Consider the following 57,671-nt stretch of genomic DNA (forward strand, 5'->3'; position numbering starts at 1 on the left):
TCTACGGGCTATGGCCGATTGCCTGGATAATCATCGCCGCGGTCTTCGTCTATAAAATCTCGGTAAAGACCGGGCAGTTTGACATTATCCGCTCGTCAATTCTGTCGATAACCCCCGATCAACGCCTGCAAATGCTGATTGTCGGCTTCTGCTTCGGCGCGTTCCTTGAAGGTGCGGCGGGTTTCGGCGCGCCGGTGGCGATAACCGCCGCGCTGCTGGTGGGTCTGGGCTTTAATCCGCTGTATGCGGCAGGGCTGTGTCTGATTGTAAATACCGCGCCGGTCGCCTTTGGCGCGATGGGTATTCCGATTCTGGTTGCCGGACAGGTCACGGGCCTGGACAGCTTTGAAATCGGTCAGATGGTAGGCCGCCAGTTGCCATTCCTGACCATTATCGTGCTGTTCTGGATTATGGCGATTATGGACGGCTGGCGCGGCGTGAAAGAAACCTGGCCTGCGGTAATGGTCTCTGGCGGTTCATTTGCTATCGCCCAGTATCTCAGCTCCAACTTTATCGGGCCGGAACTGCCGGACATTATCTCTTCTCTGGTGTCTCTGGTGTGTCTGACGCTGTTCCTCAAACGTTGGCAGCCGGTACGCATCTTCCGCTTCGGCGATATGGGCGCGTCGCAGGTCGATCAGACGCTGGCCCGTACCCGTTATACGACAGGACAAATTGTTCGCGCCTGGTCGCCGTTCCTGTTCCTGACCGCCACGGTCACTCTCTGGAGCATACCGCCGTTCAAAGCGCTGTTTGCCCCCGGCGGCGCGCTGTATGACTGGGTAATTAACGTTCCGGTACCGTATCTCGATAAACTGGTCGCCCGTATGCCGCCAGTCGTACACGAAGCGACCGCTTACGCGGCGGTGTATAAATTTGACTGGTTCTCCGCCACCGGCACAGCGATCCTGTTTGCCGCGCTGTTGTCTATCGTCTGGCTGAAAATGAAACCCTCAGCCGCAATCCAGACCTTCGGCAGCACGCTGAAAGAGCTGGCGTTGCCGATTTACTCCATCGGCATGGTGCTGGCGTTCGCGTTTATCTCGAACTATTCCGGGCTTTCCTCCACGCTGGCGTTAGCGCTGGCGCACACCGGCAGCGCCTTCACGTTCTTCTCGCCGTTCCTCGGCTGGCTGGGGGTATTCCTGACCGGCTCGGATACCTCATCTAACGCGCTGTTTGCCTCTCTACAGGCTACCGCGGCGCAGCAAATCGGCGTTTCGGATGTGCTGATGGTGGCGGCGAATACCACCGGCGGCGTGACCGGCAAGATGATCTCGCCGCAGTCTATCGCCATCGCCTGCGCGGCGGTGGGACTGGTAGGGAAAGAGTCCGATCTGTTCCGTTTTACCGTCAAACACAGCCTGATCTTCACCTGTATGGTGGGCGTGATCACTACGCTTCAGGCCTATGTTTTAACCTGGATGATTCCGTGATTGTGATGCCAAAACGCCTGTCCGACGAGATTGCCTCTCGCGTGCGGGCGCTGATTGAAGAACAAAACCTGGAAGCGGGCATGAAATTGCCCGCCGAGCGCCAGTTGGCTCTACAGCTTGGCGTATCACGCAACTCTTTACGCGAAGCGCTGGCGAAGCTGGTCAGTGAAGGCGTGCTGGTGAGTCGTCGCGGCGGCGGGACATTTGTCCGCTGGCAGCACGAAACCTGGTCTGAACAGAATATCGTTCAGCCGCTGAAAACCCTGCTGGCGGACGATCCGGACTACAGCTTCGACATTCTGGAAGCCCGCCACGCCATTGAAGCCAGTACGGCCTGGCACGCCGCCATGCGGGCCACCAGCGCCGACAAAGAGAAGATCAGACTCTGCTTTGATGCGACGCTCAGCGAAGACCCGGATCTCGCCTCCCAAGCCGACGTGCGCTTTCATCTGGCGATCGCGGAAGCCTCGCACAATGTGGTGCTGTTGCAAACCATGCGCGGTTTCTTCGATGTCCTGCAATCCTCCGTCAAACAGAGTCGCCAGCGTATGTATCTCGTTCCGCCCGTATTCTCAAAGCTGACGGAACAACACCAGGCGGTGATGGACGCCATTCTGGATGGTAACGCCGACGGCGCGCGTAAAGCGATGATGGCGCACCTCAGTTTTGTCCACACCACGATTAAACGATTTGATGAAGACCAGGCCCGCCAGGCGCGTATTACCCGCCTGCCCGGCGACCATAATGAGATGACCAGGGAGAATAAATCATGATTATTTCAGCAGCCAGCGATTATCGCGCCGCAGCTCAGCGCACGTTGCCTCCTTTCCTCTTCCACTACATCGACGGCGGCGCGTATGCGGAATATACCCTGCGCCGAAATGTGGAAGACCTGTCGCAAGTCGCTCTGCGCCAGCGCGTGCTGAAAAATATGTCCGATTTAAGCCTGGAAACGACCCTGTTTAACGAAACGTTGTCGATGCCGGTGGCATTAGCGCCGGTAGGCCTGTGCGGCATGTACGCCCGTCGCGGCGAAGTACAGGCCGCCGCCGCCGCAGACGCAAAGGGCATTCCGTTCACCCTTTCCACCGTCTCCGTCTGTCCGATTGAAGAAGTCGCCCCCACGCTTAAACGCCCCATGTGGTTTCAGCTCTACGTATTACGCGATCGTGGTTTTATGCGCAACGCGCTTGAACGAGCAAAAGCGGCGGGCTGCTCCACGCTGGTCTTTACCGTGGATATGCCGACGCCGGGCGCGCGCTACCGTGACGCCCACTCCGGGATGAGCGGCCCAAACGCGGCCATGCGCCGTTACTGGCAGGCGGTGATGCACCCTAAATGGGCGTGGGATGTCGGCCTGAACGGTCGCCCGCATGATTTAGGCAATATTTCCGCCTATCTGGGTAAACCGACCGGCCTTGAGGACTATATCGGCTGGCTGGCAAATAACTTCGATCCGTCCATCTCCTGGAAAGATCTGGAGTGGATACGCGAATTCTGGGACGGCCCAATGGTGATCAAAGGGATCCTCGATCCAGAAGATGCCCGCGATGCGGTACGTTTCGGCGCTGACGGTATTGTGGTGTCGAATCACGGCGGCCGCCAGCTCGATGGCGTGCTCTCTTCCGCCCGCGCCCTGCCCGCCATTGCCGATGCGGTGAAAGGTGATATCGCCATTCTGGCGGATAGCGGGATTCGTAACGGGCTGGATGTCGTGCGTATGATTGCGTTGGGGGCCGATACCGTACTGCTGGGTCGGGCCTATCTCTACGCGCTGGCGACGGCAGGAAAAGCGGGTGTCGCCAACCTGCTGGACCTGCTCGAGAAAGAGATGAAAGTCGCCATGACCCTGACCGGCGCGAAATCCATTAGCGAAATCAGTGGCGATTCACTGGTGCAGGAACTGGGGAGAAGTTTGCCCGCCGCGCTGGCGCCAATGAGCAAAGGCGATGCCGCCTGAACGCCTGGCGCGTGAGAGCCCGGTAAATTTCTGCTATTCTGCCCCCCGCATTTAAGGGGGCATCATGCTTAACATCGTACTCTTCGAACCAGAAATCCCGCCGAATACCGGCAACATCATTCGTCTTTGCGCCAATACCGGCTTTCGTCTGCACATCATCGAACCGATGGGGTTTACCTGGGATGATAAGCGCTTACGCCGCGCAGGGCTGGACTATCACGAATTCGCTGCGGTTCAGCGCCATCACGATTATGCCGCCTTTGTCGCCGCTGAAAATCCGCAGCGCCTGTTTGCGTTGACGACAAAGGGCACGCCCGCCCATAGCGCCGTAAGCTATCAGGATGGCGATTATTTGATGTTTGGCCCGGAAACGCGCGGCCTGCCCGCCAGCATTCTCGATGCGTTGCCTAAAGAGCAGAAGATTCGCATTCCGATGATGCCGGATAGCCGTAGCATGAACCTGTCGAATGCGGTGTCGGTGGTGGTGTATGAAGCGTGGCGCCAGTTAGGATACCCCGGCGCGGTATTGCGCAGTTGATTTGTGCCGGATGGCGGCTGACGCCTTATCCGGCCTACATTAATATTGATAATATTCGTTTCGAGCGTTATCGGCGCAGCCAGATTGGACACGGACTGCGCTTGTCTACCTGAGCGTACACGCAATACGAGAGGATGACGAGCATAGCCCAGGTTCAATATGGCAAGTAAGATAGCTCGAAATCAGATGCCGTCGCCATACTCAAACGTATGGTGTAGCCCGTTGAAATGCTGGTCCATATCCATCGACGGCTTATCGCTGCCCGGCTTGCCGACAATACGCGCCGGAACGCCTGCGGCGGTAGTGTGCGGCGGGACAGGCTGTAAAACAACGGAACCTGCGCCAATTTTCGCGCCGCGCCCCACCTCGATATTGCCAAGAATTTTCGCGCCCGCGCCAATCATCACGCCTTCGCGGATTTTAGGATGGCGATCGCCGCTCGTTTTCCCGGTACCGCCCAGGGTGACGGATTGCAGAATCGACACATCATCTTCAATAACCGCCGTCTCCCCCACCACAATACCGGTGGCATGGTCGAGCATAATCCCGCGGCCAATTTTCGCTGCCGGGTGAATATCCACCTGAAACGAGACCGAAACCTGATTTTGCAGGAAGATAGCCAGCGCGCGGCGACCTTTATTCCACAACCAGTGGCCAATGCGGTAGGCCTGTAGCGCATGAAAGCCTTTCAGATATAACAGCGGCGTGGAGTATTTATCCACCGCCGGATCGCGAGTGCGCACGGCCTGAATATCGCAGGCTGCCGACGCGATCATTTCCGGGTCGGCGGCATAGGCCTCTTCAACTACTTCACGGATAGCGATAGCGGGCATGATGGGCGAAGCCAGTTTATTTGCCAGCATATAGCTCAGCGCACTGCCCAGATTTTCATGCTTGAGTAGCGTGGCGTGATAAAAACTGGCCAACATAGGCTCACAGTCAGCTAAAGCGCGGGCTTCAGCTTTAATATTCTTCCAGACGATTTCCAGTTCTTCACACGGCATGGCTTACTCCAGACGGGCAGAAAACGACCAACCCGTTCTGTGCGGGTTGGGTCGTTTATGCAAACAGTTCCTTACGGCTAGTGGCGACTCAGCTCTTCCTTGCGGGCGCGACCTAATAACGTTAATGCTGCCTCGCGCGCGTTTTTTCCGCAATACAATACTTGATAAATTTCCTCGGTTATTGGCATTTCAACACCAAAACGGTGCGCCAATTCACGAACTTCTTTCGTATTGCGATAGCCTTCGACCACCTGGCCAATCTTATCCTGCGCGCCTTTAACGTCCATGCCCTGGCCAAGCATCATGCCAAAACGACGGTTGCGCGACTGGTTGTCGGTACAGGTCAGCACCAGATCGCCTAAGCCCGCCATCCCCATAAAGGTGGCGGGATCGGCACCAAGCGCTGCGCCAAGCCGCGACATTTCGGTCAGTCCACGCGTGATTAGCGCCGTGCGGGCGTTCGCGCCGAAGCCGATGCCGTCAGACATCCCCGCGCCAATCGCAATCACGTTTTTCACCGCGCCGCCAAGCTGCACGCCGATAAAATCCGCATTGATATAGACGCGAAAACTTTTTCCGCAGTGCAACAGTTGCTGGAGATCGTCGGCAAAGGTCTCATCGGTTGAGGCCAGCGAGATTGCCGTCGGCAAACCCGCCGCCAGCTCTTTAGCGAACGTCGGACCGGAAATCACCGCCAGCGGAATTTGATCGCCTAACGCTTCGCGAGCGACATCCTGCAACAGGCGCCCCGTTTCCGCTTCCAGGCCTTTGGTCGCCCATACCAGACGCGCATCCGGACGCATCAGCGGTTTAATCTGCCGCAGCACGTCGCTGAAAACATGGCTTGGCACCACCACCAGAATGTTACGACTGGCCGCCAGCGCGGTTGCTAAGTCGCTTTCCAGGTGTAACGTATCGGGAAAAGGCACATCGGGAAGGAACGCGACGTTGCAGCGATCGTGCTCCAGGGTCGCGATATGTTTTGGGTCGTGGCCCCACAGGACAACCTGGTGGCCGTTTCTCGCCAGAGTGATGGCAAGAGCGGTGCCGTACGAGCCGGCACCGATGACTGTCATTGACGCATTACTTTGGTTCATCAGGCATCCTGATGTTCTTCAGTACCTTCGCCAGCCTGCTGCTGCAAATAGTTCATGAACAGCGCATCAAAATTGACCGGCGCAAGGTTCAGTTGCGGGAACGTACCGCGTGAAACCAGGCTGGTGATGCACTCGCGAGCATACGGGAACAAAATGTTCGGGCAGTATGCGCCCAGGCAATGCGCCATCTGAGTACCTTCAATACCGCTGATGGAGAAAATACCGGCCTGCTGAACTTCGCACAGGAACGCGGTTTCTTCCCCCAGGGAAGCCGTTACGGTAACACGCAGCACAACTTCATAAACGTCATCCGCCAGTTGGGAAGATGCCGTATCAAGATCCAGTTTAACCTCTGGCTGCCAATCTTTCTGGAAAACATGCGGTGCGTTTGGCGCTTCGAAAGAAACATCCTTGGTATAGATACGTTGGATCTGGAAAGCCATTTCAGTGTTATTTTGTTCTGACATGTGTAAAACCCTTTAGTGTTGTCCTTAAATACTTGAGTACGCCTTAACGCAACAGCGGATCCAGTCCACCACGCGCATCCAGCGCATACAAGTCGTCACAACCGCCAATGTGCTGTGCATCAATAAAAATTTGCGGAACCGTCGTTCGGCCACTACGTTTGATCATCTCTTCACGCTTCACGGCGTCGCCGTCAATCGCAATTTCCTGGAAACTCACGCCCTTGCTGTTTAACAGCGTCTTTGCACGATGGCAAAACGGACAGGTTGCTTTGGTGTAGATTTCAATATTGGCCATGACTTCGCTCCTGTTTTTTACCCGATGGATTTCATGTCGACGCAAGGGCAAGTCATTCCCCTTGCGTCATGAAAACGACGGGTAATCACTTACCGCGCACCAGAGGCAGATTCTCGCCGCTCCAGCCTGCTACGCCTTCTTTCAACACAAAGACCTTTTCAAAGCCGGCTTTTGTCAGCGCGTTAGCGGATTCCTGGCACTGCATACCAGAACCGTCGACCACGATAATCGGCTTGTCTTTGTGCTTTTCCAGTTCGCCAACATTGTTGGCTTTGATTTCGCTCGGCAGCAAATTGGTCGCGCCAGCGATATGGCCTTTACGGAAATCGTCACGTTGACGTAAATCCACAACAACGGCGTCCTCTTTGTTGATAAGGCGCGTGGCTTCGCCGCGTGTAATCACCTTAACTTTTGAAGTCAGACCTTTGAACGTGGTAAATAAAACCGCCACCAGTAACGCAATCCAGGCGATACTCAGTATGGGATGACGGCCAACAAATTGCATAATTTCTTGCATGGGGGGTAACAACTCCCGACGTAGTGATTAAAAAACCAGGAAAGGAGTATACCTGCGCAGTGGCGCAAATACAGCCAGAGCGTGCACTGGAATGCATTTTTGCGGGGCGCTACGAAAAAAAATCACGCTATTACTTGCCTTCTCACGCCAGCGCGATCCCTTTCTTTGATCTTCTGAGGCTATTTTATCGATTCAGCTGTAGTAAAATTACGCAATTATTTTGTCTATTGAGTATGAGGTTGTCGCAATGTCGGTTTCTAAAAAACCTATGGTACTGGTGATTCTGGATGGCTACGGCTACCGTGAAGAACAGCAGGATAACGCTATCTTAAACGCCAAAACCCCGGTGATGGATGCTCTGTGGGCAAAACGTCCGCATACCCTGATCGACGCATCCGGTCTGGAAGTGGGTCTGCCTGACCGCCAGATGGGCAACTCCGAAGTGGGCCACGTTAACCTGGGCGCAGGCCGCATCGTTTATCAGGACCTGACGCGTCTGGACGTTGAAATTAAAGAACGTACTTTCTTTGCTAACTCAGTCCTGACCAATGCGGTAGACCAGGCGAAAAACGCCGGTAAAGCGGTTCATATTATGGGTCTGCTGTCCGCGGGCGGCGTCCACAGCCACGAAGATCACATTATGGCGATGGTGGAACTGGCCGCAGAGCGCGGCGCAGAAAAAATCTATCTGCACGCCTTCCTCGACGGTCGCGACACGCCGCCGCGCAGCGCTGAAGCCTCGCTGAAAAAATTCGAAGACAAATTCGCCGCGCTGGGCAAAGGCCGCGTGGCGTCTATCGTCGGTCGTTACTACGCTATGGACCGCGACAACCGTTGGGATCGCGTGGAAAAAGCGTATGATCTGATGACCCTGGCGCAGGGCGAGTTCCAGGCGGATACCGCTGTGGCTGGCCTGCAGGCCGCTTACGCTCGTGATGAAAACGATGAGTTTGTCAAAGCGACCGTTATCCGCGCCGAGGGCCAGGCTGATGCGGCGATGGAAGACGGCGATACGCTGATTTTCATGAACTTCCGCGCTGACCGCGCGCGCGAAATTACCCGCGCTTTCGTTAACGCTGATTTCGACGGCTTTGCGCGTAAGAAAGTGGTTAATCTGAACTTTGTGATGCTGACCGAATACGCCGCCGACATCAAAACTGCCGTTGCCTACCCACCAGCGTCGCTGGCGAATACCTTTGGCGAATGGATGGCGAAAAACGACAAAACTCAGCTGCGTATTTCCGAAACGGAAAAATATGCGCACGTAACCTTTTTCTTTAACGGCGGCGTAGAAGAACCGTTTGCTGGCGAAGAGCGCATTCTGATCAACTCCCCGAAAGTGGCCACTTATGACCTGCAACCGGAAATGAGCTCTGCAGAATTGACTGAAAAATTGGTCGCGGCGATCGAAAGCGGTAAGTACGACACCATCATTTGTAACTATCCAAACGGCGATATGGTCGGTCATACCGGCGTGATGGAAGCCGCCATCAAAGCGGTGGAAGCGTTGGATAACTGCATTGACCAGGTAACAAAAGCGGTTGAGTCCGTTGGTGGACAACTGTTGATTACCGCGGACCACGGCAACGCGGAGCAGATGCGCGATCCGGCGACCGGTCAGGCGCATACCGCCCACACCAACCTGCCGGTGCCGCTGATTTATGTCGGCAAGAAAAACGTGAAGGCGGTCGAAGGCGGCAAACTTTCAGACATTGCGCCTACCATGCTGTCGCTGATGGGGATGGAAATCCCGCAAGAGATGACTGGTAAGCCGCTGTTCATCGTGGAATAATCCCTCCCCATGAGGGGAAAGGCGATTAACACCATTCAACAGGCCGTGAAACCAAGAACGTTTTCAGTCAGGCCTTTGTTCTACGCCAGCGTACTTAGCGCTGGCGTATTGTTGTGCGCCTTTTCCGCCCACGCGGATGACCGTGATCAACTCAAATCTATTCAGGCCGATATCGCCGCGAAAGAACGCGACGTACGCCAGCAGCAGCAACAGCGCGCCAGCCTCCTGGCACAACTTAAAGCCCAGGAAGAGGCCATCTCGGCCGCAGCGCGTAAGCTGCGCGAAACGCAAAGCACTCTGGATCAGTTAAACGCGCAAATTGATGAGATGAACGCCTCAATTGCCAAACTGGAGCAGCAAAAAGCCAGCCAGGAGCGTAATCTCGCCGCGCAGTTGGACGCCGCTTTCCGCCAGGGCGAACACACCGGCATTCAGCTTATTCTTAGCGGAGAAGAAAGCCAGCGTGGGCAACGCCTGCAGGCCTACTTCGGCTATCTGAACCAGGCGCGCCAGGAGACTATCGCCGAACTGAAACAGACTCGCGAACAGGTCGCCACGCAAAAAGCCGAGCTGGAAGAGAAGCAAAGCCAACAACAAACGTTGCTGTATGAACAACGCGCCCAGCAGGCGAAGCTGGAGCAGGCGCGTAATGAACGTAAGAAAACGCTTGCCGGACTGGAGTCGTCTATTCAGCAAGGCCAGCAACAGTTAAGCGAACTACGCGCCAACGAATCACGCCTACGCAACAGTATCGCGCGGGCAGAAGCGGCGGCCAAAGCGCGAGCGGAGCGTGAAGCCCGCGAAGCGCAGGCGGTACGCGATAAGCAGCAGGAAGCCTCGCGTAAAGGCAGCACCTATAAGCCGACGGAAAGCGAGCGTTCGCTAATGTCCCGCACCGGCGGTCTGGGCGCGCCTCGCGGTCAGGCATACTGGCCGGTACGCGGCCCGATATTGCATCGCTATGGCGAACGGCTGCAAGGTGAGCTACGTTGGAAGGGGATGGTGATCGGCGCGTCGGAAGGCACCGAGGTCAAAGCCATCGCCGACGGCAGGGTGATTCTGGCGGACTGGCTGCAAGGCTATGGCCTGGTGGTGGTCGTGGAGCATGGTAAAGGCGATATGAGCCTTTACGGCTATAACCAGAGCGCGCTGGTCAGCGTAGGCGCGCAGGTGCGCGCCGGACAACCTATCGCCCTTGTGGGCAGTAGCGGCGGTCAGGGCAGACCCTCGCTTTATTTCGAAATTCGTCGCCAGGGTCAGGCCGTCAATCCACAGCCGTGGTTGGGAAGATAAGTTTTGCCTCAGTTTCGTCGCTCCATTCTCACGCTGGCCACTTTGCTGGCGTTTGCACATCCCGTTTTCGCTGGCAAGCTCGCCATCGTGATTGATGATTTTGGCTATCGCCCGCACACGGAAAACCAGGTTCTGGCGCTGCCGCCAAACATCTCCGTCGCCGTGCTGCCCAACGCGCCGCACGCGCGCGAAATGGCAACTAAAGCGCACAATAGCGGGCATGAGGTGTTAATCCATCTGCCGATGGCGCCGCTAAGCAAACAGCCGCTGGAGAAGGATACGCTGCGACCAGATATGAGCAGCGATGAGATCGAGCGCATTATCCGCGAGGCGGTAAACAACGTGCCGTATGCCGTCGGGCTTAATAACCACATGGGCAGCGCAATGACTTCCAGCCTGTTCGGTATGCAAAAAGTGATGCAGGCGCTGGAACATTACAATCTCTATTTTCTCGACAGCATGACGATTGGCAATAGCCAGGCGATGCGCGCGGCATCCGGTACGGGTGTGAAAGTGATCAAGCGCAAAGTGTTCCTCGACGATACGCAAAACGAGGCGGATATCCGCCGTCAGTTTAATCGCGCTATCGAACTGGCCCGTCGCAACGGTTCCGCTATCGCGATTGGTCATCCGCATCCCGCAACGGTTCGCGTGCTGCAACAGATGGTTTATCGCCTGCCGGCGGATATCACTCTGGTACGTCCAGGCAGCCTGCTCAACGAACCGCAGGTAGATACGTCCCGACCGGGTGTGACGCCGCAGAAAATTGACGCGCCGCGCAATCCCTTTCGCGGCGTGAAGATGTGCAAGCCGAAAAAACCGCTGCAACCGGTCTACGCTACGCGCTTTTTCAGCGTCATCGGCGAGAGCATTACGCAAAGTTCCGTGGTTGTCTGGTTTCAGCACCAGTGGCAAGGCTGGGGGAAAATCGCCGCGCCTAAAAACGTGAGCGCTAAGACAGATTGAGCGCCTTACGGGCCATACGACGGTGCGACAAGGTTTTGTCGCGCCATTGCCACAGCCGGAAAGACCAGAGCAGCGTCTGATAAGCCGCTTTCGCGCTGCGGACGTTAGCCATCATCCGTCTATACATGCCAGAAGTAAAAATTTCGGCAATCATACGCTGGCGGGTCAAAATATCAGGTTCTTTACGCACCGCATGACAAACGCGTAACGCTTCCCAGGTAATTTGCTGGCGAAATTCCGGGTAAATCGGAATACGATGGGCATAATTACGATTGAGCTTTTCTAATAATCGCGTAATTTTAATATAATGCCGCTGATAATTAAGATTTTTATTGCCTTGTCTTTGCAAACGGCTTACCGAATTATCATGCAGGAAATATTTATATAATGATTGTTCGGTATAACGTACGCGCGTGGCATTAAACATAACTTCCGTCGACCATAATATGTCCTGATGATGTAGTCCGGGAACGAAAGTAATATTGTTATCGGTAATTAACGCACGTCGATACACGCCCATCCAGACAACATGCGTCCAGCGCCGCGAGGCCAGCGCCATACGCAACCAATCCGGTCCGCTTAATACCCCGGTGGAACGCAGACGATCGGTCGGAATAGATTGCCAGGCGTGCCCGGTTTTTCGGACGCACCAGTCCGCATTACACTGCGCAACGTCCAGATCATCGTTAAGCGCCATGGTCATCAGCGTTTCATACATCTTCGGGTAGACCAGGTCATCCGCATCGACAAAGGCGACGTAATCGCCGGTCGCCGCTTGCAGGCCAAGATTACGGGCGACAGATGCGCCAGCATTGGCCTGATGAAGCAGTCGAACATGCGGGTAATGTTCCGCGTAATGTTTTGCTATCTCAACGGAATGATCCGTCGATCCATCATTCACAATAATAATTTCCAGCGCCGACCACGTTTGCGCGATTAATGACGCCATGCAAGCATTAAAATCCGCTCCCGCATTATATAACGGGACAATGATACTCACTTTGGTTTTGCTATTTTTCATAACGATTACCAGAAAAACCTTAATTTACCCTGCCTTTATACTGTGGCTCTATTAAGAAACTATTAAGTCGCCATAATTAATTTTTACAGTAAAAAGCAAGCACAAAACTCAGAGTAGAGCGTGACGTTAGCGAGTAAAATAAGAGTAAAGCGCAATTACGAATGCTTGATGTCTATGACAATTCTTTACGGCTTTCCAGATTTTCCCTAACAAAAAAGGTTGGCGAATGACACCAACCTTTTACGATGAAACGTATATCAGACCCGATAAAATTATCGGGTCTCTATACATATTAATCCCAGCTCAGAATAACTTTTCCTGACTGGCCTGAACGCATGGCGTCAAAACCTTTCTGGAAATCATCAATAGAGAAACGATGGGTGATAATCGGTGACAGATCCAGACCGGACTGGATCAGCGCCGCCATTTTGTACCACGTTTCGAACATCTCACGACCATAAATACCTTTAATGAACAAGCCCTTAAAGATAACTTTAGTCCAGTCGATAGACATATCTGATGGCGGAATCCCCAGCATCGCAATACGACCGCCGTGATTCATGGTGTCCAGCATGGTACGAAACGCCGGCGGCGCGCCGGACATCTCCAGACCCACATCGAACCCTTCGGTCATTCCCAGCTCCGCCATGACGTCGTTCAGGCTCTCTTTCGCGACGTTGACCGCGCGGGTGACGCCCATTTTACGCGCCAGCTCCAGACGGTATTCATTGACGTCAGTAATCACCACATGACGCGCGCCGACATGTTTCGCCACCGCGGCGGCCATTACGCCGATTGGCCCCGCCCCCGATACCAGTACATCTTCGCCGACCAGATCGAAAGACAGCGCCGTATGCACCGCATTACCAAACGGGTCGAAAATAGAGGCTAAATCATCAGAAATGTTATCCGGGATTTTAAACGCATTGAACGCCGGGATGACCAGGTATTCCGCAAAGCAGCCGGGACGGTTGACGCCCACGCCGGTGGTGTTGCGACACAGGTGAGTACGACCGCCGCGGCAGTTGCGGCAATGACCGCAGGTGATATGACCTTCGCCGGAGACGCGATCGCCGATTTTAAAGCCTTTCACTTCCTGACCGATGCCGACCACTTCGCCGACATATTCATGCCCCACGACCATCGGAACCGGGATGGTTTTTTGCGACCAGTCATCCCAGTTATAGATGTGAACGTCAGTGCCGCAGATGGCTGTTTTACGGATTTTAATCAGCAAATCGTTATGGCCGACTTCCGGTTCCGGAACGTCGGTCATCCAGATGCCCTCTTCCGCTTTCAGTTTGGATAACGCTTTCATCTTACATCCTCAGGCAATCACGCCCAGTTGTTTACCAATACGCGTGAACGCGTCTACCGCACGCGTAATTTGCTCAGGCGTATGCGCCGCAGACATCTGGGTACGAATACGCGCCTGACCTTTTGGTACGACCGGATAGAAGAAACCGGTAACGTAAATGCCCTCTTTTTGCAGTTCGCGGGCAAATTTCTGCGCGACAACCGCATCTCCCAGCATTACCGGGATGATGGCGTGATCCGCGCCTGCCAGCGTAAATCCCGCGGCAGACATCTGCTCACGGAACTGCCGGGCGTTCGCCCACAAGCGATCGCGCAGTTCTGCGCCCGCTTCCACCATCTCTAACACTTTAATAGAAGCCGCCACGATCGCCGGCGCCAGTGAATTGGAAAACAGATATGGGCGGGAACGCTGACGCAACCACTCAACGACCTCTTTGCGCGCCGCGGTATAGCCGCCGGATGCGCCGCCTAACGCTTTGCCCAGCGTACCGGTAATAATATCTACGCGGCCCATTACGTCGCAGTATTCATGGGAACCGCGACCGTTTTCGCCGACAAAGCCTACCGCGTGAGAATCATCAACCATCACCAGCGCATCGTATTTATCGGCCAGATCACAGACGCCTTTCAGATTGGCGATGACGCCATCCATTGAGAACACCCCGTCGGTGGCGATCAGGACATGACGCGCGCCGGCCTCACGCGCCTCTTTCAGCCGCGCTTCCAGCTCTGCCATATCGTTGTTGGCATAGCGATAGCGCTTCGCTTTACACAAACGCACGCCGTCAATGATAGACGCGTGGTTCAGCGCGTCGGAGATAATGGCGTCTTCCGCGCCCAGCAACGTCTCAAACAAGCCGCCGTTAGCGTCGAAACAGGAGGAATACAGAATCGCATCTTCCATGCCGAGGAAGCTTGCCAGCTTTTGCTCCAGCGCTTTGTGGCTGTCCTGGGTGCCGCAGATAAAACGCACGGACGCCATACCGAAACCGTGGCTGTCCATGCCCGCTTTTGCGGCATTAATCAGCTCAGGGTGATTCGCCAGCCCGAGATAGTTATTGGCGCAAAAGTTAATAACGTGGCTTCCATCCGCCACGGTGATATCCGCCTGCTGCGCAGACGTAATAATGCGCTCTTCTTTAAACAATCCTTCCGCCCGGGCGGTTTCCAGATCGTTGGTTAACTGTTTGTAAAAATCCCCACGCATTGCGATTCTCCAGACTGGGCAAATTTCAGCACATATTACCCAAAGCGATACGTTGATACGAGATGACGCGTCATCACTTCTTTAAAATGCAGCATAAATCACGCGTATCCTCACGGGTTATCAGTGAATGGATGAATAGTGTTATGATAAGAGCATTCATGTCTGAGACAGTCTCTGACACCATAATTCAAAGGTTACAGTTATGATCATCGTTACCGGCGGCGCGGGCTTTATCGGCAGCAATATCGTTAAAGCCCTGAATGATAAAGGTATCACCGATATTCTGGTGGTGGATAACCTGAAAGACGGCACCAAGTTTGTAAACCTGGTGGATCTGAACATTGCTGACTATATGGATAAGGAAGATTTCCTGATCCAGATTATGTCCGGAGAAGAGCTCGGCGATATCGAAGCTATTTTCCATGAAGGCGCCTGCTCTTCCACCACCGAGTGGGACGGCAAGTATATGATGGATAACAACTATCAATACTCCAAAGAGCTGCTGCACTATTGTCTTGAGCGCGAAATCCCGTTCCTTTACGCCTCTTCTGCCGCCACCTACGGCGGTCGCACGTCTGACTTCATCGAATCGCGCGAATACGAAAAACCGCTTAACGTTTACGGCTATTCTAAATTTCTGTTTGATGAATATGTGCGCCAGATCCTGCCAGAAGCGAACTCGCAGATTGTCGGTTTCCGCTATTTCAACGTCTATGGACCACGTGAAGGCCATAAAGGCAGCATGGCAAGCGTGGCATTTCATCTGAATACACAGTTAAACAACGGCGAAAGCCCGAAACTGTTTGAAGGCAGCGAAAACTTCAAGCGCGACTTCGTTTACGTGGGCGATGTGGCCGCTGTTAACCTGTGGTTCCTGGAAAGCGGCAAGTCCGGCATCTTTAACCTGGGCACAGGCCGTGCGGAATCTTTCCAGGCCGTCGCCGACGCGACGCTGGCATACCATAAAAAAGGTAGCATTGAATACATTCCGTTCCCGGATAAGCTGAAAGGTCGCTATCAGGCGTTTACGCAGGCGGATTTAACCAATCTGCGCAACGCGGGCTACGACAAACCCTTTAAGACCGTCGCCGAAGGCGTCACGGAGTATATGGCCTGGCTGAACCGCGACGCGTAAGTATGAAAATTTTGGTCATTGGCCCGTCCTGGGTGGGCGACATGATGATGTCGCAAAGTCTCTATCGCACGCTTAAAGCGCGCTATCCCCAGGCGATAATCGACGTGATGGCGCCAGCCTGGTGCCGTCCGTTGTTATCGCGTATGCCGGAAGTTAACGAGGCGATACCCATGCCGCTGGGCCACGGCGCGCTGGAAATCGGCGAGCGCCGTAGATTGGGCCATAGCCTGCGTGAGAAGCGCTACGATCGCGCCTGGGTGCTGCCAAATTCGTTTAAATCGGCGCTGATTCCTTTCTTTGCCAATATCCCGCACCGTACCGGCTGGCGCGGCGAAATGCGCTATGGCCTGCTGAACGATGCGCGCGTCCTTGATAAAGACGCCTGGCCGCTGATGGTGGAGCGCTACGTGGCGCTGGCCTATGACAAGGGCGTGATGCGCACGGCGAAAGATCTGCCGCAGCCGCTACTCTGGCCACAGCTCCAGGTTAGCGAGGGTGAAAAGTCGCTGATGTGCAGCGATTTTTCGCTATCTTCTGAACGTCCTCTGATTGGCTTTTGCCCCGGCGCGGAATTTGGCCCGGCAAAACGTTGGCCGCACTATCACTACGCCGAACTGGCAAAACAGCTCATTAACGAAGGGTATCAGGTCGTACTGTTTGGCTCGGCAAAAGACCATGAAGCCGGAAATGAGATCCTGGCGGCGCTGAATAGCGAGCAGCAGGCATGGTGTCGCAATCTGGCGGGGGAAACCCAGCTGGAACAGGCCGTCATTCTGATAGCCGCCTGTAAAGCCATCGTCACCAACGATTCCGGGCTAATGCACGTCGCGGCGGCGCTCGACCGCCCGCTGGTCGCCTTGTATGGCCCAAGTAGCCCGGATTTCACGCCGCCGCTGTCTCATAAGGCCCGGGTGATTCGTCTTATTACGGGTTATCACAAAGTGCGTAAAGGCGATACGGCGCAAGGCTATCACCAGAGCCTGATCGATATCACGCCGCAGCGGGTTCAGGAAGAGCTTCATTCGCTGTTGTCGGAAGAGGGCGTTTAATGCGGGTTTTGATCGTTAAAACATCATCGATGGGCGACGTATTGCATACCCTGCCTGCGCTTACCGACGCGCAACAGGCGATTCCAGGGATTCAATTTGATTGGGTTGTCGAAGAAGGGTTTGCGCAAATTCCGTCCTGGCACAGTGCTGTCGATCGCGTGATTCCCGTCGCTATTCGCCGTTGGCGCAAGGCCTGGTTTTCCGCGCCCATCAAAGCGGAACGCACAGCCTTTCGTCGGGCGGTATGCGCAAACCAATACGACGCTGTGATTGATGCGCAGGGGCTGGTAAAAAGCGCGGCGCTGGTGACGCGTCTGGCGCATGGGATAAAGCACGGTATGGACTGGAGTACCGCCCGCGAACCGCTGGCCAGCCTGTTCTATAACCGTAAACACCATATCGCAAAGCAACAACATGCGGTTGAACGGACGCGCGAGCTGTTCGCCAAAAGCCTGGGATACGATAAACCGCAATCGCAGGGCGATTATGCCATCGCAAAACATTTCCTGCATTGCCAGCAGGCGGTTAGCGATCCGTATGCGGTGTTTTTACATGCCACGACCCGCGATGATAAACACTGGCCGGAAGCAAACTGGCGCGAGCTTATTGGCCTGGTGGGCAACACCGGATTACGGATAAAACTTCCCTGGGGCGCGCCTCATGAGGAGGCCCGGGCTAAACGACTGGCCGAAGGCTTTGACTATGTGGATGTGTTACCGCGGATGAGCCTAGAGGAGGTCGCCAGAGTGCTGGCTGGCGCAAAATTTGTCGTATCGGTTGATACCGGCCTGAGCCATCTCACCGCCGCGCTCGACAGACCGAATATTACGCTCTATGGCCCAACGGACCCTGGGTTAATTGGAGGTTATGGGAAGAACCAAATGGCATGCTGCTCACCAGAACAGAACCTGGCGAATTTAGATGCCACAAGCGTATTTGGAAAGATTCATTAAAGAGACTCTGTCTCATCCCAAACCTATTGTGGAGAAAAGATGCTAACCACATCATTAACGTTAAATAAAGAGAAATGGAAGCCGATCTGGAATAAAGCGCTAGTTTTTCTTTTTGTTGCCACGTATTTTCTGGATGGTATTACGCGTTATAAACATTTGATAATCATACTTATGGTTATCACCGCGATTTATCAGGTCTCACGCTCAGCGAAAAGTTTTTCTCCTCTTTTCAAAAATAGCGTATTTTATAGCGTAGCAGTATTATCATTAATCCTTGTTTATTCCATACTCATATCGCCAGATATGAAAGAAAGTTTCAAGGAATTTGAAAACACGGTACTGGAGGGTTTCTTATTATATACTTTATTAATCCCCGTACTATTAAAAGATGAAACAAAAGAAACGGTTGCGAAAATAGTACTTTTCTCCTTTTTAACAAGTTTAGGATTACGTTCGCTGGTAGAAATTGTCTTTTATATTCAGGACTATTCCAGGGGGGTAATGCCATTTACAAACTATGACCATCGACATATATCTGATTCAATGGTATTTCTGTTCCCGGCATTGTTGAATATCTGGCTATTCAGAAAAACATCGCTCAAACTCGCTTTCTTTGCGCTGAGCGCCGTCTACTTATTCTTAATGTTAGGCACCTTGTCGCGGGGAGCATGGCTGGCAGTTTTAGTGGTGGGCGTTTTATGGGCGATTTTGAACCGTCAGTGGAAACTAATGGGAATTGGCGCTGCTATCCTGGTTATTGCTGGCGTTTTAGTTATCACTCAGCAAAGCCATAAACCGGATCAGGAACGACTACTGTATAAATTACAGCAGACAGATAGCTCATATCGTTATACTAATGGAACCCAGGGTACCGCGTGGATACTGATTCAGGAAAACCCGATCAAGGGCTACGGCTATGGTAATGATGTGTATGATAGTGTTTATAATAAACGCGTTGTCGATTATCCAACGTGGACCTTTAAAGAATCCATCGGTCCGCATAATACCATCCTGTACATCTGGTTTAGTGCTGGCATATTGGGTCTGGCGAGCCTGGTCTATTTATACGGCGCTATCATCAGGGAAACAGCCAGCTCTACCTTCAGGAAAGTAGAGATAAGCCCCTACAATGCTCATCTTTTGCTATTTTTATCTTTCATTGGTTTTTATATCGTTCGTGGTAATTTTGAACAGGTCGATATTGCTCAAATTGGTATCATTACTGGTTTTCTGCTGGCGCTAAGAAATAGATAAAAAAACGCGCTGATACTTATTACGGTATCAGCGCGTTTTCCATCATCAGGACTCAATCACTTATCAAACCAGCTTTTCATTTGTTCCTCGAAACGCTGCGCTACATTTTCCCAACTGTATTTTGAAAAGACCAGAGATTTTGCTTTTTCGGCAATCTGATGGCGTTCCTTATCAGCAAGCGCACGGTTAATATCATTAATTATACTGTCGCTCGACATAGGCTCTGCGAGGTGATAGCCCGTTATGCCATCTAACACAAATTCGCTAATCCCCCCTTTTTTGCTGGCAAGAACCGCTTTTCCTGCTGCCATCGCTTCTACAGCCACCATGCAAAATGCTTCTTCAACCTGAGACGGCACAATAACCAGATCGGCTATATGATAGAAGTTATGCATCTGGTCGGGAGATTGCCCCCCAGCCATAATACAATCCGTTCCAATCTCTTTTACGGCGTCCAGTACTTTCTTTTGATACTCTGCTTTTTCACCCTTGCGGCTTGCATAAGGGTCGCCAACAACGACAAGTTTAATATTACTTCTTAAGGTACGTAATTTTTTGAACGCCTGCAAAAGCAACAGGATGCCTTTATCAGGCGAAATTCTCCCGGCATATAAGAGAACGGTGGCATCTTCCGCAATATTTAATTGCTGACGAAGATTATCTTGTGGGTTTCTTTTATAAGTCTCAGCACAAAAACCATTAGGCACAATACTAACAGCAGCGGCAGGCAATCTTTCTTCATAAAACGCTTTAAGAAACTGACTGGGCACGATAATTTTTGCATCGTTATCAGGAAGTTCTGGTTCAAATGCGTTATGCATGTGCATAACCAGTTTTGCATTCGGATTGCGCTCTCTGATCTGCCGATACAGTTTCATACTATTATGAATAACAATGACGCTATCTTCCTGGGTAGTCACTTTATCTCTAATATTAAGGACGCGCTGGGAATAGGGTAGTGGGTCGAGACGAGTCCATTTCTGAAAAAGGCGCTTATAAACTTTACTAAACCCAATGTAATGAATATCACAGTTATCGTTTATTTTATTATATTCAGGATAGCCAGCATTCTTTATACAAGCAATAGCACTCGGTATTGATAGTCGTTTTGCAACCTGGTAAATCCAGGTTTCTACCGCAGCCGCACCACGAGGAGGAATTGAAAATATAGGAGTAACAGTAAATATGATTTTTTTAATCATAATAGCTATAATCCAGAATAGTTAACTTTATAGAAAAAGAAATGTTATAGAAAAAGAAATGCGTGCCAAAGCAACGCAAAATAATGATTTATCTAGTGTCTAGACAATTTTATCGTAATATATTTCATCCTCAAGTTCCGAGGCTGTAATATATGGAATAATATCGTAATGAATTGCAGTATCATCTGATAAATTAAAGATATTTAAATCACTCACATTTTTTCTCATAAAAGTAAAAAATGGCAGTATTTTAAACAGGTCTTTACTAAGCTCAGATGGCATAGGGCTGGTAGATTCGTCATAGAAACGTGGGCAACTCCCTGTTAAGTCAAGCCCAGAACATATAATACGACCATACTTAAGGGAATAGGCAACCTGAATAGCGGTATAAGCAATAGTATGGCAAGAGCAATAGCCGATGCTGATATCCTTGCAAAATCCAGCCAGTCGTCCTCTTTTCGAAAGAGGAACTGAAATAAGTAATGCTTTATGAACCCGCTTGAGGATATTAAATTTAATTTTCTTTAAAAAGCCCCCTTTTTCTCGGCGATAAAAGGAGCGAATAATTAAACAGTTTTCTTCAATATATTTTTGATCATCTACTGAAGCCTGTTCGTACACATCAAGATTGACGATAGTAAACTGACTGTTACGGCTAAAGTTATAAAAATCTTCGCGCCGGCGATGAAGGAAGCGAACATCCGTCAGAAGGTACAAAAATGGCTTGACGTTATTGTTTAGCAAATATTGAACAGAACCATTGACTGCAATGACATCTTTCATTCGTAACAAGGACAGCGGCGTCTTTCTGGACGTAGGACCAGAAAGAAAAATAATACAATCTTCAGCCGTTCTTTTCGCAATAAGTTGCAGAACATCGGCGTGAGTTATGAAATTAACGCTGCCCATAAAAAACTCGTATGTTTATCATGCAACCTATAAATAAATGTTATATTCAATAACTAATATTACATCTCAAATTCTCTCAAGTATGTCATAACGCTGCAGCAAATAAAAGTCAGTCAGCCCCTTAAATTAAACCAAACGTGCTACATTGGTCAGCGCTTTTCCTTACCCTTAATACGACGAAGGAAATTTCGAAGTTTTTTCTTATAAATCAATAAGTAAAATCCGATATCTCTCACATTATTTTTGATACCATAATGTCTTTCTAAATCAATACGATCCTTTGCTTTTCGTTGCCTGGAAGGTCTTTTTCCGGACAAATCGATAATTCTGATCTCATTTCCTTGCAGGATAAAGTTACCTTTATGGGGATCGCCCGAAACCATACCATGCTGATGCAGGGAATATATCGACTGTTTGATTTTCCCTCTCACCTCGTCAGAAATTTCTGGCATATCAACAAGTTCAATACCTTCAATATACTCAATTATCATCACGTATGTTTTTACATAGCGTAATGTTTTAATTTCCGCCAGCAGGTAAAAATCATTAAGCGTCGCAAACCCTTCACGCCGCACACGATCTGTCTGATGAAAAAGCTTTTCGTAGTAATCTCCTTTTACTAACGATTTGAAAAATCGTTCAGTATTTTTTACTTTTGGACTAAATACTTTGAGAATATATTTTCCGTAGTCTGTATTAATCAATACAACTTTTGTATCTTCTATATTACGGAAGACTTTAATAATCTGATGATTATAAGATAGAAAATCTTTGAATATCTCAATGTATTTTTCACCGTCTTTTTTGACAAAGACGGTATAGTTTTTAACCTTTTTTTCAATAATCATAATGGAGATTTAGGGAAGGAAATTATTTGTGGAAAATTTTACGATAAAGATATGCGCTTCCAGCCAGAAGGCCTTTAAAGTAATGACCTTGCACGAGAAGATGTTTATATCGCTTCTTAAATTCAACTATGGTACGCGCATCTTTTGCGGGAAAATCTTTCCAGGGCGAATTCAGTCGTGCATTTTTATAATAGATAACTGAAGGATAATTTGCCCAGGCATGCCATGGTTTTGTAGCGCCCGTATAATGAATTAAAATAGTATTATCATTAATTATATTGCTATATTTTTTATGTGACTTATCTTTCAACTCACTTTTGATAGTATAAATGGTATTATACGGTCGCGGAAGAAAAATGACTTTATCCTGTAGGAGAATATTCAAAACATCCTGATCGGGATATTTAAAAGAGTCAGCCTCTTTACCTGCCAGAAGTAAAAATGCCTTTTCAGTTAAGGCATTCTCTTTCCATAATTTCAGGTTAACAAAAACCACGCCGGAGTTAAAATAACCACCTTGTAAATTAAATGCTCTTAATCTCTCATTTACCTTATTCTGGATGGAATCAACATCTTTTACGACCGCAGCGATCTTCTCTGTCAGATCAAGCTGTAAAAGATCTTGCAAAGATCCTTTGCATACAACATCGGCATCCAAATAAAGTAATGTGTTTACCTTCTTGCTGAGATAATCGAAAGCAAATAAACGAAAATACATTGCTCTCGACCATACTTTAGTTTGAGGCAATACCTCAAGGCTTTCTACTTTAATAAGATAAAGAGAAATTTTTATGTGATGCTGTACGGCTAAACGCTCTATATATTTTACAAAACACGAGGAGTATGAATCACAAATAATATGGAAAGCGAGCGGGATATTATTATTTAATACAACTGAAGCAATTGATACCCCCACACCATCAAGATAGTTTTCATCAACACCATAAGAAATGTTTAATACGTTATCATCATTATTATTATTACTTTCATCAAAAACTTTATATTCAGCTATTTCTATCTCAGGAAATGAATCCATTACATCACCTATGGGTTTTATTCAAGAAGTTTACGTTTAAAGTAGGCTATATAATAATTTATACCCGAAGTATAATGCTTCTGATTAAACATATGCTTTGCCGCATAACGTAACTGATGACTAGTGACTGGATTTAAAAGTGCACAATGAGACCATGGTGAGTTGCTCTTAGCCTGTAAAAAATATTGTGACACAGGATAAGCCCCCCAACTATGCCAGGGCTTCGTTGGTCCGATATAATGAACAAATACAGTCTCAGCATCAACTGGATTAATAACTGAATCTTTTAATTCATAGTTAAGACTAAATTGTGTATTAAATTTTTTATCAACAAAACGTGCTTTATTCACTAACAATATATTTAATACATCCTGATCAAGGTGCGTTATGCGCTGTACTACCTCCGGATCTTTTAGCATTTCAATCGCTTTCTTAGAGATATTTTCTGCGGTCCAAAGAGGTATGTTAATTAAAATAAAACCGGCATTAAAATAGCCAGAAACCAGCCCAGGCGTTGCCAGGCTAACCGAGCGCTTAGTCCACCATTCCAACTCGCCTTCAGCAACGACAGCCGCAATCTCATTTTCAGCGAAGTTAAGCTCAATAAGCTCCTGAATACTCCCCTTACATGCAATATCAGCATCCAGATAAAGTACTCTATCTGTTTTATCTGAAAAATAATCGGCGATAATGAATCTAAAGTATGTTGCATAGGTCCAGTTTTTGGTACTGGGTAGCGATTTTAAGCGCTCACAGTCGATTAGGTAAACAACAATCTGCGTAGCGTACTGTTTTGCTAATGCCTCAAATCGCTGCTGGTCTTCAGAGTCAAAGAAATCGGTAAAAACATGGAAAGCTAACGCCTTCTCTGGGTTAGCAAGGAGAACCGATGCAATAGAAACACCACAGCCAAAAAGAAAGTTTTTATCAATCCCATAAGCTATATTAAATTTATCAGCATCACTATGTTGTGCATAGTTATAATCTAAAGTCTGTTGAATGACTTCTTCTTCAAAATATTTTCTGCTCATAGTGATCACTTTTGTAATTTCGAGAATATTGCATTATTAAAATTTTTAAAATATAGCACATCGTAAAATCTCTCAATCGTGCCGGGAATAATATCATGCTGATATTTTACTTCACCAGAAATAACACGATTAAGGTGTCCTACAAAATCATCTATAGCCCCCGGGGTGTAAAGCTCACCATTCAAACCGGGTTTAATCATATCGCGCGGACCAGACATACAATCAGAACTAATACACGGAATTCCATATGACATTGCTTCCAGCAGGGTCATAGGAAATCCCTCAAACGCAGAGGTAAGTAGTAACGCGGTGACATTTTTTATTTTTTGCTGTACGACTTGCCACGGCGCGCTTTGCCAACCATACCAGATCACACGCTGCTCAATACCAAGCTCCCGACTATAGGCCTGGCACTTTTCAAAATCTGAGCCATCACCAATAATATGTAGCTGCCATTCCCCTGTCGTACGAGCTAAGCCATCAAATAAATCTTTAACTCTTTTCTGTCCTTCAAATTTAAGACGCCCTACATAGAGAAATACAGCGGGTTTATCGCGCTCAGGCGACGGCACAATGATTGTTTTAATAGAGACAGGATTATAAACGACGCTAATATTTTGCGCTGAGATACCCCGTGCCATCATCTGTTCTTTAATACCACTACTGATGGCCAGATGATAATCTGCGTACGTTATACATTCTGCATGTTTTTTATGGTCGAGCGAAAAATGCGGCCACGAGAAAATAGTAAACTGTTTACCACTTTTCTTTCGTGCTTTATTGGCATAAATACATGAGATGACATCAATACATATCACAATATCCGGTGACGTTTCTTTCAGCCACTGACTAAAATTATAAACATGCTTAGCTCGACGAAGAAAACTTAATTTTATATTTGAGAATGATTGCGCATATTTAATCTCTTTTAGCCATGCTTTATCCATTTTGTCATTACGACAAAAGAAAAACATTTCACAGTTGATTTTCGGAGAGCTATTTTCAAACGTATGGATAACGTTGCTAATAACGGTTTCCATCCCTCCAAAACCAGATACCGCTTCGCCTATAAATGCTATTTTCAATGAAGTCACCATTTGCTGACACTCATGTTATTCGGCTTCCTTCACTTTTAAAATTCTGTAAGAACAAACCCAATCAACACTATATTTATACTGAGACCTGATTAAAATCGAACCCCAGTCCATGATTAAAGCTATCTTTTAGAAAAGGGCTGGTTATTTTATAGTTTTTGATAGTTGAGATATTATTTAGGTTATACTGAACTGTGCTATTAAATCCATATATCTCTAATGACATCCCTTGCTCCAGATATTCTAAAATAATGTCCTCGGCTATCATTTCAGAGCTAACATTCAATACACCATTAAACTGATGAGAGTCATATCGAGGGTGAGGAATATATATATCAACCGCTTCTTTTTTAATAAACCGCTGAAGATGCTGAAGAAAAACACACTCATCTTCTTTATTTTTTAACGCATCAGTATATACAGTTCCCAATAATACTTTTTTAAAGCCATTATTCGTATCAGGAAGACCGTTATGGTGTACCAATATAATTCCTTCGGTCTTTTCAATTATGTTGGTTCTATTAGGAAATAGAGTATAATGTTTTGCGTCTAACTTTAATATTTCATCTTTATGATATTTACGCCCCATCAGCTTTCGTATTAACTTCGATGTGGCGCTTATATTCTTATTTTCATACATTATACTTTTCTGATTGATATTATTTGTACCATCATCAAAGGTTTTTATTTCAGAAAAAGTGATACAGGATAAAATATGGTGTATAAGCGGGACATGAAAATTCGCGAAGAAAACAGTATGATATTCTCTGGCATACTTTTCCATGATTTTTTTAGCATACCGTGTTCTTTGAATCGTTTTAAATGTCGAAAATTTTGCTACCTGCGGGACGATGTCTGAGTGCCGACATAACGGCTGAATTTTTTTTAAATAGTACTGATTTTTTACGTTATCTACATCGCCAATAAATAAAACATCAACTTTTTTCAACTGCTCTTTTTCTATAATTGACCGTGCAATCAATAATTGCAAATTAGTCATGCATATGAATAGAAACATATAGCCTCTAAGCTATTTAAATATATAAATTTTATATTAAAGATTTTTTCTTATTGTTCTTTCTTTAATTCGAGCGGCTTTAACATCCGCCTGATGAATCAACCCCGATTCTTTGTGCAAAATCTCTCGCAGGGGGAGAGAGAAATACTCACGCATAAACCGGAATATATCTCGCTGAGTCAGGCCAATATTCATTGAAGAAAAATAAAGCCCAATTAAATCCTTGTCACGCCAGCGAAGGGGAACGTGCTGACGTATCTGCGCGCGATGCAGGTCGATTACGGAGATTTTTAAATCCTCTTCACGACCTGTGAAAGGTAAATGCAGAAGAAAGTGGCAAATATAACAGTCACGATGGTTAATTCCCCCGGCGTGCATTTTACGTACCATAGTCGCAACACGCTTAATGATCATCCACTTCACCTGCGCGTCCGGTGGATTAACAGCCCAGTCAGCACAGTAGTCTTCAAGGCTAATCGTGGGCGTTAAATCTTCGGTGATAATAAATGATGTTCTGGTTAGCGGATTTACGCCTTTTTCACCAAAACCAACGCCGTGCATCGTATCAACGCCCAGCTCATGTAGATGATGAATGGCGTGCCATTCTCTGTCAGCGCCCAGAACAGGCATACGTAACGAAATCAGGTTCTTCACAATTTCTTTCAGCGAAGTGCCTTTATGCCACTTCAGGAAGTAGCTTTTGCCGTCCAGCTCAAACCGCAATGTTCGACGCGTCTCCAGCTCTCTGAACACTTCGCCCTGTAACGTTTTCACTTCCTCAAAAGCATCTTTACCGCGCCATAGTGTGGTTAACGGCGCTTTCAGCTCAACCATCTAAATCACCTGTAATAATATCTGCGGCCTTCTCCGGTAAGCTGTATAAATCCTGGGTATCAGCATAATACCGCGCATTTTCAGCCCAGGCGCTGCGTAAGGAAGGCTGTGTCAGCGCTTTGAGTAAAACCTCATTTAGCGCATCCTGGCGGAATGGTTCAGTCATCGCTTCGCCACAGTTTGCATCCACAATATAATGTGCATAACCGCACACCGCGGTTGTCAGCACCGGCAAACCAGCAGTAATGGCTTCCAGCAAAACAATACCAGCAGCTTCCTGATAGGCTGGATGCAGTAAAAGGTCGGCTGCCGCCATTAACTCCGCGATATCATTACGTCCGGAGAAAAAATGCACATTCGTGCCGACGCCGCTTCTTTCAGCCAGCGCTGCAAACTTCTTCGGCTTATCCTGCCCAACAACATAGAGCACCGTATTTTGCCGTAAAGATTCGGGTAGCGATGCCAGCGCTTCAATAGAGCGATCCACACCTTTACGGGTAAAGTCAGACCCTACTTGCAACAGTAATTTTTGCTGTTCTGAGATACCATTTTTCTGACGATAAATTTGACGACTGTTTGGGATCTGTTGGCTATATTTTCTGTCCGGGTAAATCCCCGGAGGAAGAATATGGAAACGCTCCGCTTCAGTCTGATAATGTTTTTGGAAGTCAGCAATCTGCTTATTCGTCAGCATTAATAGTTGCGTCGGCTTGCCGTGTTCAAACGTGGCGCGTTCAAAAGCAGCATAATGCCGATAGCGTGATGTCAGGCGATAGAAAAATCCTTTTTCCTGTGCGACTTTTTCGGCGTAACACACGTCTGCGGCGTAATACACATCAAGGCCCGGCATCTTATTGAATCCAACCACCCGATCGACAGGGTGGTCGCGCAAATGGTGTTGCACCCAGGCATAATATTCTGCGTTACGACCGTGGTTCGTCCGGGATTTAACCGGCACGCGGATTAATTCAAAGTTATCCGGGCATTCCCCTTCCCATGACTGAGTATAAACACGAACCTGATGCCCTCGCGCCGCCACGGTTTGGGCAATGCGCATAAAATCACGCTGCAGACCGCCAAAAGGAAAATATTTATATAAGCAAAAGGCAACTCTCATAGCAGGCTGTCCAAATCTATGGGGCGTGCCTCATGCGGCAGCATTTTTTCCGTCGCGGCGATAACATCTTCAGCCGGAATCACGGAAAGGTATTTTTTATTACGATCAAGCTCATGCCGTTCAGGCATCGGCTGATAATTTCCTGCCCAAAACTGAATGATGTCGTCGGTCCAGGGACGCCAGAATACATGATCCGTCGCGCCGAAAAGGCAAATGACCGGCGTTTTGACTGCTGCGGCAATATGACCAGGGGCCGAATCAACGCCGATAAAGAGATCCGCATGGTCAATCAACGCGCCCAATTCAGGAAAGCGAGTTTTACCCGCCAGACCAGTAACCGGTTTTGTCTCACAGCCGCGTGCAATAGCATCCACGCAGGCCATCTCGTCTGCGGCCGGGCCTGACGTCAGCACAACCTGATAACCGCGGCGCTGCACGGCATCAATAACCTGAGAGAATTTATCATTATCCCAGCACTTAAATAGCTGCCGTGCCGTAGGCTGAATAACAACATATTGTCGGGTCACACCAAGTTGTTTGAGCTGTTGTCGCATGTTTTCCCAATGTTCCGGGCGATAGCTCATGGTGGTTTCCGTGACATACTGTTTTAACGCTAACGGCTTTAGCGCGGATAATGTGCGCTCAACAGCATGTTCTCCCGCATAAGGTACTAAATGCGTAAAGCTCTTTTTCCATAAAGCAGACTGACGATTACCGAAATCCTGCGAGATTTTTGTTTTTGCGTTTAAAAAACGCACAATGAGCGCCACGCTCCACTGATCGGTGAGATTGACGACCAGATCATACGAGTTAGCACGCAATTTTTTGATTAGCGATAGCGCGTTTTTAATCTTCTCTTTTGTCCCTGCGCCTTTGTTACTGATGCCGTAGAGTGCATTAATCTCCGGATTTTCCGACAATATCGGTATGGTGTTCTGGTAAAGAAGCACATCGATTTTTGCATCGGGATAATTCTGCTTCAGCGTGCTGATGACAGGAGTGGTAAGTAACATGTCTCCATGAAAACGCATTTTTATAATCAGAATTCTTCGAAATGGCTTTTCCACAAGCGACTCTTTGGTTGAAATTGTCCGGATAAATAAGCAGAAAAAAGCACGCTACCGCCCCAGGCTTCACAGCAACCCGATGGCTAATACCGCACTCATTTTAGATGCGCTAGTGTAACACTTCTTTCGCAGCAATCCGATACGAATAATTTTTATACACAATCATTTTTTTAATTATAAATTCAAAGAGATAATAATTTATCCCTCTCTTGTGAATGGTCATTCCCATTGTCTGGGGCGACAAGGGCGGCAAATTTCAATGGATTGCGTAAAAATGCAAAAATAATGGGGTTCAGCGCCTGGAATCCTCGCTTCTGAGCCAATTTGGCGCAAAAATGGGAAAAGTAATGGTAAAGCCCAGGCTAAATACATAGAATCCCCAGCACATCCATAAGTCAGCTATTTACTATGCTCGAATTGCTTTACACCGCTCTTCTCTACCTTATTCAGCCTCTGATCTGGATACGGCTTTGGGTGCGTGGACGTAAAGCGCCGGCCTATCGTAAACGTTGGGGTGAACGCTACGGATTCTACCGCCGTCCGTTGAAACCGGGCGGAATCATGCTGCATTCCGTCTCGGTGGGCGAAACTCTGGCGGCCATCCCATTGGTCCGCGCTCTACGTCATCGCTATCCCGATCTGCCTATTACCGTAACGACCATGACGCCGACCGGCTCGGAGCGCGTCCAGTCCGCCTTTGGCAACGATGTTCAGCACGTTTACTTGCCTTATGATTTGCCCGATGCGCTCAATCGTTTCCTCAATGAGATTGATCCTAAGCTGGTATTGATCATGGAGACTGAGCTCTGGCCAAATCTGATTGCTGCGCTGCACAAACGTCATATTCCACTGGTTATCGCTAATGCGCGGCTTTCCGCCCGCTCCGCCGCGGGTTATGCGAAGCTTGGCAAGTTTGTCCGTACGCTCCTGCGCCGTATCACCCTGATTGCCGCGCAAAACGAAGAAGATGGCGAACGCTTTGTGGCATTGGGCGCGAAGAACAATCAGGTCACGGTCACCGGCAGTCTGAAATTTGATATTTCAGTTACGCCGCAGCTGGCGGCTAAAGCCGTTACGCTACGCCGCCAGTGGGCGCCGCACCGTCCGGTCTGGATTGCCACCAGCACCCACGATGGCGAAGAGAGTATCGTTATCGCCGCTCACCAGGCGTTATTACATCAATTCCCGAATTTATTACTGATTCTGGTGCCCCGCCATCCGGAGCGTTTTCCGGATGCTATCAATCTTGTGCGTCAGGCAGGGTTAAGCTACATCACTCGCTCTTCGGGCGAAGTGCCGTCCGCCAGCACCCAGGTCGTGGTAGGCGATACCATGGGCGAATTGATGTTGCTCTATGGCATTGCCGATCTCGCCTTTGTTGGTGGTTCGCTGGTTGAACGCGGCGGTCATAACCCGCTGGAGGCCGCCGCTCATGCGATTCCGGTACTGATGGGTCCGCATACCTTTAACTTTAAAGATATTTGCGCCCGTCTGGATCAGGCGAGCGGACTTATCACGATTACCGATGCGGCTACGCTGGCAAAAGAAGTTTCCTCTTTACTGACCGACGCTGATTATCGTAATTTCTACGGACGTCACGCAGTTGAAGTGCTGTATCAAAATCAGGGCGCGCTCCAGCGTCTGCTGCAACTGCTGGAACCTTATCTGCCACCGAAAACGCATTGAGGACTGTCATGCAAAAACGGGCGATTTATCCAGGCACGTTTGATCCGATTACTAACGGTCATCTCGATATTGTGACGCGCGCAACGCAGATGTTCGACCATGTCATTCTGGCTATCGCCGCCAGCCCCGGCAAGAAACCCATGTTCACCCTGGACGAACGTGTGGCGCTGGCGCAAAAAGCGACCGCACACCTGGGTAACGTAGAGGTGGTAGGCTTTAGCGACCTGATGGCCAATTTCGCCCGCGACAGACAGGCGAATATCCTGATTCGTGGTCTGCGCGCGGTGGCGGATTTTGAATATGAAATGCAGTTGGCGCATATGAATCGCCATCTGATGCCGCAACTGGAAAGCGTTTTCCTGATGCCGTCCAAAGAGTGGTCGTTTATTTCATCGTCGCTGGTCAAAGAAGTGGCACGCCATCAGGGCGATGTGACCCACTTTCTGCCGGACAATGTGCATCAGGCGCTAATGGATAAGTTGAAATAAGTTTCCTTCCTTGCCGGGCCTGGCGTTTTACTTCTGACAGTGACGGCAATAGAACGTCGCACGCTGTGCGTGTTTCGTTGCGACTATCGGCGTACCGCATACCCGACACGGCTCGCCTTTGCGCCCGTACACCTGCAACTCCTGCGCAAAATAGCCCGGTTTCCCATCGCTTTGCAGAAAATCCTTCAGCGTTGTCCCGCCTTGTTCAATAGAGCGCAGCAAAACGGCTTTAATCACCCGTGCCAGCAGGTCGCACTCCTCTGTCGAGAGTGACGACGCCAGGCGGTCAGGGTGAATACCAGCGGCAAACAGCGACTCGCTGGCGTAGATATTCCCCACGCCGACCACCAGCTTGTTATCCATCAGCCAGGGTTTAATCGCCATCTTCTTCTTCGCGCATTTCTGCTGCAAATATTCGCCATTAAACTCATCGCTTAGCGGCTCCGGTCCCAGATGCGCCAGTACGTTATGCCCTTCCAGCTCTTTGGTCCATAACCAGGCGCCAAAGCGGCGAGGATCGGTATAACGTAGAATTTTGCCATTGCTCATCACCAAATCGACATGGTCGTGCTTTTCCGCCGGCAGCGCTTCCGACAGTATCCGCAAGCTTCCCGACATCCCCAGGTGAATAATTATCCAGCCGTCAGGCAGCTCCAGCAGTAAATATTTAGCACGACGCTGAACGCTAAGGACAGGTGTATCGCTCAGACGATAAATTTCGTCTGAAACCGGCCAGCGCAGACGGCCGTTACGGATATGGGCGTGCAGGATAGTAGCGCCAACTAAATGGGGTTCAATACCCCGGCGGCTGGTTTCAACTTCGGGTAATTCAGGCATAACGTCTCCGGCTGTATGGCAGGTCTCATTAATATGGGGACGGCCAGAAAACAAAAAACCCCGCCGAAGCGAGGTTTTTGTTACATCAAAGCGAGAATTATTTGATTTTCGCTTCTTTGTAGATCACGTGCTGACGGACAACTGGATCGAATTTTTTCAGTTCCAGTTTTTCCGGTTTAGTACGTTTGTTCTTCGTAGTGGTATAGAAGTGACCAGTACCAGCAGAAGAAACCAGCTTGATTTTCTCACGAATACCTTTAGCCATGACTTATTTCCTCTTAGTACTTAGTACTTTTCGCCACGGGCACGCAGTTCAGACAGAACTGTTTCGATGCCTTTTTTATCGATGATACGCATACCTTTAGCAGATACACGCAGGGTGACAAAACGCTTCTCGCTCTCAACCCAGAAACGGTGAGAGTGCAGGTTAGGCAGGAAACGGCGTTTAGTCGCGTTCAGTGCGTGGGAACGGTTGTTACCGGTCACCGGACGCTTGCCAGTAACTTGGCAGACTCGGGACATGTCTATTCTCCAAAAATCAAATTAGCTCGAGCTTCGTATGGGGTATCGGCGCCTCGTCAGGCTTTACAGCCTGGTCATCGCGCAGTTCTATTGAACTCTCGATTGCCAGGCCCAAATGCCAAACCCGAGATTCTCAAAGGTGGCGTAGTATACGCTGACCCGGCGATATGCTCAAGTCCCGAACAGACAAAGATCCCGATGGATCGCGCAAAGAATCTTAAATCCAGCCGCGTTCGGCAAAAGAAACGTACTCTCCGCGCCCAATTATCAGGTGATCGAGCACCCGGATATCCATAAACTGGCAACACTTTATCACGCGCTCAGTGATAAGTTTATCTGCTTTACTTGGCTCTGCGCAGCCTGAAGGGTGGTTATGCGCCAGAATGACCGCTGAAGCATTGAGTTTAATCGCTTCCCGAACAATCTCACGCGGATGCACCTCTACGTGGTTAAGCGTGCCGGAAAACAGGCGGCTGTGCTGAAGCACCCGGTGCTGGGCATCGAGGAAGATCACCAGAAAGATCTCACGCTCTTCACCCGTCAGTTGGCTTTGCAGAAATTCCCGCGTCATTTCCGGACTCAGCAACGCACTTTCCTCATTCATGCGCACGCTGTAATAGCGCCTTGCCAGCTCAGCAATGCCTTTCAACTGCGCGAATTTCGCCAGGCCGATGCCGTTTACGCCGCGAAACTGCGCAAAGTCCGCCGACAACAGGCCATACAGCGACCCAAAGTGCTGCAATATCTCTTTTGCCAACGTCATAACATCTTTTCCCGGCGTGCCGGTACGTAAAAAAAGCGCCAGCAGTTCCACGTCGCTGAGGGAAGCAATGCCGGATCTGAGCATTTTTTCACGCGGTAATAATTCCTCCAACGTATCCATACGCGCACCTCCTTTTTTAAGGAAGCGGCATAGTGGCATAGCCTTTGGGAGAGATCGACGCCCCGATTTTGTTCTTGCGTAGCGCCTCGCAAAGTGGAGCGCAGGCAACGACACGACGCCGTAGAGATTGTGATAAAATAGCCGCCTTTCAAAGTCACCCAACAGGAAAGACATGATGAGCCTGGCCGGTAAAAAAATTGTTCTCGGCGTTAGCGGCGGTATCGCTGCGTATAAAACGCCGGAGCTGGTGCGCCGTTTACGTGAGCGCGGCGCTGACGTGCGCGTGGCAATGACCGAGGCGGCAAAAGCCTTTATTACCCCCCTGAGCTTACAGGCAGTGTCGGGCTATCCCGTATCCGACAGTCTGCTTGACCCTGCCGCTGAAGCCGCGATGGGGCATATCGAGTTGGGGAAATGGGCCGACCTGGTGATTCTTGCCCCCGCGACCGCCGACCTGATCGCCCGTGTAGCATCGGGTATGGCTAATGATTTAGTCTCCACCATCTGCCTGGCGACGCCAGCCCCGGTGGCCGTTCTTCCGGCCATGAACCAACAGATGTACCGCGCTGCTGCCACGCAACATAATCTGGAGGTGCTCGCCTCTCGCGGCCTGTTCATTTGGGGGCCGGATAGCGGCAGTCAGGCGTGCGGCGATGTAGGCCCAGGCCGAATGCTGGACCCATTAGTTATCGTTGATAAGGCCGCCGCGCATTTCGCTGCCGTCAACGATCTGCGACATCTTAATATCATGATTACGGCAGGCCCGACGCGCGAACCGCTCGACCCGGTGCGTTATATTTCCAACCACAGCTCCGGTAAAATGGGCTTCGCTATTGCGGCGGCCGCCGCGCGTCGCGGCGCAAATGTCACGCTGGTCTCCGGTCCCGTTTCGTTACCAACGCCGCCTTTTGTAAAACGGGTTGATGTCATAACCGCGCTGGACATGGAAGCCGCTGTTCAGGCCGCCGTTCAACAGCAGCACATTTTCATTAGCTGCGCCGCCGTGGCTGACTATCGCGCAGAGACTATCGCCAGTGAAAAAATCAAAAAACAGGCGGCGCAAGGTGATGAATTACTAATAAAAATGGTCAAAAACCCGGACATTGTCGCCGGGGTGGCCGCACTCAGTGACAATCGACCCTACGTTGTTGGGTTTGCCGCGGAAACGAATAATGTGGAAGAATACGCCCGGCAAAAACGTATCCGTAAGAACCTTGACCTGATTTGTGCAAATGATGTTTCTCTTTCAAATCAGGGATTTAATAGCGATAAAAACGCTTTACACCTTTTCTGGCAGGATGGAGATAAAGTCTTACCGCTTGAGCGAAAAGAACTCCTGGGCCAATTATTACTCGACGAGATCGTGACCCGTTATGATGAAAAAAATCGACGTTAAGATTCTGGACCCGCGTGTTGGTCAGCAGTTTCCGCTACCGACTTATGCTACTTCTGGTTCTGCCGGGCTTGACCTGCGCGCCTGTCTCGACGACGCCGTAGAACTGGCGCCTGGCGCAACGACGTTGGTGCCTACCGGACTGGCCATTCATATCGCCGATCCATCACTGGCGGCAGTCATGTTGCCGCGTTCGGGCCTGGGCCATAAACATGGTATCGTGCTGGGTAACCTGGTCGGGCTGATTGATTCCGATTATCAGGGGCAACTGATGGTTTCGATCTGGAACCGTGGTCAGGACAGTTTTACCATTGAACCGGGCGAACGTATCGCGCAAATGGTGTTTGTTCCGGTCGTTCAGGCCGAATTTAATCTGGTGGAAGCATTTGACGCCACCGAACGTGGCGAGGGCGGCTTCGGTCATTCTGGCCGTAAGTAAATTTTACGCATCCCCATAACGTCATAATACTGCCGCAAGCGCTGAGTTTGCGGTTATAGCGTGGGTGCTCGCCTGGCAAGTGCTTATTTTCAGGGGTATTTTGTAACATGGCAGAAAAACAAACTGCGAAAAGGAATCGTCGCGAAGAAATACTTCAGTCACTGGCGCTGATGCTTGAATCCAGCGATGGAAGCCAACGCATCACGACGGCAAAACTGGCGGCCTCGGTCGGCGTTTCCGAAGCGGCGCTATACCGCCATTTTCCCAGCAAGACCCGCATGTTCGATAGCCTGATTGAGTTTATCGAAGATAGTCTGATTACCCGTATCAATCTGATTTTAAAAGATGAAAAAAACACCAGCACGCGTTTGCGCCTGATTGTGTTGCTGATTCTGGGTTTTGGCGAACGCAACCCTGGCCTGACGCGCATTCTTACCGGGCACGCGCTGATGTTTGAACAGGATCGCCTGCAGGGACGCATTAATCAGCTTTTTGAACGCATCGAAGCGCAGCTCCGCCAGGTGCTACGAGAAAAAAGAATGCGTGAAGGCGAAGGCTACACGACGGATGAAAATCTGCTGGCAAGCCAACTGTTAGCCTTCTGTGAAGGTATGCTTTCACGGTTCGTGCGTAGCGAATTTAAATACCGCCCAACGGACGATTTCGACGCCCGCTGGCCGCTCATTGCCGCTCAGCTACAGTAACGCTGACTGGATAGAGGCTCACGCCTTATCCAGGCGACAGAAACATAAGCCCGGTAAAGCGCCACCGGGCAATTCGCTTACACGCCAAATTCTTCCCGGTATGCTCGCACAGCCGCCAGATGCTCAGCCATATCAGGTTTTTCTTCCAGATAGGCAATCAGGTCTTTCAGCGTAATGATGGAGATAACCTTACAACCATAGTCGCGCTCCACTTCCTGAATCGCGGAAATCTCGCCGCGGCCACGTTCCTGACGATCCAGCGAAATCAGTACGCCAGCCAGCGTAGCCCCGTGCGCCTGAATAATCTCCATCGACTCGCGAATCGCCGTACCTGCGGTAATCACGTCATCCACCAGCATCACGCGGCCCTGTAGCGCGCTGCCCACCAGACTCCCGCCTTCGCCATGATCTTTTGCCTCTTTGCGGTTAAAGCAGTACGGCAGGTCTTTATCGTGATGTTCCGCCAGCGCAACCGCCGTCGTCGTCGCGATCGGAATACCTTTGTATGCGGGGCCAAACAGCAGATCAAATTCAATACCGGAATCCACCAGCGCTTCGGCATAAAAACGGCCTAACAACGCCAGGTCGCGCCCGGTATTAAACAGCCCGGCGTTGAAGAAATAGGGGCTTTTGCGCCCGGATTTCAGCGTAAACTCGCCAAACTTTAGTACCTGCTTGTTAAGCGCAAACTCAATAAACTGGCGCTGATACGGTTTCATGGATTCGCTCCTTTTCTTACTTTCATCATTTACGAAATTTACGGACAAAAAAAAGGCGACTTTTCAGTCGCCTTAAAATCAATTTTCTAACGCCGCCTTCTGCGTCGCCACAATGGATTCAATTCCCCCTCGGGCCAGCGCCAACAAAGTGAGAAGTTCTTCATGGCTGAACGGCTCGCCTTCCGCGGTACCCTGTACTTCAATAATGCGGCCGTCTTCAGTCATCACGACGTTCATGTCGGTTTCTGCGGCGGAATCTTCAACATATTCCAGATCGCAGATCGCTTCGCCGTTAACGATGCCTACGGAAACCGCCGCCACCATGCCTTTCATCGGATTGGTTTTCAGCTTACCGTTGGCAACCAATTTATTCAGCGCATCCGCCAACGCCACGCAGGCACCGGTAATAGACGCTGTACGCGTACCGCCATCGGCCTGGATTACATCGCAGTCCAGCGTAATGGTAAATTCGCCGAGCGTTTTCAGATCGACCGCTGCACGCAGCGCACGCGCGATCAAACGCTGAATTTCCATAGTACGGCCGCCCTGCTTACCCTTTGCCGCTTCACGCGCATTACGGGTATGGGTAGCGCGAGGCAACATGCCATACTCTGCGGTGATCCACCCCTGGCCTTGCCCTTTCAGAAAACGAGGGACGCCCTCTTCAATGGAGGCGGTGCACAACACTTTGGTATCTCCAAATTCGACCAGTACCGAGCCTTCAGCGTGTTTTGTATAGTTACGGGTCAGGGTTACGGGACGCACCTGATTAGCGCTACGGCCTGCTGGACGCATATTGAGATCTCCGGCTTAAAACGAATGTGGCTGCGCATTATACGGACTTCCGATGGTTATTCCTATCCTGACAAGGCCTGGATAGCTATAATCCCCTCATCTCTCCTTTAAAAACGGGAACATCTATGATCCGCAGTATGACCGCCTACGCCCGGCGTGAAATCAAGGGTGAATGGGGTAGCGCGACCTGGGAAATGCGCTCGGTAAACCAGCGTTATCTGGAAACTTACTTTCGTCTGCCGGAACAGTTCCGTAGTCTTGAACCCGTCGTGCGCGAACGCATTCGTACACGCCTGACGCGTGGCAAAGTCGAATGTATGCTGCGTTTTGAACCCGATGCCAGCGCGCAAGGCGAGCTTATTCTGAATGAAAAGCTAGCGAAACAATTAGTTAGCGCCGCAAACTGGGTCAAAATGCAGAGCGACGAAGGGGAAATCAATCCGGTTGATATTTTGCGCTGGCCAGGTGTCATGGCGGCGCAAGAGCAGGATCTGGACGCGATTGCCGCAGAAATTTTAGCCGCGCTGGACGGTACGCTGGATGACTTTATCATCGCGCGCGAAACGGAAGGCCAGGCGCTGAAAGCGCTGATTGAACAACGGCTGGAGGGCGTCAGCGCCGAAGTAGCGAAAGTCCGCGCGCATATGCCGGAAATCTTGCAATGGCAGCGTGAACGTCTGGTCGCGAAGCTGGAAGATGCTCAGGTTCAGTTGGAAAACAACCGTCTGGAGCAAGAGCTGGTGATGATGGCGCAGCGCATTGATGTGGCGGAAGAGCTGGATCGTCTGGAAGCGCACGTCAAAGAGACTTACAACATTCTGAAGAAAAAAGAGGCGGTAGGTCGCCGTCTGGACTTCATGATGCAAGAATTTAACCGTGAGTCGAACACCCTGGCCTCCAAATCCATCAACGCTGATGTAACTAACTCCGCTATTGAATTAAAAGTGTTGATCGAGCAAATGCGCGAGCAAATCCAGAATATTGAATAATTCTGGCGCTCAATATGTCACAGAGCCCGCCTTATGCGGGCTCTCGCGTTTATCGGTAGTACGTTTTTAATTTCCGGCGAATAGCGTCGATAAGGCGTCGCTTCCACTCTACCGTCGAAGCCCGATACTGCATAAAAATAGCGCCTTCCGCCTGCTCCCCGGCAAGCGGCAGGACAAAAAGACCGCGCTTATCGGATAAATTTTCATACCAGGGGCGCGGTACAATCGCCATTAGCGGCGCCGACTGGACAGCAGGCGCAAGTTGACTGTAATCATGACAAACAAACGCCAGCGGACGTTCAAACCCGGCACGAGCCTGCTGCCTGTCCAGTTCGTTGTTCTCTTTTGTCCACGGCAAACAGTAAATGTGCTGATAATGCTGTAGATCAGCAAAATTCAACTCTGCGGCATTCTCCAGACGTGAACGCAATGGCGCGCCATAAACCGCAATCAAACGTGTAGTCCCCACCCGCTCGTAATGCAGAGCGCTGACCTGCTTTTGATGGTCGCCAATTGCCAGCACCAAATCAACCGAGCTATCCAACAGTTCATCACGCCAGGGTCGGCGGGCAAAAGGAAGGCACTCGATCACCGCCTGATGAAGATGACCTTTCTCTGCGAGAACGGGCGTAAGCAGCGCGTTCAATGCGGGAGGAAGTACCACCCGGAAACAACGGGAGCCGTTCTCTTTATCGCCAAACAGCTCCTCATTAAGCGAAACAAACACAGGCGCCAATTTGTCACGCAGCGCCTGCGCATAAGGCGTAGGAATCTGGCGGTTCCCTTCCCGTCGAAACAACGGGTCGTTTAGCGCATCGCGCAATCTCATTAACGCATGACTTACCGCAGAAGGCGACAAAGCCAGCTTTTGCGCCGTTTTCCCCGTAGAGCTCGTCTCCAGCAGCACATACAGTACTTTTAACAGATTCATATCCATTTGCAGCAAGTTCATTAAACGTCTCTCTTATTGAACCTGGCTAAATTACTGCCAGGTATACTGCGGGCGCTTCAATCAGGAGAACATTATGAATCGCTATGCATTATTCTTTGTATGTATATTTTCAACATCAGCACTTCCTGCCATGGCGGCATTAGATCCTTCACAACCGTTATCACCCGCGCCTCCGTTATCACTGTTTAAAGCGTGGGCTAAGCCTATAAAGCCGTTTCAAATCACAGAAGGCGTGTGGTATGTCGGCACGGAAAATCTCTCTTCTATTCTGCTGACCACTCCGGCAGGGCATATTCTTATTGATGCGGGGTTGGATGAAAGCGCACCGCAAATTAAAGCGAATATTGAAGCGGCAGGATTCCGCCTCACAGACATACGCTATCTATTGAACAGCCATGCGCGGCTGGATCAAGCGGGGGGCATGGCACGTTTGAAAGCGTGGAGCGGCGCACAATTGGTCGCCAGCCAACCCAACGCCGATCAGATGGCGAGGGGTGGACGAGAGGATTTTGCGCTTGGCGATGCGCTCCCCTTCCCGCCCGTCACCACTGATAAAATTATCCACAACCAGGAAAGCATCAGCCTCGGAGGGATAACCGTGACAGCACTATTCACGCCTGGACATCTGCCCGGCTCAACTTCCTGGCGCGTAACGCTCCGCAACGGCAAGACGCTAATTTACGCAGATAGTCTCGCCACACCTGACTATCTGCTGATTAACAACAAAAATTACCCTGACCTGGTTACTGATATTCAGAGCAGCTTTAAAACACTGGCCGCTCAGCATGTTGATATCTTTATTGCCAACAAAGGTGACCGCTTCGGGCTACTGGAGAAACGACAGCAACTTCGCAACGGCGATACACAGGCATTCTTTGATTCCAATGGCTTGCAACAGTATGTGGAACACTCACGTCAGCGCTTCATCACACAACTTACCGCACAGCAGCCATAATGAAATGACTCACCGGCGGCGCGTCCAGGGCGCCGTTCAGGTAATTTATCTAAGTCAAAACAGAAAAACCTTGCATACAATAAACCACAAAAATGATGTGCAATTTATTGATATATATAATAAATAATTATTAACCATAAATTTAAAATCATTACTAAAATTTATTAATCGTATAATGCCTTAGAAAATCTCAATCGTGATACAGCGCACAAATCGTTAATCTTCGCCCCCAGTAAATTAGGGGGAAATCATGCTGTTGCACGTTCTTTATTTAATTGGCATCACTGCCGAGGCCATGACGGGCGCACTCGCTGCGGGTCGTCGTCGCATGGATACATTCGGCGTAATTATTATTGCTACCGCCACCGCCATTGGTGGAGGCTCGGTTCGCGACATTCTGCTCGGTCACTATCCGCTGGGTTGGGTGAAGCATCCCGAATATGTCATTATTGTGGCGACTGCCGCTGTATTGACCACCATTGTTGCCCCCGTCATGCCCTATTTACGCAAGCTTTTCCTGGTACTTGACGCGCTGGGGTTGGTGGTTTTCTCTATTATTGGCGCTCAGATAGCCCTTGATATGGGCGAAGGGCCAATTATCGCCGTGGTAGCCGCCGTCACTACCGGCGTCTTTGGCGGCGTACTCCGCGATATGTTCTGCAAACGCATTCCACTGGTGTTTCAAAAAGAGCTATATGCCGGCATTTCGTTCGCCTCGGCGGTGCTCTATATTGCGCTACAACATTACGTCATGAATCCGGATGTCGTCGTTATCTCTACGTTACTGTTTGGCTTTACAGCAAGGTTATTAGCGCTACGTCTTAAACTTGGCCTGCCGGTATTTTATTACCGCCATGAAGGGCACTAAGACCCAAATCCGGGAATATGCTGAGCAGACAGCCATCTGCTCAGCGCTTTGATCTGCGGATTATCCCGCCAGTCGATAACTCTCCCGGCACGGCGCTCGCCCGTCGCTGGCAACTGCCGCCAGTGTTGCTCTGTTCGCATTAATAACTGCTCCCATGAACGATCGCCGCTGGCCTGTAATGCGGCCTGCGTTAAGGGGATATCCATCGCCATGATCCAGCGGGTAAACGACTGCCGGCGCGCCAGGTTAAATTGTCGCCATATCTGCTCGCTTTTTCCTTTAGCAAAGCCTGGCGTGTTGGCTATTTGCGCTGACGTCAGGGCAAGCCAGGAGAAGATATGCTCAAAGCGATGCGTCTGATGCAAGGCCCGCCAGCTGGCTTCGCCCATTCCGTCCAGACCCAACGCCGATCGTGATCCCAGCCATACCAGCCTGGAGATAAACTGTTCCTGACACGTTGCCGACGCGTAAAAGCAGGTCAGCGAGTTGAAATGGCTATCAGGCGGTACAGGCTTACTCCGCTCACGACTCCGCCAGACGACCTCATCAAGCCGGGGAATGCCTTGCCCGGCCAGACTCACCAGGATCTGATCGCCCGGCGCGATATCCCACGCTTCCCAACGTTTCACAGAGCCGATATTGACCCGCTGAACCCGCTTATCATCCAATATAACGGGGACAAGCGACGCTACTACGGTAATTTTGCCGCTTTTCCCCACCGAGAACTGAATAGCGCTCACTTGCGCGACCTGCGCTACTGGCGGATATTTCCATGCTGCCAGCCAGTCGCCCTGCCCGGGTCGCCAGTATTGTGCCGCGGGCTCTTTAGCCATGCGTATCACTACGCCATCCGTCACAAAGGGCAACGCTGACGTCAGCCATGACTGGCGCGCCCGCTCGACCTCGCTGGCATCTTTTACCGCCAGGGTATATTTCTTCGTCAGACTGAATCCAGCCTTAGCAAGTTGGCTTAATCTTTCGGGCATATTTGCCGGACCGTCCGGCCACGCCCAAATAAAAATACCCAACGAATTTAGCGCGGAGGCGTTATCCTGGCGCATTAACATTCCTGCGACTTTCGAGCGCGCATTCATCCCGCCCATCCGTTGCTGGATATGCCCCTCGCGCTGTAGAAAGATTTCGCCCTGCAACACCGCGTTAGCAAGCGCGCCTTGTGTTGTCTGCGGTATAGAGGGGATCAGGCGAATTTTTGGCGTCCAGTCCTCGCCTTGTAGTCCGTTACCTCGGCTGATAGCCCTGGCCAGTTTACCGTTTTGATAAACCAGCGTTACCGCTACGCCATCCACTTTTGGTTGTACCCAAAGCTCGCTGCGCCCGCGCATCCACTGTTCTACCGCCTGCCGGTCCGCGAGTTTACGTACGCCCGTATGCGCAACAGGATGCATTGTTGTACCGTTTAACGGCGGTGAAACCGGAGTAGATGAAACATCCTGACCAACACAGCGTTGCCACTGAACCAGCCTTGCGCTGAGTTGGTCGTACACACTATCGTCAACCGCGCTAACGCCTTGTTTCCAGTAAATGTCATTCCAGTCAGCGAGCTGTTGCTGTAAACGGGCGATTTCTTCAGCGGCCCTTGCTGGCGGCCAGGCCGGGCAAAGCGCCCCACTCTGCGAATGCCACAATAAAATTCCCCACGCCATACTTTTCCATAATCTCATCACGACCTCCTGCGCACATTGCCCGGCAGGTATAGCGCTTTAGTGAATAAAAACCGACAGGTAAAAATGCATCATCCGAGCCGCTTTCCAGATTTTTTGGTGGGTTGCTGCAACGACGCGATAAAAGCGGAAAAAGGGACGCAAAATGCAATAATCTGGCGCAAAAAGTGTGACAAAGACTACGTCGCATAACGGCGATGTGTATAATAAGCCCGTATCAAGGCTCTATTTCGATAATCACAGACGTAAGATACTCATGGCTCAAGGTACGCTTTATATTGTTTCTGCCCCCAGTGGCGCGGGTAAATCCAGCCTGATTCAGGCTTTATTAAAAACCCAACCGTTGTATGACACTCAGGTTTCCGTTTCACATACCACGCGCGCGCCGCGTCCGGGTGAAGTGCACGGTGAGCACTATTTCTTTGTAAATCATGATGAGTTTAAAACCATGATTGGCAGGGAGGCGTTTCTGGAGCACGCGGAAGTGTTTGGCAATTACTACGGCACTTCGCGCGAAACCATTGAGCAAGTGCTGGCAACCGGCGTTGATGTTTTTCTGGATATCGACTGGCAGGGCGCCCAGCAAATTCGCGAAAAGATGCCGCAAGCACGCAGCATTTTTATTTTGCCGCCGTCAAAGATCGAATTGGATCGCCGTTTACGCGGTCGCGGGCAAGATAGCGAAGAAGTCATTGCCAAACGAATGGCGCAAGCGGTTGCAGAAATGAGCCATTACGCCGAATATGATTATCTTATTGTGAATGACGACTTTGATACCGCGTTAAGCGACTTGAAAACCATCATTCGCGCTGAACGTCTGCGTATGAGCCGCCAAAAGCAGCGTCATGACGCTTTAATCAGCAAATTGTTGGCAGACTGAACCCACTTTCAGTATCATGCCCAGTCATTTCTTCACCTGTGGAGCATTTTAAGTATGGCACGCGTAACTGTTCAGGACGCTGTAGAGAAAATTGGTAACCGTTTTGACCTGGTACTGGTCGCCGCGCGTCGCGCTCGTCAGATGCAGGTAGGCGGAAAGGATCCGCTGGTACCGGAAGAAAACGATAAAACTACCGTTATCGCGTTGCGCGAAATCGAAGAAGGTCTGATTAACAACCAGATCCTCGACGTCCGCGAGCGCCAGGAACAGCAAGAGCAGGAAGCCGCTGAATTACAAGCCGTTACCGCTATTGCTGAAGGTCGTCGTTAATCACAAAGCGGGTCGCCCTTGTATCTGTTTGAAAGCCTGAATCAACTGATTCAAACCTACCTGCCGGAAGACCAGATTAAGCGTCTTCGGCAGGCGTATCTCGTTGCACGTGACGCTCACGAGGGCCAGACACGTTCAAGCGGTGAACCCTATATCACGCACCCGGTAGCGGTGGCCTGTATTCTGGCCGAGATGAAACTCGACTACGAAACGCTGATGGCCGCTCTGCTGCATGACGTGATTGAAGATACCCCCGCCACTTATCAGGACATGGAACAGCTTTTCGGTAAAAGCGTTGCCGAGCTGGTAGAGGGGGTGTCGAAACTTGATAAGCTCAAGTTCCGCGATAAGAAAGAGGCGCAGGCCGAAAACTTTCGCAAAATGATTATGGCGATGGTGCAGGATATCCGCGTCATCCTCATTAAGCTTGCTGACCGTACCCATAACATGCGCACGCTGGGCTCGTTACGCCCGGATAAACGTCGTCGTATTGCCCGTGAAACCCTCGAAATTTACAGCCCGCTGGCACACCGTTTAGGTATCCATCACATCAAGACCGAGCTTGAAGAGCTGGGTTTTGAAGCGCTGTATCCCAATCGTTACCGCGTCATCAAAGAAGTGGTAAAAGCGGCGCGCGGCAACCGTAAAGAGATGATCCAAAAAATCCTCTCTGAAATCGAAGGACGTTTGCAAGAGGCGGGAATTCCGTGTCGCGTTAGCGGTCGCGAAAAACATCTTTACTCGATCTACTGTAAAATGGTGCTCAAAGAGCAGCGTTTTCACTCGATCATGGACATTTACGCGTTTCGCGTCATCGTTCATGACTCCGATACCTGCTATCGCGTACTCGGCCAGATGCACAGTCTCTATAAGCCGCGTCCGGGACGGGTGAAAGACTATATTGCCATTCCCAAAGCGAACGGCTATCAGTCTTTGCACACCTCAATGATCGGCCCGCACGGCGTTCCTGTTGAAGTCCAGATCCGTACCGAAGATATGGATCAGATGGCGGAAATGGGGGTCGCGGCGCACTGGGCGTATAAAGAACACGGTGAGACCAGCACCACGGCGCAGATCCGCGCCCAGCGCTGGATGCAGAGCCTGCTGGAGCTACAACAGAGCGCCGGTAGTTCGTTTGAATTTATCGAAAGCGTAAAATCCGATCTCTTCCCGGATGAGATTTACGTTTTCACCCCGGAAGGACGCATTGTCGAACTGCCCGCTGGCGCTACGCCGGTGGACTTCGCCTACGCCGTGCATACCGATATCGGCCACGCCTGCGTCGGCGCGCGTGTCGACCGGCAGCCTTATCCGCTGTCGCAGCCGCTTAGCAGCGGTCAGACCGTCGAAATTATTACCGCGCCGGGCGCGCGTCCCAACGCCGCCTGGCTGAACTTTGTCGTCAGCTCTAAAGCGCGCGCTAAAATTCGTCAGTTGCTGAAAAACCTCAAACGTGATGACTCCGTAAGCCTGGGCCGTCGTCTGCTTAACCATGCTTTAGGCGGTAGTCGTAAGCTGGCGGAAATTCCGCAGGAAAATATTCAGCGCGAACTGGATCGTATGAAGCTGGCAACGCTTGACGATCTGCTGGCGGAAATCGGTCTCGGCAACGCGATGAGCGTAGTGGTCGCGAAAAATCTGCAGCAAGGAGAAGCCGTGGTGCCGACCGTTGCGCAATCGAATCACGGCCACCTGCCGATTAAAGGCGCGGATGGCGTGCTTATCACCTTTGCGAAGTGTTGTCGTCCGATCCCAGGCGACCCGATCATCGCTCACGTCAGCCCAGGTAAAGGACTGGTGATCCACCATGAATCCTGCCGTAATATCCGTGGATACCAGAAAGAGCCAGAGAAATTTATGGCGGTCGAATGGGACAAAGAGACGGAGCAGGAATTCATTACCGAAATCAAGGTGGAAATGTTTAACCATCAGGGCGCGCTGGCTAACCTGACGGCGGCGATTAATACGACCACCTCCAATATTCAAAGCCTGAATACTGAAGAGAAAGATGGTCGCGTCTATAGTACCTTTATTCGCCTTACCGCACGCGATCGCGTACATCTGGCGAATATCATGCGCAAAATCCGCGTGATGCCAGACGTTATTAAAGTCACCCGTAACCGAAACTAGCGCTATGAATCCAAAACGTTATGCGCGTATATGCGAAATGCTCGCCAGGCGTCAGCCTGATCTCACGGTCTGCATGGAGCAAGTCCACAAACCTCATAACGTTTCTGCAATCATTCGTACCGCAGATGCCGTTGGCGTCCATGAAGTCCATGCCATCTGGCCTGGTAGCCGGATGCGCACCATGGCTTCCGCAGCGGCGGGCAGCAACAGTTGGGTACAGGTGAAAACTCACCGTACCATTGGCGATGCGGTAGCCCATTTGAAAGGTCGGGGAATGCAGATTCTGGCAACCCATCTTTCTGATAAGGCCGTAGACTTTCGCGAGATTGATTACACGCGCCCGACCTGTATTCTGATGGGTCAGGAGAAAACCGGTATTACTCAGGAAGCATTAGACCTGGCGGATAGGGACATCATCATTCCGATGATCGGCATGGTACAGTCGCTGAACGTTTCCGTCGCCTCCGCGCTCATTCTTTATGAAGCCCAGCGCCAGCGGCAGAACGCGGGCATGTATCTGCGTGAAAATAGCATGTTGCCGGAAGATGAACAGCAGCGCCTGCTGTTTGAGGGCGGTTATCCGGTGCTGGCGAAAGTCGCTAAACGTAAAGGTCTGCCTTATCCTCGCGTCAATCAGCAGGGCGAAATCGACGCCGATGCTGACTGGTGGGCGACAATGCAGGCGGCAGGGTAATCACCATGTCAGGCCGCTTGTTAGACGCTGTTCCGCTCAATTCCCTGACAGGTGTCGGCGCAGCGCAAAGCAGTAAACTGGCGAAAATTGGCCTGCATACCGTCCAGGATTTGCTATTACATCTTCCTCTGCGTTACGAAGACCGTACCCATCTGTACCCCATTGGCGAACTGCTGCCTGGCATCTACGCCACCGTTGAAGGTGAAGTGCTGAACTGCAATATCACTTTCGGCGGTCGTCGGATGATGACCTGCCAGATTAGCGACGGTTCCGGCATTCTTACCATGCGCTTTTTCAATTTTAACGCGGCGATGAAAAACAGCCTGGCGACGGGACGACGTGTGCTGGCCTACGGGGAAGCGAAGCGCGGCAAGTATGGCGCAGAGATGATCCATCCGGAATATCGCCTGCAGGGCGATCTCAGCACGCCGGAACTTCAGGAAACGCTCACCCCCGTCTATCCGACCACCGAGGGCGTGAAGCAAGCGACACTGCGCAAGCTTACCGATCAGGCGCTGGAGTTGCTCGACACCTGCGCCATTGCCGAACTACTGCCGCCGGAACTGGCGCAGGGTATGATGAGCCTGCCGGAGGCGCTACGTACCTTGCATCGCCCGCCGCCGACGCTCCAGCTCGCCGATTTAGAAACCGGCAAACACCCGGCGCAGCGGCGGCTTATTCTTGAAGAGCTACTGGCGCATAATCTCAGTATGCTGGCGCTTCGCGCAGGCGCGCAGCGCTATCACGCTCAGCCGCTAAGTACCAACAACATATTGAAAGACAATCTGCTGGCGTCGTTGCCGTTTAAACCCACGAGCGCGCAGGCGCGGGTGGTGGCAGAGATCGAACACGATATGGCGCTCGATGTGCCGATGATGCGTCTGGTTCAGGGCGACGTGGGTTCCGGTAAAACGTTGGTTGCAGCGCTTGCCGCCTTGCGCGCTATTGCCCACGGTAAGCAGGTCGCGTTGATGGCGCCGACCGAACTGCTCGCCGAACAGCACGCAAATAATTTCCGCAACTGGTTCGAACCGTTGGGCGTTGAAGTGGGTTGGCTGGCGGGTAAGCAAAAAGGTAAAGCGCGTCAGGCGCAGCAAGAGGCTATTGCCAGCGGTCAGGTGCAGATGATTGTCGGCACCCACGCTATCTTTCAGGAACAGGTGCAGTTCAACGGCCTAGCGCTGGTCATTATCGATGAGCAGCACCGCTTTGGCGTCCACCAGCGTCTGGCATTGTGGGAAAAAGGCCAGCAGCAGGGCTTTCATCCGCATCAGTTGATTATGACCGCAACGCCTATTCCGCGCACCCTGGCGATGACTGCCTACGCCGATCTCGATACCTCGGTGATTGACGAGCTACCGCCAGGCCGTACCCCTGTCACTACCGTTGCTATTCCGGATACCCGTCGCCATGAAATCATTGATCGTGTGCGCAACGCCTGCACAACCGAAGGCCGTCAGGCCTACTGGGTCTGTACGCTGATTGAAGAGTCCGACCTGCTGGAAGCGCAGGCGGCGGAAGCCACCTGGGAGGAACTCAAGCTGGCGTTACCGGAGTTGAATATCGGCCTGGTACACGGCCGCATGAAGCCCGCCGAAAAACAGGCGGTGATGCAGGCCTTTAAGCAGGGTGAACTGCATTTGCTGGTCGCCACTACGGTGATTGAGGTGGGGGTCGATGTTCCTAACGCCAGCCTGATGATTATTGAAAACCCGGAGCGACTGGGCCTGGCGCAGCTGCACCAGCTCAGAGGGCGCGTTGGCCGTGGCGCGGTCGCATCGCACTGCGTGCTGCTCTATAAATCGCCGTTGTCGAAAACGGCGCAGAAGCGTTTACAGGTATTGCGCGACAGCAATGACGGCTTTGTGATTGCGCAAAAAGATTTAGAGATTCGCGGCCCGGGGGAATTACTGGGCACGCGCCAGACGGGTAACGCCGAATTTAAAGTAGCTGATTTTCTGCGCGATCAAGGCATGATCCCCGAAGTTCAGCGTATTGCCCGTCATATTCACGAACGTTATCCGCAGCAGGCACAAGCGCTGATTGAGCGCTGGATGCCGGAAACCGAACGTTATTCCAACGCCTAGTGAGCACGGCGGCTTTAATGCCGCCGTACAAACTATTATTGCGCGAAAATCGGTAACAGCAGGTACAGCTTGATTACCAACGCATTGACGATATCGATAAAGAACGCGCCGACCATCGGCACCACCAGGAACGCCATATGCGAGGGGCCAAAACGGTCGGTAATCGCCTGCATATTAGCAATGGCGGTCGGCGTTGCGCCCAGGCCAAAACCGCAGTGACCCGCCGCCAACACCGCTGCATCGTAGTTTTTCCCCATCATGCGCCAGGTGACGAAGATCGCGTACAGCGCCATGAAGATGGTCTGTACCACCAGAATCGCCAGCATCGGCAGCGCCAGCGACGCCAGTTCCCACAGCTTCAGGCTCATCAGCGCCATTGCCAGGAACAGTGACAAACTCACGTTCCCCAGCACCGAAACAGCACGCTCAAATACGCGATAAAAACCCACCAGCGCCAGGCCATTGCTGAGGATCACCCCAACAAATAGCACACAAACGAAGACCGGCAGTTCAAGCACCGTTCCCGCCAGTAGCTGCGCTACGATTTTGCCCACGGTCAGACAGATAGCAATCAGGGCGATAGTTTCGATTAGCACCAGAGAGGTGATCATACGGCCCACATCCGGCTTTTCAAAGGCTGTCGGCACGGCCTGATCATCAGGCATTCCATCCGGCGTGGTGGAGTGTTTCACCAGATAACGCGCTACCGGGCCGCCAATCAACCCGCCCAGCACCAGGCCAAAGGTTGCGCATGCCATCGCAACTTCGGTGGCATTGGCAAAACCATAACGTTCGACAAACAGTTTACTCCACGCCGCGCCGGTACCGTGTCCGCCGGACAGCGTAATTGACCCTGCAATCAGCCCCATTAACGGGTCCAGCCCCAACAGACTCGCCATGCCGATACCGATGGCATTCTGCATCAGCAGTAATCCGACCACGACTACCAGGAAGACGCCAACAACACGCCCCCCCTTGCGCAGGCTGGCAAGGTTAGCGTTAAGGCCGATCGTCGCGAAAAACGCCAGCATCAACGGATCGCGCAGGGTCATATCAAAGTTGACCTCCCAACCGACGCTTTTTTTCAGCACCAGCAGCGCAACCGCGACCAGTAACCCCCCCGCCACCGGCTCCGGAATCGTATATTTCTTCAGTAAGGAGACAGACTGGACCAGCTTGCGACCCAGTAGCAGCACCAGCGTGGCGGCGACAAGGGTCGATAAGGTATCGAGTTCAAACATTTAAAGCTCCTGTAGTGCGCTGTGACATGTGCGCACAAATCATTTCCTGAGTCAGTTTTTTAGCTCTTTGCGAGTCTTCGGCATGGATTTTAAGCAGAAAAAGGCAAAAAGTTATATAAAAAGGTGCATTTATCTTTTTTAAATATTAAGAATATTCGCTCGCAATCGTTTGCTTTTACCACCTGGTCAGATAAAATCACCGCTTTTCCACCACGAGAATGTCCCTGATGTCCGTTAACGCCATCGAGCCGGCAGATGCGCAACCGGTTGCGCAGACGCAAAACAGCGAATTAATTTACCGTCTTGAAGATCGCCCGCCGCTCCCTCAAACCCTTTTTGCCGCTTGTCAGCATCTGCTGGCCATGTTTGTCGCGGTAATCACGCCAGCGCTGTTAATCTGCCAGGCGTTGGGTTTACCGGCGCAGGATACGCAGCACATTATCAGCATGTCGCTGTTCGCCTCCGGCGTAGCCTCTATTATTCAAATCAAAGCGTGGGGGCCGGTAGGATCGGGGCTGTTATCCATCCAGGGAACCAGTTTTAACTTTGTCGCCCCGCTGATTATGGGCGGTACCGCGCTGAAAACCGGCGGCGCGGACGTCCCGACGATGATGGCGGCGCTGTTCGGCACGCTGATGCTGGCAAGCTGCACCGAGATGGTGCTTTCTCGCATTCTACATCTGGCGCGACGGATTATCACGCCGTTAGTCTCCGGCGTCGTGGTGATGATTATTGGCCTGTCGCTGATTCAGGTGGGGCTAACCTCCATCGGCGGCGGCTATGCCGCCATGAGCGACAACACCTTTGGCGCACCGAAAAACCTGCTGCTGGCCGGCGTCGTCCTGGCCATTATTATCCTGCTGAATCGGCAGCGTAATCCCTACCTGCGCGTGGCTTCTTTGGTTATTGCCATGGCGGCAGGCTATCTTTTGGCCTGGTTTATGGGCATGTTGCCTGAGAATAACGCGCCAGTCTCGCAGGACATCCTGATGGTGCCGACCCCGCTGTATTATGGTCTGGGCATTGACTGGAACCTGTTACTGCCGTTGATGCTGGTCTTTATGATTACGTCGCTGGAGACCATCGGCGACATCACCGCCACCTCTGATGTCTCCGAGCAGCCGGTATCCGGCCCCTTGTATATGAAACGGCTAAAGGGCGGCGTACTGGCTAACGGCCTGAACTCATTTGTTTCAGCGGTATTTAATACGTTCCCGAATTCCTGTTTCGGTCAGAACAACGGCGTAATTCAGTTGACCGGCGTCGCCAGTCGCTATGTGGGATTTGTCGTCGCGCTGATGCTGATTGTGCTCGGCCTGTTCCCGGCGGTAAGCGGTTTTGTGCAGCATATCCCGGAACCGGTGCTCGGCGGCGCCACGTTAGTGATGTTCGGCACCATTGCCGCCTCCGGGGTGCGTATTGTCTCGCGTGAGCCGCTGAACCGCCGCGCGATTCTGATTATCGCCCTGTCGCTGGCCGTGGGTCTTGGCGTCTCGCAACAGCCGCAGATCCTGCAGTTCGCGCCGGAATGGGTGAAAAATCTGCTCTCATCCGGAATTGCCGCTGGCGGCATCACGGCTATCGTGTTGAACCTGATTCTCCCGCCGGAAAAACCGTAAAAACCCTGCGGCGGCGACGCGATTCGCCGCTGCTGTAACGCTCTTTCACCATTCCTGTCTTGAGGATTGCACGCAAATCGTGCATAAATCCCCTATGTGCATTTCACGGGATGGAAGACCATGAAATTGATTGGGAGGTTGCTTCTCTATGTGCTGATCGCCTGTTTAGTGGTGATTTTCGGCTTTTATTTTCTGCTGCAAACGCGCTGGGGCGCAGATCACATCAGCAACTGGGTATCAGAGAACAGCGGTTATCACCTCACATTCGACGTGATGGATCATCGTTTTTCCGCCCCATCCCATCTTTTACTGGAGAATGTGACCTTTGGTCGTGATGGTCAGCCTGCTACCCTGGTCGCGAAAACCGTAGATATCGGTCTGAGCATTCGCCAGTTAACCGCGCCGCTGCATGTCGACACGATTCTGTTACAGGACGGCACGCTGAATATTTCAGTGCAAACCGCCCCTTTCCCGTTTGAGGCCGACCGCCTGCAACTTCGCAATATGGCGCTCAATAGTCCCGGCAGCGAATGGCGGTTGAGCGCCCAGCGCGTTAACGGCGGCGTTATGCCCTGGCGCCCCGAAGCCGGTCGGGTATTGGGCAATAAAGCCCAGATCCAACTGAGCGCTGGTTCGCTGACGTTAAACGACGTTCCCGCCACGAATGTGCTTATTGAAGGCAGTATCGACCATAATCAGGTGATGTTAAACACCGTCGGCGCCGATATGGCGCGCGGAGCGTTAACCGGCGTCGCCCGGCGTAACGCTGACGGTAGTTGGGTCGTTGAAAATCTGCGGCTGAATGATATTCGGTTACAAAGCGATAAATCCCTGAGCGAGTTTTTCGCGCCGCTTACTACGGTTCCATCTTTGCAGATTGGTCGTCTTGAAGTGACGGACTCCAGCCTGCAAGGACCAGACTGGGCAGTCACCGATCTTGACCTGAGTTTGCGCAATCTGACTCTGCGCAAAGAAGACTGGCAAAGTCAGGAAGGTAAATTATCGATGAACGCCAGCGAGTTTATTTACGGCTCGCTGCACTTGCTCGATCCAATCCTGAACGCCGAATTTTCACCACAGGGCGTTGCGCTACGCCAGTTCACCACCCGCTGGGAAGGCGGTATGGTCAGAACTTCCGGCGCCTGGTTACGCGAAGGCAAAGCGCTTATTCTGGACGATACCGCTATCGCCGGGCTGGAGTACACGCTGCCGGAAAACTGGAAGCAGTTATGGATGAAGCCGTTGCCCGACTGGTTGAACAGCCTGACGCTGAAAAAATTCAGCGCCAGCCGCAACCTGGTGATTGATATCGACCCAGCCTTCCCGTGGCAAATCACCGCTCTGGACGGCTACGGCGCAAACCTGGAGCTGGTACAACATCATCAATGGGGCGTCTGGAGCGGCAATGCGACCCTCAACGCCGCAGCGGCAACCTTTAACCGTGTGGATGTGCGCCGCCCGTCGCTGTCGTTGACGGCTAATGCCAGCACAGTCAACATCAGCGATCTGAGCGCGTTTACTGGAAAAGGGATACTGGAAGCCACTGCCAGCGTATCGCAACTGCCGCAGCGTCAGACGCAAATCAGCCTGAACGGACGCGGCGTACCAATGGATGTGCTACAGCAGTGGGGCTGGCCGACATTACCGATTGCTGGCGATGGCAATATTCAGCTCACGGCCAGCGGCAATATTCAGGCCGATGCGCCGTTGAAACCGACGGTAAATGGGCAATTACACGCGGTCAACGCACAAAAGCAGCAGATAACGCAGACGATGCAAGCGGGCGTGGTGTCCGGCGGGGAAGTTACGTCAACGGAGCCAGCGCTGTAATTGAGGGCTTGCCCGGTGGCGGTGGCGCTTACCGGGCTTACGGTTCTTGCTCATTTTTAGGCCGGATAAGCGCAGCTCACAGCGCCATCCGGCGATTCAGATTTAAAGCGTAATCACCACTTCATTTCCCTGCGGGGTGACCACTACGCCCAGTTCACTTCCCGCATATGAGCCGCATTTAGTACCGCTAATCTGCGTAATATTACGCAGACACAGCGTCCAGTTGCGCGCCTCGCCTTCGCCGCTCACCGTAATGGTATTGCCAGTGCGTTTCGCCTGCAGCGTAAAGATAGTCGAACCATCCGTAGCAGGGACTTCGCAGACCGCTTCGCAGCCGTCATCCAGATGGAATAACTGGAAGGCCGTACCCTCATGCCAGGCGTAATCGGGCTTCTGGCTATTGTTGCCCAGCGCCAGTAGTGTATTGTCACGCACGTACACTGGCAGGCTCAGGAAGTCATGCTGCTGTTTATGCCAGCGGCTGCCCTGCACTTCATCGTTGCGCCACAGGTGCGTCCAGCGGCCTTCTGGCAGGTAGAACTCCACGTCGCCCGCTTCACTAAATACCGGCGCTACCATGACCGCATCTCCCAGCATGTACTGGCGATCAAGATAATCACACGCCGGATCGTCCGGGAACTCCAGCATCATCGCCCGCATCATTGGCGTACCGGCTTCGTTGGCGCGCGCCGCTTCCCGATACAGATACGGCATCATCCGGCACTTCTGTTCGGTGAAGAAGCGCACCACGTCACAGGACTCGTCGTCATAGGCCCACGGAACCCGGTAGGATTTGCTACCGTGCAGGCGACTGTGGCTGGAGAGCAAGCCGAATGCGCACCAACGCTTGTAGACATGCGCCGGCGCGGTATTCTCGAATCCGCCAATATCATGGCTCCAGAAGCCAAATCCTGACAGGCCAATGGAAAGCCCGCCGCGCAGGCTTTCCGCCATCGATTCGTAGTTGGCGTAACAGTCGCCGCCCCAGTGCACCGGGAACTGTTGCGCGCCCACCGAGGCGGAACGGGCGAACAGCACCGCCTCTTCAACGCCGACGGTCTCTTTCAGCACGTTCCACACCAGTTCGTTGTAGATGTAGGCATAATGGTTGTGCATTTTCTGTGGATCTGAACCATCAAACCACTGCACATCCGTTGGAATGCGTTCGCCGAAGTCAGTTTTGAAGCAGTCCACTCCCATCTCCACCAGGCCCTTCAGCTTGTCGGCATACCATTCGCAGGCTTGCGGGTTGGTGAAGTCGTAAATCGCCAGTCCCGGCTGCCATTTATCCCACTGCCACAAGGAGCCGTCCGGGCGTTTTAGCAAATATCCTTTCTCTTTCAGCTCCTGGAAGACCGGGGATTTCTGGCCGATGTAGGGGTTAATCCACACGCAGACTTTCAGCCCTTTCGCTTTCAGGCGGCGAATCATCCCTTTCGGATCGGGGAAAGTCACCGGGTCCCATTCAAAATCGCACCACTGGAAGGCCTTCATCCAGAAACAGTCGAAGTGGAAGACATGCAGCGGTAGATTGCGCTCGGCCATACCGTCGATAAAGCTGTTAACGGTCGCTTCGTCGTAGTTGGTGGTAAATGAGGTGGTCAGCCACAGGCCAAACGACCAGGCGGGCGGCAGCGCCGGACGACCCGTAAATTGGGTATAGCGGTTCAGCACGTCTTTCGGGGTCGGGCCGTCGATGACGAAGTATTCCAGATACTCGCTCTCAACGCTGAACTGGACTTTGGAGACTTTCTCGGAGCCAATTTCAAACGACACGCACTGCGGATGGTTTACCAGCACACCGTAGCCACGGTTGGTGATATAGAGCGGGATGTTCTTGTAAGACTGCTCGGTGCTGGTACCGCCGTCGCGGTTCCAGGTCTCCACCGTCTGACCGTTACGCACCAGCGCGGTAAAGCGCTCGCCCAGCCCGTAGACGGTTTCGCCCACGCCGAGATCCAGGCGCTCGAACATGTAGTTGCGCCCGCTATTGGTGTCCTGCACATAGCCGTTATTTTTCAACTGACTACCGGTGATACGTACACCGTTGCGCAGAAAATCCAGAGACCAGAGCTCGCCTTTGGTGACGCGCACGCTCAGGCTGCCGCTCTTGAGTTCGGCAAATTCGGCGTTGTTCTGCATCTCTACGTTGATATCTTGCAAGACATTGAGTGGATAATGTGGGCCGTTATCCAAAGCGCCCTGGAAGTGTTCCATCCGTACACCTATCACTCCTTCCTGCGGCGAGAAAAAGCGCAAGGTAAACAACGGGGTATCCAGTTGCCAGGTTCGTTCGCGGACATCGCGCGGCGCGGCATAGACCACCATCTCATTCCCCTGCTGTTCAACGTCGAACACCTGAACCGGGTGAATCAAATTAAGGCCAGGCTGGATCAGCCAGTTTCCGTCGCTAATTTTCATAGTCTGTTCCTTTAGTTCTGCAATTCTTTATGGGGAAATTCTTGTTCGTTGCGGTGTGCGCCCTGCGCCAGTTGTTCCAGAATGGTTTTCAGGAACGGGCTTTTCAGGGTGTAGTAGCGTTTAGCGATCGCGGCGCTCAGCAGATAACAGATGGCCGGGACGATAGTGAACAGAGCGATAATGATGCTGATCGTGGCGCTGTTTTGCGTTTTCGCCGCCGCGTCGTAACCGCCGCCTGCCAACATCCAGCCAATCAGCGCCCCGCCGAGGGCAAGACCCAGTTTCAGCACGAACAACGTGCCGGCAAAACTGATCCCCGTCAGGCGTTTGCCGTTACACCATTCGCCATAGTCGACGGTGTCAGACATCATCACCCACTGGATAGGCGTGACTAACTGGTGCAACACGCCAATCACGAAGATAAAGACGAACATAGCGATCGTGGCGTGCATCGGTACGAAGAACATCGCCACGCTGATTACTGCGAGTAAAGCGTTGGTCCACCAGAAAACGCTCACTTTGCATTTCCAGTCGGTCAACGGTTTTGCCAGCGCCGAGCCAATCAGGTTGCCGACGCAATAGGTAGTGAGGAAGGCGACAAACACGCCCGGCTTGCCCAATATCCAGGTGACGTAATACATCATCGCCCCGCCGCGCACGCATACCGCCAGAATATTCAGGATGGTGAGCAGGCCGACTATGCGCCACTGGTCGTTGTGCCAGATATCACGCAGGTCTTCACGCATGGAGGTATGGGTGGCAGGCGCTTCAACGCGCTCTTTGGTGGTAAAGAAGCAGAACGCCAGCATCAGGAACGCCACCACCGAGAGCGCCGCGATACCCCCCTGGAAGCCCAGCGCCTTATTCTCGCCGCCAATCAGTTTCACCAGAGGCATCATCAGTACGGTAGAGAGCATTCCGCCCGCCGTTGCCAGCACAAAGCGCCAGGATTGCAGGGAGATACGCTGCGTTGGGTCATTGGTTATTACACCCCCCAACGCGCAGTAAGGGATGTTGACCACAGTGTACAGAAGGGTGAGCAACGTGTAGGTGATGGCGGCATAAATCAT

General features: G+C 51.4%; 55 protein-coding genes (2 of these 55 cut by a window edge). 26 read left to right on the plus strand and 29 right to left on the minus strand.

Going from position 1 to position 57,671, the window contains the following annotated elements:
- The 4 genes from lldP to trmL form a co-directional block, all read left to right on the plus strand.
- A protein-coding gene (gene lldP, locus NA389_RS14925) for an L-lactate permease (RefSeq protein ID WP_001055308.1) crosses the window boundary here: on the plus strand, positions 1-1,436 show its 3' portion. It extends 220 nt beyond the left edge of the window; 1,436 of the gene's 1,656 nt are visible here — the last part of the coding sequence; its start codon lies off the left edge, out of view; it ends in the stop codon at positions 1,434-1,436.
- Complete coding sequence (lldR, locus tag NA389_RS14930) at positions 1,433-2,209, plus strand: transcriptional regulator LldR (protein ID WP_000636700.1); 777 nt, start codon at positions 1,433-1,435, stop codon at positions 2,207-2,209. Before lldP ends, lldR begins: the two co-directional genes overlap by 4 nt.
- Positions 2,206-3,396 (plus strand): FMN-dependent L-lactate dehydrogenase LldD, encoded by a 1,191-nt coding sequence (gene lldD / locus NA389_RS14935; RefSeq protein ID WP_000587003.1) that lies wholly within the window; start codon positions 2,206-2,208, stop codon positions 3,394-3,396. The genes lldR and lldD overlap by 4 nt, the downstream gene beginning before the upstream one ends.
- Positions 3,397-3,460: 64 nt before the next feature.
- Entirely contained in the window at positions 3,461-3,934 is a 474-nt protein-coding gene (gene trmL / locus NA389_RS14940; RefSeq protein WP_000932335.1) for a tRNA (uridine(34)/cytosine(34)/5-carboxymethylaminomethyluridine(34)-2'-O)-methyltransferase TrmL, read from the plus strand.
- A 182-nt stretch (positions 3,935-4,116) separates the two neighbouring features.
- On the opposite strand, the gene cysE is transcribed toward trmL, so the two are convergent.
- The 5 genes from cysE to NA389_RS14965 all read right to left on the minus strand — a co-directional run bounded on the left by cysE (position 4,117) and on the right by NA389_RS14965 (position 7,314).
- A complete protein-coding gene (gene cysE, locus NA389_RS14945) occupies positions 4,117-4,938 on the minus strand; it encodes a serine O-acetyltransferase (RefSeq protein WP_001112114.1) in 822 nt (273 codons plus the stop codon).
- Between the two features lie 77 nt (positions 4,939-5,015).
- Positions 5,016-6,035, minus strand: coding sequence for an NAD(P)H-dependent glycerol-3-phosphate dehydrogenase (gene gpsA, locus NA389_RS14950; RefSeq protein ID WP_001076596.1), 1,020 nt, complete (start codon positions 6,033-6,035; stop codon positions 5,016-5,018).
- Positions 6,035-6,502, minus strand: coding sequence for a protein-export chaperone SecB (gene secB / locus NA389_RS14955; RefSeq protein WP_000003370.1), 468 nt, complete (start codon positions 6,500-6,502; stop codon positions 6,035-6,037). The genes gpsA and secB overlap by 1 nt, the downstream gene beginning before the upstream one ends.
- A 43-nt stretch (positions 6,503-6,545) precedes the next feature.
- Entirely contained in the window at positions 6,546-6,797 is a 252-nt protein-coding gene (gene grxC, locus NA389_RS14960; RefSeq protein ID WP_001273796.1) for a glutaredoxin 3, read from the minus strand.
- Positions 6,798-6,882: 85 nt separating this feature from the next.
- Positions 6,883-7,314, minus strand: coding sequence for a rhodanese-like domain-containing protein (locus NA389_RS14965; protein WP_001156179.1), 432 nt, complete (start codon positions 7,312-7,314; stop codon positions 6,883-6,885).
- Between the two features lie 247 nt (positions 7,315-7,561).
- Between NA389_RS14965 and gpmM the strand changes: the two genes are divergently transcribed.
- The 3 genes from gpmM to NA389_RS14980 are packed head-to-tail and all read left to right on the plus strand — an operon-like array spanning position 7,562 to position 11,365.
- Complete coding sequence (gene gpmM, locus NA389_RS14970) at positions 7,562-9,106, plus strand: 2,3-bisphosphoglycerate-independent phosphoglycerate mutase (RefSeq protein ID WP_079917067.1); 1,545 nt, start codon at positions 7,562-7,564, stop codon at positions 9,104-9,106.
- A 33-nt stretch (positions 9,107-9,139) separates the two neighbouring features.
- The gene (envC, locus tag NA389_RS14975) at positions 9,140-10,399 is read left to right on the plus strand and encodes a murein hydrolase activator EnvC (RefSeq protein ID WP_058814511.1); all 1,260 of its coding nucleotides are present in this window, start codon (positions 9,140-9,142) and stop codon (positions 10,397-10,399) included.
- A gap of 3 nt (positions 10,400-10,402) precedes the next feature.
- Positions 10,403-11,365, plus strand: coding sequence for a divergent polysaccharide deacetylase family protein (locus tag NA389_RS14980; RefSeq protein ID WP_001135519.1), 963 nt, complete (start codon positions 10,403-10,405; stop codon positions 11,363-11,365).
- Here the strand turns inward: NA389_RS14980 and NA389_RS14985 are convergent.
- From NA389_RS14985 to kbl, 3 genes are all read right to left on the minus strand, one after another.
- Positions 11,352-12,386 carry a glycosyltransferase gene (locus NA389_RS14985; RefSeq protein WP_000798201.1) on the minus strand — a complete coding sequence of 345 codons (1,035 nt, stop codon included), beginning with the start codon at positions 12,384-12,386 and terminating at the stop codon, positions 11,352-11,354. The two genes, NA389_RS14980 and NA389_RS14985, sit on opposite strands and share 14 nt — an antisense overlap.
- Positions 12,387-12,678: 292 nt before the next feature.
- Positions 12,679-13,704 (minus strand): L-threonine 3-dehydrogenase, encoded by a 1,026-nt coding sequence (tdh, locus tag NA389_RS14990; RefSeq protein ID WP_000645990.1) that lies wholly within the window; start codon positions 13,702-13,704, stop codon positions 12,679-12,681.
- Positions 13,705-13,713: 9 nt separating this feature from the next.
- Positions 13,714-14,910, minus strand: a complete 1,197-nt coding sequence (kbl, locus tag NA389_RS14995) for a glycine C-acetyltransferase (protein ID WP_001213790.1) — start codon at positions 14,908-14,910, stop codon at positions 13,714-13,716.
- 202 nt (positions 14,911-15,112) lie between these two features.
- Between kbl and rfaD the strand changes: the two genes are divergently transcribed.
- Genes rfaD through rfaL form a run of 4 tightly spaced genes read left to right on the plus strand, consistent with a single transcriptional unit; the run spans position 15,113 to position 19,301 of the window.
- Positions 15,113-16,045, plus strand: a complete 933-nt coding sequence (gene rfaD / locus NA389_RS15000; RefSeq protein WP_000587771.1) for an ADP-glyceromanno-heptose 6-epimerase — start codon at positions 15,113-15,115, stop codon at positions 16,043-16,045.
- 2 nt (positions 16,046-16,047) lie between these two features.
- Positions 16,048-17,094 carry an ADP-heptose--LPS heptosyltransferase RfaF gene (gene rfaF, locus NA389_RS15005; RefSeq protein WP_000699198.1) on the plus strand — a complete coding sequence of 349 codons (1,047 nt, stop codon included), beginning with the start codon at positions 16,048-16,050 and terminating at the stop codon, positions 17,092-17,094.
- On the plus strand, positions 17,094-18,047 hold the full coding sequence (gene rfaC / locus NA389_RS15010; RefSeq protein ID WP_001264622.1) for a lipopolysaccharide heptosyltransferase RfaC: 954 nt from the start codon (positions 17,094-17,096) through the stop codon (positions 18,045-18,047). The genes rfaF and rfaC overlap by 1 nt, the downstream gene beginning before the upstream one ends.
- Before the next feature lie 39 nt (positions 18,048-18,086).
- Positions 18,087-19,301 (plus strand): O-antigen ligase RfaL, encoded by a 1,215-nt coding sequence (gene rfaL, locus NA389_RS15015; RefSeq protein WP_000958446.1) that lies wholly within the window; start codon positions 18,087-18,089, stop codon positions 19,299-19,301.
- Positions 19,302-19,357: 56 nt separating this feature from the next.
- On the opposite strand, the gene NA389_RS15020 is transcribed toward rfaL, so the two are convergent.
- From NA389_RS15020 to rfaQ, 10 genes are all read right to left on the minus strand, one after another.
- The gene (locus NA389_RS15020) at positions 19,358-20,503 is read right to left on the minus strand and encodes a lipopolysaccharide N-acetylglucosaminyltransferase (RefSeq protein ID WP_000591828.1); all 1,146 of its coding nucleotides are present in this window, start codon (positions 20,501-20,503) and stop codon (positions 19,358-19,360) included.
- A 99-nt stretch (positions 20,504-20,602) separates the two neighbouring features.
- Entirely contained in the window at positions 20,603-21,412 is an 810-nt protein-coding gene (gene waaZ / locus NA389_RS15025) for a 3-deoxy-D-manno-oct-2-ulosonate III transferase WaaZ (protein WP_000536017.1), read from the minus strand.
- A 149-nt stretch (positions 21,413-21,561) separates the two neighbouring features.
- Positions 21,562-22,260 (minus strand): lipopolysaccharide core heptose(II) kinase RfaY, encoded by a 699-nt coding sequence (rfaY, locus tag NA389_RS15030; protein ID WP_000582813.1) that lies wholly within the window; start codon positions 22,258-22,260, stop codon positions 21,562-21,564.
- A 22-nt stretch (positions 22,261-22,282) separates the two neighbouring features.
- Complete coding sequence (rfaJ, locus tag NA389_RS15035) at positions 22,283-23,296, minus strand: lipopolysaccharide 1,2-glucosyltransferase RfaJ (RefSeq protein WP_000376878.1); 1,014 nt, start codon at positions 23,294-23,296, stop codon at positions 22,283-22,285.
- A gap of 17 nt (positions 23,297-23,313) precedes the next feature.
- Positions 23,314-24,327 (minus strand): lipopolysaccharide 3-alpha-galactosyltransferase, encoded by a 1,014-nt coding sequence (gene waaO / locus NA389_RS15040; RefSeq protein ID WP_000088486.1) that lies wholly within the window; start codon positions 24,325-24,327, stop codon positions 23,314-23,316.
- A 5-nt stretch (positions 24,328-24,332) separates the two neighbouring features.
- On the minus strand, positions 24,333-25,412 hold the full coding sequence (gene waaB / locus NA389_RS15045; protein ID WP_001667208.1) for a lipopolysaccharide 1,6-galactosyltransferase: 1,080 nt from the start codon (positions 25,410-25,412) through the stop codon (positions 24,333-24,335).
- A gap of 85 nt (positions 25,413-25,497) precedes the next feature.
- A complete protein-coding gene (locus tag NA389_RS15050) occupies positions 25,498-26,421 on the minus strand; it encodes a UDP-glucose--glucosyl LPS a 1, 2-glucosyltransferase (RefSeq protein WP_000183409.1) in 924 nt (307 codons plus the stop codon).
- Between the two features lie 54 nt (positions 26,422-26,475).
- Entirely contained in the window at positions 26,476-27,273 is a 798-nt protein-coding gene (rfaP, locus tag NA389_RS15055; RefSeq protein WP_000229819.1) for a lipopolysaccharide core heptose(I) kinase RfaP, read from the minus strand.
- Entirely contained in the window at positions 27,266-28,390 is a 1,125-nt protein-coding gene (locus NA389_RS15060; protein WP_001261579.1) for a glycosyltransferase family 4 protein, read from the minus strand. Before NA389_RS15060 ends, rfaP begins: the two co-directional genes overlap by 8 nt.
- Entirely contained in the window at positions 28,387-29,457 is a 1,071-nt protein-coding gene (rfaQ, locus tag NA389_RS15065) for a lipopolysaccharide core heptosyltransferase RfaQ (protein WP_001528295.1), read from the minus strand. The genes NA389_RS15060 and rfaQ overlap by 4 nt, the downstream gene beginning before the upstream one ends.
- Before the next feature lie 408 nt (positions 29,458-29,865).
- Here rfaQ and waaA point away from each other — a divergent pair, with 408 nt between their 5' ends.
- Entirely contained in the window at positions 29,866-31,143 is a 1,278-nt protein-coding gene (gene waaA / locus NA389_RS15070; RefSeq protein ID WP_000891580.1) for a lipid IV(A) 3-deoxy-D-manno-octulosonic acid transferase, read from the plus strand.
- An 8-nt stretch (positions 31,144-31,151) separates the two neighbouring features.
- Positions 31,152-31,631 carry a pantetheine-phosphate adenylyltransferase gene (gene coaD, locus NA389_RS15075; protein ID WP_001171884.1) on the plus strand — a complete coding sequence of 160 codons (480 nt, stop codon included), beginning with the start codon at positions 31,152-31,154 and terminating at the stop codon, positions 31,629-31,631.
- Between the two features lie 27 nt (positions 31,632-31,658).
- Here coaD and mutM read toward each other — a convergent pair whose 3' ends face one another.
- From mutM to radC, 4 genes are all read right to left on the minus strand, one after another.
- Positions 31,659-32,468 carry a bifunctional DNA-formamidopyrimidine glycosylase/DNA-(apurinic or apyrimidinic site) lyase gene (gene mutM, locus NA389_RS15080; RefSeq protein WP_001114511.1) on the minus strand — a complete coding sequence of 270 codons (810 nt, stop codon included), beginning with the start codon at positions 32,466-32,468 and terminating at the stop codon, positions 31,659-31,661.
- Between the two features lie 97 nt (positions 32,469-32,565).
- A complete protein-coding gene (gene rpmG / locus NA389_RS15085; RefSeq protein ID WP_001051798.1) occupies positions 32,566-32,733 on the minus strand; it encodes a 50S ribosomal protein L33 in 168 nt (55 codons plus the stop codon).
- A gap of 20 nt (positions 32,734-32,753) precedes the next feature.
- On the minus strand, positions 32,754-32,990 hold the full coding sequence (gene rpmB, locus NA389_RS15090) for a 50S ribosomal protein L28 (RefSeq protein WP_001519051.1): 237 nt from the start codon (positions 32,988-32,990) through the stop codon (positions 32,754-32,756).
- 217 nt (positions 32,991-33,207) lie between these two features.
- Entirely contained in the window at positions 33,208-33,873 is a 666-nt protein-coding gene (radC, locus tag NA389_RS15095; RefSeq protein ID WP_000380156.1) for a RadC family protein, read from the minus strand.
- A gap of 175 nt (positions 33,874-34,048) precedes the next feature.
- Here radC and coaBC point away from each other — a divergent pair, with 175 nt between their 5' ends.
- From coaBC to slmA, 3 genes are all read left to right on the plus strand, one after another.
- Positions 34,049-35,269: a bifunctional phosphopantothenoylcysteine decarboxylase/phosphopantothenate--cysteine ligase CoaBC gene (coaBC, locus tag NA389_RS15100; RefSeq protein WP_000050176.1), complete on the plus strand. Its 1,221-nt coding sequence runs from the start codon at positions 34,049-34,051 to the stop codon at positions 35,267-35,269.
- Entirely contained in the window at positions 35,247-35,705 is a 459-nt protein-coding gene (dut, locus tag NA389_RS15105) for a dUTP diphosphatase (RefSeq protein ID WP_000976078.1), read from the plus strand. Before coaBC ends, dut begins: the two co-directional genes overlap by 23 nt.
- Before the next feature lie 107 nt (positions 35,706-35,812).
- Complete coding sequence (slmA, locus tag NA389_RS15110) at positions 35,813-36,409, plus strand: nucleoid occlusion factor SlmA (RefSeq protein ID WP_000818607.1); 597 nt, start codon at positions 35,813-35,815, stop codon at positions 36,407-36,409.
- Between the two features lie 77 nt (positions 36,410-36,486).
- Here slmA and pyrE read toward each other — a convergent pair whose 3' ends face one another.
- On the minus strand, positions 36,487-37,128 hold the full coding sequence (gene pyrE / locus NA389_RS15115; RefSeq protein WP_000806167.1) for an orotate phosphoribosyltransferase: 642 nt from the start codon (positions 37,126-37,128) through the stop codon (positions 36,487-36,489).
- A 78-nt stretch (positions 37,129-37,206) separates the two neighbouring features.
- Positions 37,207-37,923 (minus strand): ribonuclease PH, encoded by a 717-nt coding sequence (gene rph, locus NA389_RS15120; RefSeq protein ID WP_001247078.1) that lies wholly within the window; start codon positions 37,921-37,923, stop codon positions 37,207-37,209.
- 125 nt (positions 37,924-38,048) lie between these two features.
- Between rph and NA389_RS15125 the strand changes: the two genes are divergently transcribed.
- Positions 38,049-38,912, plus strand: a complete 864-nt coding sequence (locus tag NA389_RS15125; RefSeq protein WP_000621347.1) for a YicC/YloC family endoribonuclease — start codon at positions 38,049-38,051, stop codon at positions 38,910-38,912.
- Positions 38,913-38,961: 49 nt separating this feature from the next.
- Here the strand turns inward: NA389_RS15125 and NA389_RS15130 are convergent, their stop codons facing one another.
- Positions 38,962-39,864: a LysR family transcriptional regulator gene (locus NA389_RS15130; RefSeq protein ID WP_001050869.1), complete on the minus strand. Its 903-nt coding sequence runs from the start codon at positions 39,862-39,864 to the stop codon at positions 38,962-38,964.
- Positions 39,865-39,937: 73 nt separating this feature from the next.
- On the opposite strand from NA389_RS15130, the gene NA389_RS15135 reads away from it, so the two are divergent.
- A complete protein-coding gene (locus NA389_RS15135; RefSeq protein ID WP_001082957.1) occupies positions 39,938-40,819 on the plus strand; it encodes an HARLDQ motif MBL-fold protein in 882 nt (293 codons plus the stop codon).
- A 250-nt stretch (positions 40,820-41,069) separates the two neighbouring features.
- The gene (locus tag NA389_RS15140; protein WP_000924334.1) at positions 41,070-41,687 is read left to right on the plus strand and encodes a trimeric intracellular cation channel family protein; all 618 of its coding nucleotides are present in this window, start codon (positions 41,070-41,072) and stop codon (positions 41,685-41,687) included.
- On the opposite strand, the gene ligB is transcribed toward NA389_RS15140, so the two are convergent.
- The gene (ligB, locus tag NA389_RS15145; protein WP_001241828.1) at positions 41,684-43,369 is read right to left on the minus strand and encodes an NAD-dependent DNA ligase LigB; all 1,686 of its coding nucleotides are present in this window, start codon (positions 43,367-43,369) and stop codon (positions 41,684-41,686) included. The two genes, NA389_RS15140 and ligB, sit on opposite strands and share 4 nt — an antisense overlap.
- Positions 43,370-43,625: 256 nt before the next feature.
- On the opposite strand from ligB, the gene gmk reads away from it, so the two are divergent.
- From gmk to recG, 5 genes are read left to right on the plus strand one after another with little or no spacing between them, the layout of a single operon-like run.
- Positions 43,626-44,249, plus strand: a complete 624-nt coding sequence (gene gmk / locus NA389_RS15150; RefSeq protein WP_000046966.1) for a guanylate kinase — start codon at positions 43,626-43,628, stop codon at positions 44,247-44,249.
- Between the two features lie 54 nt (positions 44,250-44,303).
- Complete coding sequence (rpoZ, locus tag NA389_RS15155) at positions 44,304-44,579, plus strand: DNA-directed RNA polymerase subunit omega (RefSeq protein ID WP_000135058.1); 276 nt, start codon at positions 44,304-44,306, stop codon at positions 44,577-44,579.
- Between the two features lie 18 nt (positions 44,580-44,597).
- Positions 44,598-46,709 (plus strand): bifunctional GTP diphosphokinase/guanosine-3',5'-bis pyrophosphate 3'-pyrophosphohydrolase, encoded by a 2,112-nt coding sequence (gene spoT / locus NA389_RS15160; protein ID WP_000280481.1) that lies wholly within the window; start codon positions 44,598-44,600, stop codon positions 46,707-46,709.
- A gap of 4 nt (positions 46,710-46,713) precedes the next feature.
- Positions 46,714-47,403 carry a tRNA (guanosine(18)-2'-O)-methyltransferase TrmH gene (trmH, locus tag NA389_RS15165; protein ID WP_001068436.1) on the plus strand — a complete coding sequence of 230 codons (690 nt, stop codon included), beginning with the start codon at positions 46,714-46,716 and terminating at the stop codon, positions 47,401-47,403.
- A gap of 5 nt (positions 47,404-47,408) precedes the next feature.
- Positions 47,409-49,490 (plus strand): ATP-dependent DNA helicase RecG, encoded by a 2,082-nt coding sequence (recG, locus tag NA389_RS15170; protein ID WP_000016755.1) that lies wholly within the window; start codon positions 47,409-47,411, stop codon positions 49,488-49,490.
- Between the two features lie 35 nt (positions 49,491-49,525).
- Here recG and gltS read toward each other — a convergent pair whose 3' ends face one another.
- The gene (gltS, locus tag NA389_RS15175) at positions 49,526-50,731 is read right to left on the minus strand and encodes a sodium/glutamate symporter (RefSeq protein WP_000462249.1); all 1,206 of its coding nucleotides are present in this window, start codon (positions 50,729-50,731) and stop codon (positions 49,526-49,528) included.
- Between the two features lie 227 nt (positions 50,732-50,958).
- On the opposite strand from gltS, the gene xanP reads away from it, so the two are divergent.
- Together xanP and NA389_RS15185 are read left to right on the plus strand one after the other, a co-directional pair.
- The gene (gene xanP / locus NA389_RS15180; protein WP_000115428.1) at positions 50,959-52,350 is read left to right on the plus strand and encodes a xanthine/proton symporter XanP; all 1,392 of its coding nucleotides are present in this window, start codon (positions 50,959-50,961) and stop codon (positions 52,348-52,350) included.
- A gap of 120 nt (positions 52,351-52,470) precedes the next feature.
- Complete coding sequence (locus NA389_RS15185; protein WP_000766647.1) at positions 52,471-54,180, plus strand: AsmA family protein; 1,710 nt, start codon at positions 52,471-52,473, stop codon at positions 54,178-54,180.
- 102 nt (positions 54,181-54,282) lie between these two features.
- Here the strand turns inward: NA389_RS15185 and yicI are convergent, their stop codons facing one another.
- A complete protein-coding gene (gene yicI, locus NA389_RS15190; RefSeq protein ID WP_000703011.1) occupies positions 54,283-56,601 on the minus strand; it encodes an alpha-xylosidase in 2,319 nt (772 codons plus the stop codon).
- An 11-nt stretch (positions 56,602-56,612) separates the two neighbouring features.
- On the minus strand, positions 56,613-57,671 hold the 3' portion of the coding sequence (locus NA389_RS15195; protein ID WP_000834258.1) for a glycoside-pentoside-hexuronide family transporter. The gene runs 324 nt beyond the window's last position; the window shows 1,059 of its 1,383 coding nt (coding positions 325-1,383); the start codon falls outside the window, past its right edge; the stop codon is at positions 56,613-56,615.

The sequence above is a fragment of the Salmonella sp. NW645 genome, assembly GCF_051703725.1.
GTDB lineage: Bacteria > Pseudomonadota > Gammaproteobacteria > Enterobacterales > Enterobacteriaceae > Salmonella > Salmonella enterica.

Bases quoted from the DNA above. Each gene is read 5' to 3' on its own strand.
- trmH (WP_001068436.1), top strand. From the start codon at position 46,714: ATGAATCCAAAACGTTATGCGCGTATATGCGAAATGCTCGCCAGGCGT.
- rfaF (WP_000699198.1), top strand. From the start codon at position 16,048: ATGAAAATTTTGGTCATTGGCCCGTCCTGGGTGGGCGACATGATGATG.
- NA389_RS15050 (WP_000183409.1), bottom strand. From the start codon at position 26,421: ATGACTAATTTGCAATTATTGATTGCACGGTCAATTATAGAAAAAGAG.
- NA389_RS15060 (WP_001261579.1), bottom strand. From the start codon at position 28,390: ATGAGAGTTGCCTTTTGCTTATATAAATATTTTCCTTTTGGCGGTCTG.
- rfaL (WP_000958446.1), top strand. From the start codon at position 18,087: ATGCTAACCACATCATTAACGTTAAATAAAGAGAAATGGAAGCCGATC.
- rfaJ (WP_000376878.1), bottom strand. From the start codon at position 23,296: ATGGATTCATTTCCTGAGATAGAAATAGCTGAATATAAAGTTTTTGAT.
- rph (WP_001247078.1), bottom strand. From the start codon at position 37,923: ATGCGTCCAGCAGGCCGTAGCGCTAATCAGGTGCGTCCCGTAACCCTG.
- coaBC (WP_000050176.1), top strand. From the start codon at position 34,049: ATGAGCCTGGCCGGTAAAAAAATTGTTCTCGGCGTTAGCGGCGGTATC.
- pyrE (WP_000806167.1), bottom strand. From the start codon at position 37,128: ATGAAACCGTATCAGCGCCAGTTTATTGAGTTTGCGCTTAACAAGCAG.
- xanP (WP_000115428.1), top strand. From the start codon at position 50,959: ATGTCCGTTAACGCCATCGAGCCGGCAGATGCGCAACCGGTTGCGCAG.
- waaO (WP_000088486.1), bottom strand. From the start codon at position 24,327: ATGAGCAGAAAATATTTTGAAGAAGAAGTCATTCAACAGACTTTAGAT.
- NA389_RS14965 (WP_001156179.1), bottom strand. From the start codon at position 7,314: ATGCAAGAAATTATGCAATTTGTTGGCCGTCATCCCATACTGAGTATC.
- NA389_RS14985 (WP_000798201.1), bottom strand. From the start codon at position 12,386: ATGAAAAATAGCAAAACCAAAGTGAGTATCATTGTCCCGTTATATAAT.
- slmA (WP_000818607.1), top strand. From the start codon at position 35,813: ATGGCAGAAAAACAAACTGCGAAAAGGAATCGTCGCGAAGAAATACTT.
- radC (WP_000380156.1), bottom strand. From the start codon at position 33,873: ATGGATACGTTGGAGGAATTATTACCGCGTGAAAAAATGCTCAGATCC.
- secB (WP_000003370.1), bottom strand. From the start codon at position 6,502: ATGTCAGAACAAAATAACACTGAAATGGCTTTCCAGATCCAACGTATC.
- NA389_RS15125 (WP_000621347.1), top strand. From the start codon at position 38,049: ATGATCCGCAGTATGACCGCCTACGCCCGGCGTGAAATCAAGGGTGAA.
- rpmG (WP_001051798.1), bottom strand. From the start codon at position 32,733: ATGGCTAAAGGTATTCGTGAGAAAATCAAGCTGGTTTCTTCTGCTGGT.
- kbl (WP_001213790.1), bottom strand. From the start codon at position 14,910: ATGCGTGGGGATTTTTACAAACAGTTAACCAACGATCTGGAAACCGCC.
- yicI (WP_000703011.1), bottom strand. From the start codon at position 56,601: ATGAAAATTAGCGACGGAAACTGGCTGATCCAGCCTGGCCTTAATTTG.
- NA389_RS15140 (WP_000924334.1), top strand. From the start codon at position 41,070: ATGCTGTTGCACGTTCTTTATTTAATTGGCATCACTGCCGAGGCCATG.
- gltS (WP_000462249.1), bottom strand. From the start codon at position 50,731: ATGTTTGAACTCGATACCTTATCGACCCTTGTCGCCGCCACGCTGGTG.
- rpoZ (WP_000135058.1), top strand. From the start codon at position 44,304: ATGGCACGCGTAACTGTTCAGGACGCTGTAGAGAAAATTGGTAACCGT.
- waaZ (WP_000536017.1), bottom strand. From the start codon at position 21,412: ATGGGCAGCGTTAATTTCATAACTCACGCCGATGTTCTGCAACTTATT.
- dut (WP_000976078.1), top strand. From the start codon at position 35,247: ATGATGAAAAAAATCGACGTTAAGATTCTGGACCCGCGTGTTGGTCAG.
- rpmB (WP_001519051.1), bottom strand. From the start codon at position 32,990: ATGTCCCGAGTCTGCCAAGTTACTGGCAAGCGTCCGGTGACCGGTAAC.
- rfaC (WP_001264622.1), top strand. From the start codon at position 17,094: ATGCGGGTTTTGATCGTTAAAACATCATCGATGGGCGACGTATTGCAT.
- trmL (WP_000932335.1), top strand. From the start codon at position 3,461: ATGCTTAACATCGTACTCTTCGAACCAGAAATCCCGCCGAATACCGGC.
- coaD (WP_001171884.1), top strand. From the start codon at position 31,152: ATGCAAAAACGGGCGATTTATCCAGGCACGTTTGATCCGATTACTAAC.
- rfaP (WP_000229819.1), bottom strand. From the start codon at position 27,273: ATGGTTGAGCTGAAAGCGCCGTTAACCACACTATGGCGCGGTAAAGAT.
- NA389_RS15020 (WP_000591828.1), bottom strand. From the start codon at position 20,503: ATGATTAAAAAAATCATATTTACTGTTACTCCTATATTTTCAATTCCT.
- tdh (WP_000645990.1), bottom strand. From the start codon at position 13,704: ATGAAAGCGTTATCCAAACTGAAAGCGGAAGAGGGCATCTGGATGACC.
- rfaY (WP_000582813.1), bottom strand. From the start codon at position 22,260: ATGATTATTGAAAAAAAGGTTAAAAACTATACCGTCTTTGTCAAAAAA.
- ligB (WP_001241828.1), bottom strand. From the start codon at position 43,369: ATGAGATTATGGAAAAGTATGGCGTGGGGAATTTTATTGTGGCATTCG.
- recG (WP_000016755.1), top strand. From the start codon at position 47,409: ATGTCAGGCCGCTTGTTAGACGCTGTTCCGCTCAATTCCCTGACAGGT.
- lldD (WP_000587003.1), top strand. From the start codon at position 2,206: ATGATTATTTCAGCAGCCAGCGATTATCGCGCCGCAGCTCAGCGCACG.
- NA389_RS15185 (WP_000766647.1), top strand. From the start codon at position 52,471: ATGAAATTGATTGGGAGGTTGCTTCTCTATGTGCTGATCGCCTGTTTA.
- gmk (WP_000046966.1), top strand. From the start codon at position 43,626: ATGGCTCAAGGTACGCTTTATATTGTTTCTGCCCCCAGTGGCGCGGGT.
- NA389_RS15135 (WP_001082957.1), top strand. From the start codon at position 39,938: ATGAATCGCTATGCATTATTCTTTGTATGTATATTTTCAACATCAGCA.
- rfaD (WP_000587771.1), top strand. From the start codon at position 15,113: ATGATCATCGTTACCGGCGGCGCGGGCTTTATCGGCAGCAATATCGTT.
- mutM (WP_001114511.1), bottom strand. From the start codon at position 32,468: ATGCCTGAATTACCCGAAGTTGAAACCAGCCGCCGGGGTATTGAACCC.
- gpsA (WP_001076596.1), bottom strand. From the start codon at position 6,035: ATGAACCAAAGTAATGCGTCAATGACAGTCATCGGTGCCGGCTCGTAC.
- NA389_RS15130 (WP_001050869.1), bottom strand. From the start codon at position 39,864: ATGAACTTGCTGCAAATGGATATGAATCTGTTAAAAGTACTGTATGTG.
- gpmM (WP_079917067.1), top strand. From the start codon at position 7,562: ATGTCGGTTTCTAAAAAACCTATGGTACTGGTGATTCTGGATGGCTAC.
- grxC (WP_001273796.1), bottom strand. From the start codon at position 6,797: ATGGCCAATATTGAAATCTACACCAAAGCAACCTGTCCGTTTTGCCAT.
- waaA (WP_000891580.1), top strand. From the start codon at position 29,866: ATGCTCGAATTGCTTTACACCGCTCTTCTCTACCTTATTCAGCCTCTG.
- cysE (WP_001112114.1), bottom strand. From the start codon at position 4,938: ATGCCGTGTGAAGAACTGGAAATCGTCTGGAAGAATATTAAAGCTGAA.